Source organism: Thermoclostridium stercorarium subsp. stercorarium DSM 8532 (assembly GCF_000331995.1).
GTDB classification, from domain to species: domain Bacteria; phylum Bacillota; class Clostridia; order DSM-8532; family DSM-8532; genus Thermoclostridium; species Thermoclostridium stercorarium.
This window is the reverse complement of the sequence record NC_020134.1, coordinates 1093892-1151562: the sequence shown is the minus strand read 5'-3', so window position 1 is coordinate 1151562 and position 57671 is coordinate 1093892. Positions and strand designations below refer to the sequence as shown.

The 57671-nt window shown below is 42.8% G+C and carries 42 protein-coding genes (1 of these 42 cut by a window edge); 3 read left to right on the top strand and 39 right to left on the bottom strand.

What is annotated here, in order from left to right:
* From CST_RS04990 to CST_RS04900, 20 genes are all read right to left on the bottom strand, one after another.
* A protein-coding gene (locus CST_RS04990) for a LacI family DNA-binding transcriptional regulator (protein ID WP_015358753.1) crosses the window boundary here: on the bottom strand, positions 1-839 show its 5' portion. 181 nt of this gene lie to the left of the window's left edge; 839 of the gene's 1020 nt are visible here — the first part of the coding sequence; the start codon lies at positions 837-839; the stop codon falls past the left edge of the window.
* A 129-nt stretch (positions 840-968) separates the two neighbouring features.
* On the bottom strand, positions 969-2267 hold the full coding sequence (locus tag CST_RS04985) for an MGH1-like glycoside hydrolase domain-containing protein (RefSeq protein ID WP_015358752.1): 1299 nt from the start codon (positions 2265-2267) through the stop codon (positions 969-971).
* Positions 2268-2361: 94 nt separating this feature from the next.
* Positions 2362-5142, bottom strand: a complete 2781-nt coding sequence (locus CST_RS04980; protein WP_015358751.1) for a glycoside hydrolase family 78 protein — start codon at positions 5140-5142, stop codon at positions 2362-2364.
* A 109-nt stretch (positions 5143-5251) separates the two neighbouring features.
* The gene (locus tag CST_RS04975; protein ID WP_015358750.1) at positions 5252-6655 is read right to left on the bottom strand and encodes an L-fucose/L-arabinose isomerase family protein; all 1404 of its coding nucleotides are present in this window, start codon (positions 6653-6655) and stop codon (positions 5252-5254) included.
* Positions 6656-6688: 33 nt separating this feature from the next.
* Positions 6689-6847 carry a hypothetical protein gene (locus CST_RS13640; RefSeq protein WP_015358749.1) on the bottom strand — a complete coding sequence of 53 codons (159 nt, stop codon included), beginning with the start codon at positions 6845-6847 and terminating at the stop codon, positions 6689-6691.
* 28 nt (positions 6848-6875) lie between these two features.
* Positions 6876-8180 carry an FGGY-family carbohydrate kinase gene (locus CST_RS04970; protein ID WP_015358748.1) on the bottom strand — a complete coding sequence of 435 codons (1305 nt, stop codon included), beginning with the start codon at positions 8178-8180 and terminating at the stop codon, positions 6876-6878.
* Position 8181: 1 nt separating this feature from the next.
* Entirely contained in the window at positions 8182-9132 is a 951-nt protein-coding gene (locus tag CST_RS04965; protein WP_015484948.1) for a transketolase family protein, read from the bottom strand.
* Complete coding sequence (locus CST_RS04960) at positions 9129-9959, bottom strand: transketolase (protein ID WP_015358746.1); 831 nt, start codon at positions 9957-9959, stop codon at positions 9129-9131. Before CST_RS04960 ends, CST_RS04965 begins: the two co-directional genes overlap by 4 nt.
* Positions 9960-10009: 50 nt before the next feature.
* The gene (locus tag CST_RS04955) at positions 10010-11524 is read right to left on the bottom strand and encodes a DUF5060 domain-containing protein (protein ID WP_015358745.1); all 1515 of its coding nucleotides are present in this window, start codon (positions 11522-11524) and stop codon (positions 10010-10012) included.
* A gap of 417 nt (positions 11525-11941) precedes the next feature.
* Positions 11942-13177 carry a nucleoside hydrolase-like domain-containing protein gene (locus tag CST_RS04950; RefSeq protein WP_015358743.1) on the bottom strand — a complete coding sequence of 412 codons (1236 nt, stop codon included), beginning with the start codon at positions 13175-13177 and terminating at the stop codon, positions 11942-11944.
* Between the two features lie 320 nt (positions 13178-13497).
* Positions 13498-14397 carry a carbohydrate ABC transporter permease gene (locus CST_RS04945; protein WP_015358742.1) on the bottom strand — a complete coding sequence of 300 codons (900 nt, stop codon included), beginning with the start codon at positions 14395-14397 and terminating at the stop codon, positions 13498-13500.
* Positions 14398-14408: 11 nt separating this feature from the next.
* Positions 14409-16502 (bottom strand): ABC transporter permease subunit, encoded by a 2094-nt coding sequence (locus CST_RS04940; protein WP_015358741.1) that lies wholly within the window; start codon positions 16500-16502, stop codon positions 14409-14411.
* Complete coding sequence (locus tag CST_RS04935) at positions 16453-17097, bottom strand: hypothetical protein (protein ID WP_015358740.1); 645 nt, start codon at positions 17095-17097, stop codon at positions 16453-16455. Before CST_RS04935 ends, CST_RS04940 begins: the two co-directional genes overlap by 50 nt.
* 27 nt (positions 17098-17124) lie before the next feature.
* Complete coding sequence (locus CST_RS04930) at positions 17125-18468, bottom strand: glycoside hydrolase family 140 protein (RefSeq protein ID WP_015358739.1); 1344 nt, start codon at positions 18466-18468, stop codon at positions 17125-17127.
* 336 nt (positions 18469-18804) lie between these two features.
* Complete coding sequence (locus CST_RS04925) at positions 18805-19452, bottom strand: superoxide dismutase (protein ID WP_034843659.1); 648 nt, start codon at positions 19450-19452, stop codon at positions 18805-18807.
* An 82-nt stretch (positions 19453-19534) separates the two neighbouring features.
* On the bottom strand, positions 19535-20575 hold the full coding sequence (gene bglB / locus CST_RS04920; protein WP_015358736.1) for a beta-galactosidase BglB: 1041 nt from the start codon (positions 20573-20575) through the stop codon (positions 19535-19537).
* Positions 20576-20683: 108 nt separating this feature from the next.
* Positions 20684-21364, bottom strand: coding sequence for a rhamnogalacturonan acetylesterase (locus tag CST_RS04915; protein ID WP_015358735.1), 681 nt, complete (start codon positions 21362-21364; stop codon positions 20684-20686).
* Position 21365: 1 nt separating this feature from the next.
* Positions 21366-23537 (bottom strand): glycoside hydrolase family 88/105 protein, encoded by a 2172-nt coding sequence (locus CST_RS04910; protein ID WP_015358734.1) that lies wholly within the window; start codon positions 23535-23537, stop codon positions 21366-21368.
* Between the two features lie 129 nt (positions 23538-23666).
* On the bottom strand, positions 23667-24806 hold the full coding sequence (locus tag CST_RS04905) for an ROK family protein (RefSeq protein ID WP_015358733.1): 1140 nt from the start codon (positions 24804-24806) through the stop codon (positions 23667-23669).
* A gap of 51 nt (positions 24807-24857) precedes the next feature.
* Positions 24858-26024 (bottom strand): MFS transporter, encoded by a 1167-nt coding sequence (locus CST_RS04900; protein ID WP_015358732.1) that lies wholly within the window; start codon positions 26022-26024, stop codon positions 24858-24860.
* A gap of 182 nt (positions 26025-26206) precedes the next feature.
* Between CST_RS04900 and CST_RS04895 the strand changes: the two genes are divergently transcribed.
* A complete protein-coding gene (locus CST_RS04895) occupies positions 26207-27856 on the top strand; it encodes a hypothetical protein (RefSeq protein ID WP_015358731.1) in 1650 nt (549 codons plus the stop codon).
* 83 nt (positions 27857-27939) lie between these two features.
* Here CST_RS04895 and CST_RS04890 read toward each other — a convergent pair whose 3' ends face one another.
* From CST_RS04890 to CST_RS04870, 5 genes are all read right to left on the bottom strand, one after another.
* Positions 27940-28605, bottom strand: a complete 666-nt coding sequence (locus tag CST_RS04890) for a hypothetical protein (protein WP_015484947.1) — start codon at positions 28603-28605, stop codon at positions 27940-27942.
* Positions 28602-29648, bottom strand: a complete 1047-nt coding sequence (gene bglB / locus CST_RS04885) for a beta-galactosidase BglB (RefSeq protein WP_015358729.1) — start codon at positions 29646-29648, stop codon at positions 28602-28604. The genes CST_RS04890 and bglB (CST_RS04885) overlap by 4 nt, the downstream gene beginning before the upstream one ends.
* 70 nt (positions 29649-29718) lie before the next feature.
* On the bottom strand, positions 29719-31443 hold the full coding sequence (locus CST_RS04880) for an extracellular solute-binding protein (protein WP_015358728.1): 1725 nt from the start codon (positions 31441-31443) through the stop codon (positions 29719-29721).
* A gap of 78 nt (positions 31444-31521) precedes the next feature.
* Positions 31522-32406, bottom strand: a complete 885-nt coding sequence (locus CST_RS04875; protein WP_015358727.1) for a carbohydrate ABC transporter permease — start codon at positions 32404-32406, stop codon at positions 31522-31524.
* A gap of 17 nt (positions 32407-32423) precedes the next feature.
* On the bottom strand, positions 32424-33368 hold the full coding sequence (locus CST_RS04870; protein WP_015358726.1) for an ABC transporter permease: 945 nt from the start codon (positions 33366-33368) through the stop codon (positions 32424-32426).
* Positions 33369-33632: 264 nt separating this feature from the next.
* On the opposite strand from CST_RS04870, the gene CST_RS04865 reads away from it, so the two are divergent.
* Complete coding sequence (locus CST_RS04865) at positions 33633-36032, top strand: AraC family transcriptional regulator (protein WP_023559463.1); 2400 nt, start codon at positions 33633-33635, stop codon at positions 36030-36032.
* Positions 36033-36092: 60 nt separating this feature from the next.
* Here the strand turns inward: CST_RS04865 and CST_RS04860 are convergent, their stop codons facing one another.
* The 9 genes from CST_RS04860 to CST_RS04820 all read right to left on the bottom strand — a co-directional run bounded on the left by CST_RS04860 (position 36093) and on the right by CST_RS04820 (position 49744).
* A complete protein-coding gene (locus CST_RS04860) occupies positions 36093-39215 on the bottom strand; it encodes an alpha-mannosidase (RefSeq protein WP_015484944.1) in 3123 nt (1040 codons plus the stop codon).
* Between the two features lie 44 nt (positions 39216-39259).
* The gene (iolG, locus tag CST_RS04855; RefSeq protein WP_015358722.1) at positions 39260-40273 is read right to left on the bottom strand and encodes an inositol 2-dehydrogenase; all 1014 of its coding nucleotides are present in this window, start codon (positions 40271-40273) and stop codon (positions 39260-39262) included.
* A 13-nt stretch (positions 40274-40286) separates the two neighbouring features.
* A complete protein-coding gene (locus tag CST_RS04850) occupies positions 40287-41102 on the bottom strand; it encodes a sugar phosphate isomerase/epimerase family protein (protein ID WP_015358721.1) in 816 nt (271 codons plus the stop codon).
* A gap of 100 nt (positions 41103-41202) precedes the next feature.
* Positions 41203-42321, bottom strand: coding sequence for a 3-dehydro-scyllo-inosose hydrolase (gene iolN, locus CST_RS04845; protein WP_015358720.1), 1119 nt, complete (start codon positions 42319-42321; stop codon positions 41203-41205).
* Positions 42322-42342: 21 nt separating this feature from the next.
* On the bottom strand, positions 42343-43542 hold the full coding sequence (gene iolM / locus CST_RS04840; RefSeq protein WP_015358719.1) for a scyllo-inosose 3-dehydrogenase: 1200 nt from the start codon (positions 43540-43542) through the stop codon (positions 42343-42345).
* A gap of 102 nt (positions 43543-43644) precedes the next feature.
* Entirely contained in the window at positions 43645-44643 is a 999-nt protein-coding gene (locus CST_RS04835; RefSeq protein WP_015358718.1) for a LacI family DNA-binding transcriptional regulator, read from the bottom strand.
* Between the two features lie 217 nt (positions 44644-44860).
* Positions 44861-45853, bottom strand: a complete 993-nt coding sequence (locus CST_RS04830; RefSeq protein ID WP_015358717.1) for a DUF4097 family beta strand repeat-containing protein — start codon at positions 45851-45853, stop codon at positions 44861-44863.
* A gap of 260 nt (positions 45854-46113) precedes the next feature.
* Entirely contained in the window at positions 46114-47946 is a 1833-nt protein-coding gene (locus CST_RS04825; protein ID WP_015358715.1) for an ABC transporter ATP-binding protein, read from the bottom strand.
* Complete coding sequence (locus CST_RS04820; RefSeq protein WP_015358714.1) at positions 47939-49744, bottom strand: ABC transporter ATP-binding protein; 1806 nt, start codon at positions 49742-49744, stop codon at positions 47939-47941. Before CST_RS04820 ends, CST_RS04825 begins: the two co-directional genes overlap by 8 nt.
* A gap of 397 nt (positions 49745-50141) precedes the next feature.
* Here CST_RS04820 and CST_RS04815 point away from each other — a divergent pair, with 397 nt between their 5' ends.
* The gene (locus CST_RS04815; RefSeq protein WP_015358712.1) at positions 50142-51329 is read left to right on the top strand and encodes a stalk domain-containing protein; all 1188 of its coding nucleotides are present in this window, start codon (positions 50142-50144) and stop codon (positions 51327-51329) included.
* Positions 51330-51416: 87 nt separating this feature from the next.
* Here the strand turns inward: CST_RS04815 and CST_RS04810 are convergent, their stop codons facing one another.
* The 5 genes from CST_RS04810 to CST_RS04790 all read right to left on the bottom strand — a co-directional run bounded on the left by CST_RS04810 (position 51417) and on the right by CST_RS04790 (position 57510).
* Positions 51417-54476 (bottom strand): efflux RND transporter permease subunit, encoded by a 3060-nt coding sequence (locus tag CST_RS04810; RefSeq protein ID WP_015358711.1) that lies wholly within the window; start codon positions 54474-54476, stop codon positions 51417-51419.
* Positions 54460-55680: an efflux RND transporter periplasmic adaptor subunit gene (locus tag CST_RS04805; RefSeq protein ID WP_015358710.1), complete on the bottom strand. Its 1221-nt coding sequence runs from the start codon at positions 55678-55680 to the stop codon at positions 54460-54462. The genes CST_RS04810 and CST_RS04805 overlap by 17 nt, the downstream gene beginning before the upstream one ends.
* Before the next feature lie 97 nt (positions 55681-55777).
* Positions 55778-56380 (bottom strand): TetR/AcrR family transcriptional regulator, encoded by a 603-nt coding sequence (locus CST_RS04800; protein WP_015358709.1) that lies wholly within the window; start codon positions 56378-56380, stop codon positions 55778-55780.
* A 129-nt stretch (positions 56381-56509) separates the two neighbouring features.
* Complete coding sequence (locus CST_RS04795; protein ID WP_015358708.1) at positions 56510-56833, bottom strand: AzlD domain-containing protein; 324 nt, start codon at positions 56831-56833, stop codon at positions 56510-56512.
* Positions 56818-57510, bottom strand: coding sequence for an AzlC family ABC transporter permease (locus tag CST_RS04790; protein ID WP_015358707.1), 693 nt, complete (start codon positions 57508-57510; stop codon positions 56818-56820). Before CST_RS04790 ends, CST_RS04795 begins: the two co-directional genes overlap by 16 nt.
* Positions 57511-57671: the final 161 nt, after the last annotated feature.

Sequence of the window (57671 nt, the reverse complement as noted above, 5' to 3'; positions counted from 1 at the left end):
TCGTCAAAACCAACAATCGAAACCTCGTCAGGGATTTTAACATTAAATTCCTTTAACGCCTTCATCGCCCCAAAGGCAATTATATCATTATCGGCAACAAAAGCCGTCGGCAAATGTGGCTTTCTTGACAATACCCTTACCATGTCCTCATAGGCCCCATCCATTGTCGGAAGCAAAGGTATCGTATGCTTGACGTTCGGTGTCAGGTTTGCCTCGGCCAGTGCCTTTAAGTATCCTTCATACCTTTCCCTGAAATTTTGAATAGGTATTGAACTTTTCAGATAGCCGATTTCTCTGTGCCCTTTTTCCAGCAGATATTTTGTGGCTTTGTAAAGGCCGCTTACGTTATCGATAACAACATAATTCGCGTTAATATTCATAAAACAGCTGTCAAGCAGCAAAACGGGTACATCCATCCGCACAAACTTTTCAAAATCCTTCTCCTCCATCTCGGTACCCAGAAGAAGCATCCCGTCTATTGAATTATCCCTTATTTCCTTTTTGATGGAATCAATGTCCGAATCGTCGGACAAATATTTTATAATCAGCTGATATGAGTATTGCCCGGCTTTTGATTCTATGCCTTCAATCAGGGCGTGAAAAAACGGCGTATCACTTACCACCTTTGAATGCTTCCTGTATATTGCCAGCTGAATCTTGCCCATGTTCCTATGGCTTGCTTTTTTAAACGGCGGGACAGAGTACCCCAGCTCTTTGGCTATTTTAATGACTTTTTCCCTTGTTGCTTCACTAATACCAGGCTTATTGTTCAAAACCATCGAAACCGTAGCTGTTGAAACATTCGCCCTTTGCGCAATTTCACTGATCTTTACGCCCAAAAAAAATAACACCCTTTCATAGTAAAAAATTTAACTATTTATATTTGTAACCCGTTTAAGTAAAAATTTCAATAACTGCTTTAAACAAATTATACACCAATTACGTACAGTTACATACCTTAATTTTATTTAATATTGGCTACAGGTAATCAAATACACTGAAACCTTCATTAATTTCCAGAAACATGTTAACTGCAGCATGTTCCAGTTGAGGAAACCCGGGTTCATTATGGGCTGTCCTGTCTCAGGATTATAATATTCATGCAATGTTCCCGTTTTCTTATAATCTTCGCCGAGGAGCAAAAGGGTTTTATTGCAAAGTTCGGCCGCTTCTTCTTTATAGCCGTAGTTCAGTAACCCGCGGAAAACGACATAATTTACCACAAGCCATACCGGACCAAGCCAGTTGGATGGGTTTATCGAAGCCTCAAGGTTATACATTTTCTCATCCTTTGCAAGCGACCGAACACCGAAGTCCGAACAGAAAGTATTTTTGTTTTCCAGATGCATACTTACAAGGCACTCGGCCTGTTCTCCGCTTGCTATTTCCGAATACATCGGAACAAATCCAGTCCATGCCTGTATTTTAATAGGAAGCGTTTTCCAGAATACCCCCAGTCCTTTATGGAACCAGTCATAACTGCGGGTTTTCACGTCCACGTCCACGGAATAGAAAAATTTATCCCTGGGATCATAACATTCATTCTGTATTGCCGCTTTCAAATTCTCAGCTTTCTGAGCATAATAATCCGCCCGATCGTTCCGCGCTGTATTTTTAAGTATTTTTGCCATTGAATGCATTTCCTTTACCATAAATGAATTAAGGTAAATGCCCGCTGTAGAGAAACGCGACCTTCCGAAAACGGCAGGATCGTTATCCATGCCAATCATTACGTCGTCAGCCCATACGTATAAGCCGCAGTTTTCATTATAGTAATATCTGTCATAGCACTCAAAATATCTTTCAAGTTTTTCAATATATCCTTCAAGCCATGAAAAGGAGCCTGTCAGCCCGCTTACAAGGCACGCCTGCTGGCACAGAAAAGGCTTGTGCATATTCAGAATTACGCCGTCTTTATGCTTTTTAATCAGGTAAGGTTCTTCATTTTCGCCCTGGTTGTATTTGCTCACTATCATGGGAATGTACCCGTCAACAAGCTGAAAGCTTAAAAAATTCAAAACATTCCCCATAGCACCTTCTATCAGTTTTTTTCTGAAAGCCCCGCCGTCGTTCAGTGTCTTTTCATAAGCAGCCAGCGCATAAACGCTCCAGAAGGAATCCCAGTCCCAAAGGTTGCCGTCATAAACTGAACCCGGATCTATAAACGGATATTTGAAAAGATCATTCGGCGACTTAAATGCCCTGTCAATATTCTCGGAGATATATTCCCTTACCGCGTTATAATATCCCACGCTCACAGAATTCATATCATCCCGCCCCCCGTTCAGTTAAAAAAATTAACCGGACTGATTTCAAATTTAACAGACGGTGGAGTATTCCACCGCCGTTAAGGTTAAAACTTTATTCCACAGTAACTTTGCTGAGTTTTTCGTCAATTTCTTTCAGCGTTTTTTCATCAATCTGCAAAAGCCCTTCCCTGACAAAATCACGAATGCTGCGTTCGCCCGCGAACATCGGGAACAGCATCCAGCCTGCCATTTCGGACAGATAAGCTGTTACAATTTCTTTTGCCCTCTCATTTTCATAAATTTCCCGCATTGGAGTATCTGTTCCGTACATTTTCTTGTAAGGTCTTTTAGGCATGTAAGTATAAGTATATTCACCACATTCAAGCTCATGAACTCCTTCCAGTCCTGTACCTTCGGTATCGGGCAAAACCAGTTCGGCGGTGGTATTGAAAGGAATCCTGAAATAGAACGAAACCGAGCCGTTTTCATTAATATTCCATCTGCTTATGATTTTCCCTGCAGGTGATAAAAATTCCGCATCAAGTGACTTCAAGAGGTAATGCGGCTGCGGTTTAAGCCTGAAACGCCTGAACCCAGGAGCATCTTCAACGGGCTGTATTCCTGCCGCATTTCTGTAAATCCATTCCACAATTGAGCCATAGGAATAATGATTGAAGGAATTCATGCCGGTATCGCTGACTTTTCCGTCGGGCAGCATTGAATTCCATCTCTCCCATATTGTTGTTGCCCCCATTGTAACAGGATACAGCCACCCCGGATAGTCGGTGTTTGTCAGAAGCCGGTACGCAATGTCATTGCTTCCGTATTCGGACAGAACACGGCATAAATACGGTGTGCCAAGAAAACCTGTCCGCAGGTGATATTTGGTCTCTTTGAGCTTTTTCCTCAGTTCAAAGGCAACTCGTTCCTTCCATTCATCGGGGACAAGATCCATGTAAAGAGCAATGACATACGCGGTTTGAGTATTTACTGCCAACCGTCCTGTCGGTGTGAAATATTCTTTCCTGATGGCATTTTTTACTTCTTCGGAAAGTTTGCGGTAATATTCGGCGTCTTCCTTTTTGTTCAAAATTTTAGCCGCCTTTGAAACAATACCGGCAGAATAACTGTAAAATGCACTGGCAAGATATGCGTGCTCCGTGCCACCAAACCGGTTGAACGGGTCTTCCACGTCCAGCGACAGCCAGTCACCGTAATGAAAATCGTTTAGCCACAGTCTTCTTCCTCCGGCCGCGTCATCCTTGCTTTTTATATAGTCAACCCATCCCTTCATGCTTTTATACTGCTGTTCCAGGATTGAAACATCGCCGTAGTGCAGGTACATGTTCCACGGAATGATTACGGCAGCGTCGCCCCATCCGCATGCCCCATTCTGTTTCACATCATGGGCTGGTACAACTACGGGTACGTTACCGCCGCGTGCCTTCTGTTCTTGTTTAAGGTCGTAAAGATATTTGCCAAAAAACGCAAATACATCCATGTTAAACGCCGCAGCCCCTGAAAAGACCTGAGCGTCGCCCGTCCATCCCATTCTTTCGTCCCTCTGAGGGCAGTCGGTGGGAACATCAAGGAAATTCCCCTTCTGGCTCCATAAAGCATTAAGGAACAGCCTGTTTACAAGAGAATTATCTGTGGTAATATTTCCGGTTCTCTCCAAGTCGGAATACAGAACAAGTCCGGTAAAGTCTTCCGGATTCACTTCACCTTCCCACTTTGTAAGTTTTACATATCTGAAACCGTAAAAGGTAAAATGAGGTCTTACCTTTTTCACCTTACCATCTGAAATATAATGAAATTCGCATTTAGCCGTCCGCAGATTGTCTCTGTAAAAATTGCCGTCCTGTAGAACTTCCCCGAACTGAAGCATTATTTCCGCGCCTTTTGGCGCACGGTTCGTAAACTCAAGCCATCCCACCATGTTCTGCCCCATGTCGATAACCGTTTCGCCTTCAGGGGTCCGGATGATTTCCGCCGGCTTTATGCGTTCCTTTATTTTAATCCCTGGGCTTCTTCTCGGCTCAAGTTTATTTACATCCAGGTCTGCAATTCTTACCGGATAAACGGCATCGTCACAAAAAGTGTCGTCATAAATCTCCCCGTCATAGATACCGCTGTCAATGACTTTTGATTTTCGCGCCTTCCAGCTTGTGTCGGTATAAATGACGTCCGCAGTACCGTCCTGATAAGTTATGTGAATTTCACAGATTAAAGCAAATTCGTTGCCGTACCTGAAAGGCTGTTTCCTGTTCAGTCCGTAACGTCCCTTATACCACCCGTTGCCAAGCAGGAATTCGGCGGTATTGATTCCCTTTTTCAGCTGACTGGTTATATCATACGTCTGGTAAGGTATCCATTTGTCATATGCCACAAGCCCCGGCGCCAAATATTCATCTCCGGTTTTTTCACCGTTCACCGACATTTCATACAATCCCAGCCCGCAGACATATGCCCGTGCGTCGGCAACATCCCTTTCGATGCTGAAATCGGTGAAAACGACAGGATGGACTGAAGGATCAAAGTCGGGCGTAATCCATTTTGCTTTCCATGGTTCGTCCATTTTGGACGTTTCAAACCACGCAGCTTCACTTACGGCTTCACTTCCGTCATCTCCCCACACCCTGACCCTCCAGTAGTACCTTGTGCGCGGTTTTAATTCTACCTGCGGTGAATATGAAATACTGTCGATATCAGTTCTTTTTCCGCTGTCAAATATGATATTCTCAAAATTTATATCGGCGGATATCTCAACTTGGGCTGCGACCTGGTGTTTTGCCGTATCAGACTCAACTAACCACGACAGTTTTGGTTTATTAATGACAAACCCCATAGGATTCTTAATACGATTTGTTTTTAAGTTATAAACTCTCATCATTTCCATTTGCCCCTTGGTACAGAATTTTTAACATTACACTGAGGTTTTGCAGGCATAAAATTTAACAGTGGAGCCTGTTAAATCACTCCACTGTTATTATACAACGCCGTTAACGATGTCTGTATACTTCCCACCCAAGATATTTGGTTAAAGCTTCCTCAACAATATCGGCCACATGGCCGCGAACCATTGCCACATGGTGTTCGAAACCTTCTTCGCATATCTTATGCATTAATTTCTGCAAATCAGGTACTTTACACACTGCCGGGCCGCCAAAGGTACTGACCTTTATATCCGAGAATTCTCCTTCTCCGACATATGCACGGATTTTACCGTTAGCATCATCGGTGGATATTTTGCAGAATGTCATCGGTCCGGGCTTAACCTGTCCTACCACCGAACCAAAACAGTTATCATACCCAAGCTGCGTACCAAGTATATCCAGTACGCCGATCGATGGCCTGCATCCCATGAATGACGCGGGATAATTTGAGCAATGGAAATTGATACACATGTTTCTGTCATTTCCGTAATTGTTGTTCCAGTCGAGGTACCCGGGCGTTTCCCCCGACGCCAGTGAAAGTGCATACATTGTAAGTGCACCCATAACATCCATTTCACAGGCATGGGGAATGCCTTTATTCCCCAGCATGCTCATAGCCAGGCATGCGGCGCATCCGTACTGGTTCTGAAGCACGTTCCAGCACTGAACCGCAGCACAGTCAGCATCATTTGCCATAACCGCTTCTTCAAGAGCCATTTTGAAACGTGCCAGTTTTTCAATCTTTTCTGCCGGCGCATTCTCAGGTACATTTACATATTCCCGTATTTCCGAAACGGTTTCTTCAATCTTTTTTATGTCATTAATTTCATTCGCGCGGGATATGATGTTTCCGATATCCTCAACCAGAACCGAAATTCCGTACCTTTGGAGAAGCTTTTCCGAAAAACGGACTGTCTGGAAAGGACCGGGCCGTGTGCCCACTGCGAGTATACGGGCTCTTCTCAGATTATTCACTGTTTTGCATAATTTTTCAAAACGTTTTATGTCTTCAGTGAATTCTTCACTTTCTATACTGCAGGTATGCAGTTTTGTTAATGTAAAAGGAATGCCGTATTGCCTCAAATTATTGCACACCGATAATTTACCGCAGAAAGCATCCCGCCTGTGTTCCACGTCCAGCAGTTCCAAATCGTCATCACAGGCCTGTATAAGCACTGGAACATTAAGACGGGCCTCATGAATAGCAGTGGCAACCGCTATTTCGTCCCCAAAGTTCGGCAGGATTACAATTATGCCTTCAATCCTGTCGGCATTTTTCCTGAAAAGGTCGGCACATATTTTGGCCTGCTCATAAGTCTGAACCGCGCCGTACGGCATTGAATTTTCATCCACTATAACATACTCATGTCCCATACCGTTAAGCTTTTTTAGAATCTGTTTTCTGGCATCCTGTGCAAGCCAGCCCGGGAAAAACCCCCTTGTTGTAATTATTACGCCAAATACCGCCATATTAAATTAACCACCTTTCTGAAAAAATATTTTTCATGCACTGGAAAGAGCACGCCTGACTGCCTCATGCCAGTTCTTTTTATACACTGCCCTTTCCTCTTCCTGCATCCGGGGCGCATACTCCGCCAGAACAGAACGTTTTTGCTCCAGCTCGTTCCGGTCTTTCCAGAAACCTGTTGCAAGCCCTGCCATGTTTGCGCTTCCAAGAGCCGATAATTCTTCAACTTTGGGAACAATAACCTTTGTATTGGCGATATCGGCCTGGCTGCATCAGGAACGAATCCCCCGTCGGTCCGCCGTCAACCCGCAACTCCGCGAGGTTAATACCTGAATCCTTCCTCATGATATCCAGTATGTCGGTTATCTGGTATACAATTGATTCCTCCGCTGCACGGACAATATTCCCAATTTTCGCCCCCAGTGTAAGTCCGTATATAATCGCCTTTGCGGAATTGTCCCAATACGGTGCTCCAAGGCCGGTAAATGCGGGTACGAAATATACCCCGCCGTTATCGTTTAATGCTGACGCAATTTTTCCCGCTTCTTTCGGGCTTGAAATAAAACCGGCTTCCGCAAGCCATTCTACCGTCTTTCCGCTGAAATTAACATTGCCCTCAAGGACATAAACCTTGTCCGAAGCGGATACCCACCCTACCGACGTAACAATGCCGCTGTCGGAGTATACAGGTCTGTCGCCTGTGTTCATCATCACCGACGAGCCTGTACCGTATGTGGCTTTCGTCATTCCGGGTCTGAAACAGTTTTGCCCGAAAAGAGCCGCATGGGAATCCCCCATGACACCGCTTATCGGTATTCCTTCCGGAATAACCGAGTCGCCTTCGGTAAATCCAAAGATACTGTCCGAAGGTTTTATTTCTGGCATTATCTGACGGGGAATTTCAAAGATATCAAGAAGTTTCTGATCCCATTCAAGACTTTCCAAATCCAGCAACAGCGTCCTGCTGGCATTGGAAAAATCGGTCGCATGCACTTTCCCGCCTGTGAGATTCCATATCACCCAGGAATCCATCGTACCGAATTTCAAATTCCCGTCCAGCGCCTTTTCCCTTACTCCGGGAATATTGTTCAAAATCCACTGAATCTTGGGTGCCGTGAAATACGGTGAGATATGGAGCCCGGTTTTTTTGTGTATGTATTGTGCAATTTCAGCGTCTCGCGCCAGCAAATCACACTTTTCCTTAGCCCTTGGGCATTGCCAGACAACGGCGTTATAAACCGGCTTTCCTGTAACACCGTCCCAAAGCATTCCCGTTTCGCGCTGGTTTGTAACGGCAATGGCCGCCACATCGCTCCATGAGGCGTCTCCTTCCTGCATGACTTTTGAAACGGCTGTCCTGACATTCCGCGCTATTTCCTCGGGATCATGCTCAACCCATTCGGGTTTCGGATAATACTGCTTATGGGGAATTGTAACCCTGCGGTGGACCGTACAGTCCTTCGTGAATAATATCGCCTTTGTTCCGGATGTAGACTGGTCTATCGCAAGGATGTATTTTTCAGACATTTTATTCACCGGCCTTTTTCTTTTTTATTAATTTTTCAGCTTCATCACACAAATTTTCAGGGCTTATACCGTAATAGGCGAACACTTCTTTGGATTTTCCGGGTACCGCCGGCTCATCAGGAATACCCATTATTTTCATTGATACCGGGTAATTCTGGACGACAACTTCCGCCACCGCCGCTCCGAAACCGCCTAAAATGCTGTGTTCTTCAATTGTAAGTATTGCGCCTGTCTCTTTTGCGGCCCTGATTATACATTCCTCATCAAGAGGTTTAATTGTATGCATATTGATTACCCTGCAGTTTATTCCCCTCGCCGCCATTAATTCCGCCGCATCCAGCGCTATTCTGACCGTTTCCCCGAAGGTTATAATGGAAAGGGAATCTCCGTCCCTCATGGTAATTGCCCTGCCAAGCTGAAATTCATAATCACTTGATGTATAGACATCTTCCACCGGATTACGTCCCAGCCGCATATAAACAGGGCCGTCATACCGGGCTGCTGCTTCGGTTGCAAGCCGGGTTTCAAACCTGTCCGCAGGTACCACGATTAAAATATTGGGAATTGCTCTTATCAGTGCAATATCCTGAAGTGAATGATGGGACATTCCAAGGGCGCCGTAGCTAATACCGGCACTAATCCCGAGAAGTTTGACGTTTGTTTTTGAGTAGGAGACATCCACTTTTATCTGCTCTGCGGCTCTGGCAGTGAGAAAACACGCCAGCGAAGCGACAAACGGCTTTTTACCTGATGCTGCAAGGCCTGCCGCTATCCCCACAATGTTCTGTTCGGCAATTCCGACTTCTATAAACTGGCCGGGATATTTTTCGGCAAAGGGTTTCATCGAGGCTGAACCCCTTGAATCACTGCATAACACCACTATGTCCCGATCCTCTTTTGCCAGTTCCATCAAAGTTTCACAAACAACCTGCCTGTTATGTATCTTGTTCATGACAGCACCTCCAGCATCCTGTCCAGTTCCGCACAGGCCTTCCTGTACTCTTCTTCGCTCATAACTCCATGGTGCCATTTGGGGTCATTCTCCATAAAGGATACTCCCTTGCCCTTTACTGTCTCGGCTATTACCATGGAAGGCACACCCGCCACTTTTTTGTCTTCCGAAAGGGCATCACATATTGAAGGAATATCATGGCCGTTTATAACCGACACCTTCCACCCGAAGCTTTTCCATTTTTCCTGCAGAGGTTCCAGCGCCATCACATCTTCGGTTTTTCCGCTGATTTGAAGACTGTTTCTGTCCACAATTGCCACAAGATTATCAAGCCTGTAATGGGATGCAGCCATTGCAGCTTCCCATACCGAACCTTCTGCCAGTTCACCGTCTCCCATCAGAACAAAAACCCTGTAATTTTTATGGTCCATCTTTGCGGCAAGAGCCATGCCAACTCCTATTGACAGACCATGGCCCAATGCTCCCGTATTCATTTCCACTCCCGGGACTTGCCTGTTCGGGTGGCCAATTAACTTTGAGCCGAACTGTGAATAAGTCAGAAGTTCATTCTTATCGAAAAATCCCCGATCGGCAAGCACGCAGTAGTAAGCATCCACGGAATGTCCCTTGCTGAGAATAAATCTGTCTCTTTCAGGCCATTCAGGATTTTGCGGATCAATATTCAGTATTTTGTAATACAGAGCAACAAGGATGTCGGTTTCAGAAAGCGAACCTCCCACATGCCCCGCACCCGAGCGGTAAACTATGTCAATTACCTCCCGGCGTATTTGGGCAGCTTTTTTTATCAGGTCTTTATAAATATCCATATTTACCTCCGTTGAAAACGCCTGTTTATATACCTGCGTAAATAAAAAGGCTATTTGACAAGCTTAAGTGTAACCGCCGTCCAGGCAGTGATCTCAATTTTGTCAGTACGGGGACGTATTCTGCATGATTTGATGATCTTGCAGTTTTTTACATCAAAAAAAACCGCGTCATATTCCACATCCGCTTTGGGGTCTTCCTTCGGACCAATCCACAAGGTTTTTCCATTCATCGTGTTCCTGAAAAACAGTAAGTAAAACTCATAGCCTTTAGACAGTGAGAAATAATTCTGACCGTCGGTATTGACGTAGTCCCTTTTCATTTCCTGCCACGGGCAGGTCATGACAATTTCCTTCAGAAATTTCAAACATGGGGCACTGTCGCCAACCATGTCGCCGCCATAGGACCAGAATATATCACGGTTGTTTTCGCCTATTACAAAAGCTTCTCCATGGGTTGCATATCCCCCGGCCATAACCGAAAGCCAATGCCGAAGCAGGGTTAATTCAGCCGACGAATTTCCCCAGCAGTCGGGGAGATTGCCTTCATACTGGTATTCATCGTTAATTACGGGTTTTTTATATTCCCTTTTAAGTTCCAGCATGAGAGTGTAAGTATCAGGATGCTGATAAGACACATGGGTCATCCATGGCCGGTCAGGATAAATCCATCCGAAGGTAATATTATGACATGACCGGGGATGTCCGTAAGGATCGTTTGCTTTTATATATTCACCGATTACATCCCAGTTTCGGCGGTTTTGACTCAGCATGAACCTGCCGGGATTGTCTTCGTCGCAGCCTATATCATATTCATTTGCCAGACTCCACCAGACATTGCGGAATGCCGAAAGTCTGTTTATAATGTACCTTAAATAAAGAAGCGCATCTTCTTCGTCCATTTTATCTATATCCCAGTGACCAAAATCATAAGGGTGGAAAAGAATTACATCTGCCTCTATTCCAAGTTCACACAATTCCTTTACTCTCTGTTCAAACATCCGGAAATACTCCGGGTTTGGACGCGTAAAATCGAAATCTTTCGGTCCGCCTTCAAAAGGATAACACGGCGGTTCATAACTTATATCCACCGCATTGAAATTACCTCTATAATGCTTTGGGAAAAACAGCATTCGTATTTTGTTGAAACCATACTTTGAAAAACTGCGCAGTGTCCTTTCCCTTATCTCGCCCGGACGGTAATGCCAGACATACGCGGTTGTGCCCATTACGAAAAACGGTGTACCGTCGGCATAAGTAAAATGTTCGCCTGTAACCCTCACCGGCCCGTGATTGTCCGCTGAAGGCGGAGTTACCGTAAACGTACCTGTAATATTGTTCATTTCAGGATCATTTGAACGGACAACATAGCTATATTCACCCTCAAGTTCAGGCATAAAACGTATCTTATAAATTCCGTCACCGTCATAGAAACCATGGACAACTTTTTTCTGACCCGAATTATAGAAACTCGCTTTAAGTTTGACATCGGTAAACGGATTATGATATTTCCTGCTTGTGCTCAGTTTAAGTTCAAATACTCCCCATTTTTCAACAGTTGTACTCAACCTTTCCTCTCCTCCCCCGGAACAGAAACAGAAATGCCGTTTAATGAATTTTAATAATAATTTAAATTAAATTATATAATAATTTATGAAATGCGTCAATAAATTACTTAAAAAATTAATTTAAAATTTTAAACAAATATTTAACGTGCCTAACCCGTTATAACGCATTTTACCTGTTTCAGAAAGTTTTTAAACCGTAACCTATCCATTGATTTATCCATAATAAAACCCTTAATAACCGGGTTTAATCCTGTTTTTATGATTTTATAAAATAAGGCCCGGGCTAACTATAAAAGCCGATTAAAAAACAAAGCTCCGGAATTTTGCAACAGCTCCGGAGCTTTCGTTATTTTATCCTTTTCATAAATTCTGATATTTACATTTGTTGCATTGTGAAGTTTAAAACACATCCCGCCTTTACAGGCACCGATCCATCCTGGCCTGAAAATCGCGCAAAAACTCTTCTCTCCACATATTCACCGTCTTCGCACCTTTGTGTTCATTCTCGGCATATCTTTCATCTATAATATCGGACCACCAGTGCGGGTAAAGTTTCTCATTACCCTTACGTCCTTCCTCGGTTTCCTCCGTGCACGTAAACATACCCCTTAACCCGTTCAGTTCCGGAATATCGCTTTTAATTGTATAATTCCACAAACCCGTTGTTTTCGGCATGTAACGTACCCTGTATTCGCCTTGTCCGCAGTAATAGCCATAAAACTCCTGCCCCTGTACAATCAGCGAAAACACAGGTTCATCATGGCTTTTATCGATATGCGGTCCTTCCAAAACCAGTTCGAGCACGCCGAAAACCTCAACCGTGTCTTTTTCGGTCGTGATACCGTGATATATGGACTTAGGCCGATTCCCTACCTTAACGAAGGATCCACCCCATGACGGCTTTTCAGGGCACTCCGGCGTCCCTTTAAGCAGGTAGGCAACCGACGGTGTATCTCCCATTTTAATGACCCCGTCAAGATGCTTTGCAAAAAAATTCCCCAGCGCGCCGTGCCCTGCCACGTGGTTTGTTACAAAGGTTTTATTGCCTAAATCATTCTCCTGATTTCCGCCCACAAACCATCCTCTATAGGTTGAATTATTTTCTATTATCCATAAATCGGGGAAATTTTCACGGATATATTCGTAAGCATTCAGCCCCCATTTCTTGTTGGGACCTGCAATATAATAAACCCTCAGTTTGTCTTTGATATCAGGCGCATCATGAAGAGCCTGGGCCAAATCCTCCAAAAGCCCCCAAACCAGAACATATAAAGTGCGCGGATCGTCTTTTCTGGCGCACCGTATAATCCATTCAGATCCTTCGGTCGGATTACTGTACCCTTTAAACGGAGCAATTTCAAGTGCGCCCTGCTTTGTAACCGAACGCAGGTAATCAGGTGTGGGATAATCAGACGAGTATGAACGTAATTTAGGATAATCAATTTCGTACTGATCAATCACTTCAAGAATATCCTTTACTCGCCCCGCCCCCCATGGCGAAGATATAAGCCCTTCTGTGTCGAATAAATCCGAATAAAGTAGATAGTGAACCATCGACTGAAAATCGTCAGGATCGCTTCCGCCTATGTCGTTCGAGACAATAACCCGGTAACGCTCCCCAGACAAAGCGCCTCTGGTGAAATCAACAAACATTTCCATCTCTCCAATTATTATTAAATACAATGCCCTGGCAGGCCACTTGTTCCCATTTTTTGGCGATATTTACGTAATACCTTAAAACATCATATTTAAAGAAAACCGCTTAAGCATATGCTCTTTTATTAAATTCGTATATATGGTAAAATAAAATACAATAAAAATTATATAAGAATTTATTAAACACGTCAATAAATTTACTTAATAAAATTATTAAAATTTTAATTATTATTTTAACTACACTTTATTTTTTTATGCTTTTTACAGCAGATGAAACAAAGATACCGTTCAGATTTTTAACAGGCTTAATAACTTTTTCATCCTTTTACCGAACCGATCATAACGCCTTTTACAAAATATTTCTGCACAAACGGATACAGTATAATCACCGGAATGCTTCCGAAAACGATAATGGCGTATTTCATTACCTCAATATAAGCAAGTTTCTGCGCATCTGCAATATCTATACTGCTGACCATCTGCTCAATCGTTTCAACACTTGCCAGAATATTACGCAACACAACCTGTAACGGGAATTTTGTCTCGGTATTAAGATAAATCATCCCGTCAAAATACGAATTCCAATGCCCCACGGCATAATACAATACCAGAACCGCCAAAATCGGTTTGGACAAAGGCAAAATTACCGACGTTAACACCCTGATATCGCTTGCCCCGTCCAGTTCCGCAGCTTCGAACAGTTCTGCCGGAATTGTACTCTGGAAAAAAGTGCGGGCAATAATCATATTGTAAACCGAAATTGCCCCCGGTAATACCATCACCCAGAAAGTATCAAGCAATCCAAGGTTTTTAATTGTCAGATAAGTGGGAATCAACGGAGCACTAAAAATCATTGTAAAAACAAACAACCCCGTGATAATGTTTCGTCCGACAAAGTCCTTACGGGAAAGAGGATATGCAATTGCCACGGTCATCACTATATTAATCAGCGTTCCAACAAAAGTATAAAGGAATGAATTTCTGTACCCAATCATCAGTAATTTGGTCGTGAAAATACGTTTATACGCATTTACGTTAAAATCAACAGGCCACAAATACACTCTGCCGGCAATAACTGCCTGCGGTGAACTGAACGACTGACTTATAACGTTTATCAGCGGCAAAGCAACGACAACCAGGCAAAAAAACAGAAATAAGCCATTTACAACATAAAAAACTTTATCAGATACAGAATCTTTTGTTTTTCCCTTTTCCATTATCTTCACCCTTACCATAAACTTGTTTCATTTATCTTTCTTGATACCCTGTTAACCAGAACAAGAAGTATAAATGAAACAACAGACTGAAACAAACCAATTGCGGTGGAATAACTGTATTGCATCGAAACCAGCCCTACCCTGTACACATATGTTGAAATAATGTCCGAAGTCTGCATATTCATATTATTCTGCATCAGCAAAACCTTTTCATAACCTATCGACAAAACCCTTCCGCATGCAAGAATAAGCAGTATGACCGCTGTAGGCAATATACTCGGAATATCAATATAGTATATTCTTTTCCAGATGGAAGCACCGTCAATTATAGCTGCTTCATACAATTCAGGGCTTATTGATGCCAATGCTGCCAGATAGATTACAGCGTTATAACCGTTGTTTTGCCAAATTCCCGAAAATACATAAATGGTCCTGAACAGTTTGGGTTCACCCATGAAATGAACTGGATTTAATCCCATCGCCTTAATAACCTGATTTACAAGGCCATTCAGTGAAAGAAGCTGGGACAGAATTCCCACAATCAAAACCGTTGATATAAAATAGGGCATATACGTTACCATCTGAACGGTTTTTTTAAATATCCTGTTTCGGGCATAATTCAATGCAACCGCCAGAAGGATGGGCGGCAAGATTCCCGCAACTATCTGGTATAAGGAAAGCCCTATCGTATTAACCATCAGGGTTTTAAACTGCGGGGACCTGAAAAATTTAACAAAATGCTTGGTTCCGACCCAATTGCTTCCGAGAATTCCTTTTGCAAAGTTATAATCTTTAAAGGCTATTATTGATCCAAACAACGGAACATATTTAAAAATAATCAAATATGCAACCGGCGGTATTGCCAGCAAATATAACTGCCAGTGCCTGATTATTCCCCTTTTTAAATGATAAGCATTTTTCCTTGCTACTGTGTGTTCGGTTTTCAAAACACGGCCCTCCCCGTTATAGAAATAAATCTGTGACAGTTCGGCGACAGCTTTGGTGGAATTGATCAGCTTATGCTCCATTTCAATAGGATAGTAGAAAATATTCTCAAGGGTTGAATCAGGCAAATCACCATACTGTATAATTTTTAAGGATTTTTTTGCCACATTGTTCAGCGTAAAGATTGCCTGTTCATATGAGAACTGAACATCAGTCAAACTCGGAACCACAAGTCCGATTCCGCATGCAGCGTTAACTCTCCCGTCCCGCTGTATTGATGATTTGACTTTAAGCACAAAGTTCATTATGTTATCCATCGACTCTTTATTATTTGACTGAAGCGTAAACAGAAAATTTATTCTGAACTTCCTTAAGTTTACACCGAGAACAAAATCGGGCAAACTCCGGCTAATTTCTTCATATATATTTTGAACTGCTTTTCTCTTTATATTTTCTTCCCATGTTTCTGAAAAAAGAAGTTCCATTACGGCAACGCAGTAAAAAGAACCATCCATACTTAAATTCAGTTTTTCGCCTGCCTGCTTTAAATCTTCAAGATTATTAAAACTGCCGTTAAAAAGTCGTTCCAAAAAGATATCCTTCAGCTCGTAATATGTTTGCTGTACCGTATTTTTTAAATAATCAACACCGTTTCTTATGTATTCAAGTTCATCTGAATTTGTTTTTTCATCAGGCATACCGTTCAGTTTCTGCAAAAAAGGCTTTAATTTTCCCGCCAGTTCATTAAACGGCTCACTGTTGCGTTTGGCGAAAGACACGGCACTGACTATACCGATAAGAAAATATAGCGCCACCATATAGCACGTCATTTGTTTTATATTGTTAACTTTGCTCATGGCAACAGACTGCGGGATAATTTCGGTAAATATCAGGTCATTATATCGCGATCGGGCATACACAATCATATACTTCCCGTTATCAACGGTATCAAAATAAAAACCTTCATTCTCCCCGCCGTCAATTCCGGATACAACATCAAAAAGATCATAATCAACCACTGAACCAGATATTCCAAACAGAATATTTCCATCAGAATCCGTTATGAAAATATTGCGGCTTATTTTTTCATCGTTCTCTTTGCAAAGTTCCTCAATCTTCGTGCTTTTTATTATAAAAAGCAAAGCCTTCTTTTCCGCCATAACCGGTCACAATTGGGAAAACATATGTCATTGCGGATATATTTACTCCTTCATAAAGTACCCGGCTTTCGGGAATAAAAAACGGATGGCTGTTTCCGAAAACAATGTCGAGCCATTCCTGGTATGTATAATCATGATAATTTAAAAATTTATCATAATAAAACTCGAGATCAAATACAACATTATCCCTGTAATATGCCGCTGAAGCATTTTTCAGCAAAAGCACGAAATTGGTATCCACCTGTGCGGATGGGCTCATTTTAGCCTTAAGCTCTTCCCCGAATTCCTGTATATAATACACCTGACGGCTTCCATACTGAGGTTTTCTAATTGTCGCTACCTTATTGAGCTTGGGTTCAAACATCAGCTGGGTTGCTATCTGGTCCAACGCATTAATGTAATTGTCAAACTCATCCCTGACATGCCTCAGGGAGATAAGACTTGAATCAATACAGCTCTGTTTTGCCAGTTGTGCAGAAGTTAAGAAAAGGTTTAATGCAAAAATAACCGGGAGCAGTAAAAAAATAACAAACTGGAACAGGAATCTGAAAAAAACCTTTTTTGTTAAAAAACCTTTTTTTTTTTCATTGTACAACTCTTCCCATATTTCAGAGTGGAATATTCATAAAAAATACTCTTTTCTGCTGTCTGTAAGTATCAGAACATAATCAGGCCATTCCCCTTCTTTTCTGGGAGGTTCAAATTCCCGCACCCCGCTATTTTCAAACTCTCCTATTTTAAACATTTCTCCTGTTTTTGGATCAAACCACCTTGCAATCACCTTTTCGCCCGATATCTTTCCCATCCTCACGCTAATGCTCCGCCCGGTATAGGTATAAACGAATATGTAACTTGCCCCCCTTGTGGCCAGCAGTCGATCATATTTTTCTCCTATATCCCCGTCAATTACCGACTGATCAGGAATTCTTTCAAAATACGGAACAGAAAGCATCAGATCCTTTAAATAATGCATCTGCCGTGCCCCTTCGGCTTTTAATGCGTCGTACCAGTATTCGCGCACACCAAATGAGCCCCTTAAGTCACATGGCCTGTGCATCTGCATTACCGCGTTATGCCCGTAAGTATGCCCGCATGCCCCTGCAAAAACCGACCAGTATGCATACCTGCGAACGTCGTTTGCGTCCCAGTACGGCTGCGTCGGATCATGCAACCCCTGAGGAATGCTTTCATATGCGGGCTCACCATCCAAAGTGGGCTTAACGGGCGTTTTTTGATAATCATTCATTACATACCGCCAGTTATCCTGACCTATCCTTATTCTGTCATCATCTTCCTCTTCCTGTTTCATTTTCTGATTATACCGCCTGTGTCCCGACTGAAACATGTTAAAATCAAGCCACGGCGCATTATGAAACCATTCGGACGACTGCGTCCTTCCAAAGGGATGAAATGTCATTAAAGCATCAGGGTTATGGGCTTTTATGGTGTTTCCCAGCGTGTCCCATATTTCATAGTGCTCATTGCCTTTAATATCTCCGCCCAAAATCCAGATAATGTTTTTTCTGTCCTTGAAATGTTCCGCAAGCCATGTTCCATATTCCACAACATTATCTCTGTTTAAGTATCCCGCCTTTACAATGCTGCCCCAGACGGGAAGCAATCCCATATACATGCCGGCTTTTTCAGCCATGTCCACAACCCTGTCGACATGCTTCCAGTAGCTGTTTGGGCTTTCCAAATCGGGACTGTTGTTTATGAATGTCTTCGTTATGCTGTCATCATCCAGAGCCGGTTTGCCGTACACGTTTGTATCGGTTACATCATGTATCAGCACCGCCTGAATTACGTTAAAACCTTTATCCCGTCTGTCATTTATGTATTCCTGCGCTTCATCGGCGCTCAGTTTCTGAAATAGCAGCCAGGCCGTGTCCCCAAGCCAGAAAAAAGGTTTTCCACTTTCATACATCAGATATCTGCCGTTTTCTGATATTTTGATTCTTTCCATTTGTCCACCCCATAAATTTATTAAATTTTAAGTTAAATTTTATTTGTAAGTTCAACTAATTTTGTTATAGCATACTGACATTGTAAAATATCACTCAACCCTAAACAGTAAAACAGGAACTGATTGTTTTATGAAATTTGCTAAATATCCTGAATGTATTATAGCCCGTTTTGTTAAACCTGTCAATCTGTTGTTTAAAAAGTTTAATTAACAATTAACTTTAGATTAAATTCAATTTAAGGTACGCTGATTCTGTCGATAAAATTTAAAAGCTTGAAAATCATTGTTGTAAAATGATTTTCAAGCTTTTATCCAATAAATCATATTATTATAAACTTAATCCCATACCAACTGGACCTGGCCGTTCATCGCGGCAACAAGCCTTCGTTCCACTTCATTCCAGTTTATCAGTTGCCACCAGTTATTTACATAATCAGCCCGCCGGTTCTGGTAATCCAGATAGTAGGCATGTTCCCAGACATCACACACCAGGATCGGAATCCCGCTCCACTGGGTCAAATCCTGATGTTTTTCAGCCTGTAATATTTCAAGCCTCTCCCATGCAGGCTGCCATACCAAAACCCCCCAGCCCGACGCTTCCACATTTACCGTTGCATCGACAAACTGTCGTTTCATGGCTTCCATGCCGCCGAAATACCGGTTTACATGGTAAACCGTCCTTGGCCCCGGCATGCCTCCCATCCCCAGAGGTGACATAACAGTCCAGTATATGCTGTGCAGTATGTGCCCTGAACCATTAAACGCCAGTTCATTTTCCCAGTATTTTATATATTCAATATCGTTTGTCCTGCGTGCTTCCTCAAGGTACAACTCAGCCCTGTTCAAACCGTCCACATAGCTTTTGTGGTGCCTGTCGTGGTGTAACCTTAACGTTTCGGCGCTTATTACAGGTTCCAAGGCATCGTAATCATACGGCAACGGAGGCAGTTTATGCATTCCGGGCAAAACATACATATGCAGCATCCTTTCCATGGCAAATTATGTTAATCCCTGTTTTATACTATGATGCTGCATATTTTTGGTTCATACCCGTAAATTAATTTTTCTAAATGAGCTCGGTCAGCATAAGGAAGGTCAGGCCCTGACCATAGGCCGTCGGAGCAATGGGTATTTTCTTGTAATGTTCCAAATCCTTGCCCATGCCGGTTCCGTAGGATACTCCGTGGACCATGCCGTTTTCGTCTATTTTTGAGATCACTGCATGGGCGGCTTTCCTTCCGTACTCCAGATATTCCTCTCCAATCAGCCCGAGACGTACACCCTTTAATATTCCATAGGCAATACCTGCCGTTGCCGAGGTTTCGTAATAAGTTTCCTCAATATCCACGAGAGTATTGAAAAGCCCGTTTTCCCCCTGATACTTGATCAGTTCCTTAACCTGATCAACCCACGAAGTTTTTACAAACCTGGAAACTGCGTCATCAACGCCATAAATTTCGAGAAACTCCACGGCTCCCGACGTGAACCAGCTGTTTCCCCTTGCCCAGAAAGCCCCGGCGAAATTATGCCTGCCATCAAATGTCCACCCGTGGTAAAACAGTCCTGTCTTTCTGTCCTGAAGATATTTTATATGGAAAAGGAACTGATACTTTGCCTCTTCTACATAACCCTCCCTGCCAAATACCTTTCCGGCCTTTAACAAAAACAGCACCGTCATAAACAGCGTATCATCCCACAACTGTTCATAATGGCGGTTTAAAACAGTCATATGCTGCATTCCGCCGTACTGCGTGCGGGGCATCTCGTTCATTACCCAGTCAGCCCACATATTGATATAAGGAACGTATTTTTCGTTTTTTGTCTCTTCATAGAGGCAAACCATTGTAAGGGCAGGGCATACGGTATTTACGTTTTTATGCGGGATAGGTTTTGCCAGCTGTACGTCATACCAGTTGATCAGATAATCAAGATACTTTTTATCGTTTGTCTTTTTATATACTTTGTACATGCTGTACAGAGCCACGCCCGTAGGCCATTCCCAGTTATCCATGTGCAGGTGGTCGTACAGTCCTTCCCTTTTATCGTTATTTATAAGCATTCCAATAACCTTGTCCGCCAGTTCCAGCATTTCCACGTTTACAGACATTAAACCTCCACCTTTCTTTCGCTGCAGTTTTTGCTTAGATGATTTAAGACAAAATCACCCTGTATCCAATATAGAGTTTTTCAAAGCGGTAATGCCGTGAAACACAGTCTATTTTAAGTGTTCCACAAGAGGCAGGTTTATTCTCCTCATACCCTCCACAACAAGCCCGGCGATCTCATAAGCTCCGTTTTCATTAAAATGGGTGTTGTCTTCCGAACCGTCGGGATAATTCGGAGACTCTCCGGGCTTTAAAAACAGAAAGAGCCTTTTGGATTCCTCCATTCCCAGCTTTTTGTAATATTCCTCGCTTAATGCGGTAAGGTCAATAAACGGCACATCCAGTTCGTCACAGAGCTCTTTAACAGCCTTTGGATATGCCCCGTGGGTTGGGTAAAATTCGCCGAACAGATTGAATCTTCTCCGGTTCACCGGCGAAATAAGGACGGGATAAGCCCCCTTTTCCCTGGCGCCGTCCACATACCTCTTTAGGTAAGCCTGATATGTCCCGAAAGGATCGGCAAATCTCCCGTCAAGTTTTTCGTCGTTGTGCCCGAACTGCACAAGAAGGTAATCCCCCGGCCCGATAAGACCCATTATTTTGTCGTAGTGTCCTTCCTCAATAAAGCTTAAAGTGCTCCTTCCGCCGAGAGCATAGTTGTAAACATGCACATAGTCCTTAAAAAACCTCGGCAGCATTCTGCCCCAGCCTTCCTGAGGCTTGTAGTTACTTGCACAGTTTTGTACCGTCGAATCGCCCGCGATATAGATATTAACCCTTGTCTCAGACATATCAAATTCCTCCGTTATCAAGCCATTCCAGAAGTTTCCCGTATTCCACCCCGGCCAAAAGAACAATGCCGGTACCATGGGTATCATTTAAAAGCCAGCCCAGGTCATTTTTGTAATAATCCTCCGAAAAGGAAAAGCCTGATCCCCTGCAGATTCCGTATACATTGCCGTGCAAATCTATAGCCTCACTGCAAAGCCCTTTCCACGCCTTTTCTACCGCCTCAATATATTTTTCAGGCTCATTAAGCCATGAATTGCGCACGCCACGGGCAAAGGCACAGGCAAACATTGACGTGCATGATGCTTCCGGATAGGAATCGGGATCGGTAAGGACCTGATGCCACATGCCTTTTTCGTCCTGCAAAGCAAGATATCCTTCACACAGATCATTGAAATTCCTGATAAGTTCTTCCCTTAATTCATGATTTTCAGGCAGGAAGCGCAAAAGCTCCGAATACGAGAAGGCAACCCAGCCGTTGCCGCGGCCCCATGAAACTTCGGTGGCTTTTCGGTGTCTTACGTCATAAACATGGGACATGATTTTTTTGTCGGGCCTGTAAAGATATTTATGGTACAGCACAAGCTGCTTAGCGGCATCGTCAATGAATTCCTGCCTGCCTGTAAGTTTGTAATACCTGCACAGGAACGGAACGCTCATATATAAATCGTCTGCCCAGAGGGTCTGATCCATAAGCAGATGTTCGGGGTTCACCCGGTAAAAAGCCCCGTCGGGCAGTCTGTCAAGCCTGTTCCTGATGAAGTCGGCTATATAATCGGCAATCCTGACATAAGCGTCATCATTCAGCTCTCCTGAAACCTCAAGCATAAGAGAGCCGAAAGAACCGCAGTCGTCCAGCGTGCTTAACGTGGAAAGGAGATTATGCATGCTTGCCGCACCGTATCTGTCCCTGTCCCACATAGCGTAATCAAAGAAACGGGTGCAAAGTTCCACATGCTTTGTTACATAATCCACCAAGGATGAATCCTTTATAAACCTGCCCGCTTCGGCAAGCCCGTACAGTGTTACGCCGAGGGGATAATTCCAGTGTCCGAACAGTTTGTTGTCATTATACGGCCTTATAACGGTGTGAGGTTTGTCCAGTCTCCAGAATACTTTTCCTTTGGCTCCGTCCAAGGGTATGTCGGCAGAACATATTTTTTCGGGATCAAAATTCACAGGCTGTGAAAACGGCCCTGCATAAATCCACTTTTCGTCGGTGCCTTTCACGTTGAGCGGATTTACAAACATGACTTTTCTGTCTTCAAACAGGCATTCGGCCGTGAATCCCCAGTCGGTTTCCCCACACTGGTTTATGACAAAAAGGTTATAACATCCGTATTTTAATTGGATTTTAAATTCAAATTCACCCGATTTGTCGGAAACATAAACCCTTTTATCATCCAGATAAATCTGAATACTTCCGCTGTTTGTACCCTTTATGGTATACTCGCCGTTTTTTTCCGCCAATAGTTTTGTCCAGCCGATTGCATAGCAACCCTTTCTTAACGAATACATCCGTTTCATCTGGCCCATGGCTTTTTCTTCCGGCAGCCATTCTTTTAACGGATACCAGCAGAGCCCGGTCTCTTCCTCAGTCATACCCAACTCAGGAAGTTTCTCGAGCGGCTCCTTCAGCGGAAGGGTATATAGCCATCCCTTCTGCCCATCTCTGTCCCATGACGGAACAATAAAGCTCAAAGGTCTGTTTCTTGATGAAACGGCTCCCAGAATTCCGCCGCATCCGATATTGGTACGAATAAACCTCAGAACAAAATTATTCCATCCTTTTTTTAGCTTAACGGTAAAAGAAGCCGAAAGTTCGCTTTTTCTTTCAATTAGGACATTCGGTTTGAAAACCCTTTCACCATTGCAATATATTATTACCGGACCGAAACAGCTTATTTCAAAGGTCATCGGCATATCATCGTCGCTCCAGAGCTTGCTCCATGCGTATACACTGGTTTCAAGCCCTGCCAGCGGATAAATGTCAGCAAAATCAAACACATACCTGTAATGTTTGTCCTGTCTTATTCCGTTCTTCTGATAGGCGTAATATGAAACTCCGAAGGGCGGATTTTGTCCGATATACCGGTTTGCAACGGTTTCGAGCACGGTTTTTATGTCCTGTGTTTTTGAAAATATGGACAGTTCATCCGGAAAATAATAACCCATGGATAAATCCTCCCTGTTGAAAGCAATATAAATTTATACAGGAACACGTAATGTTATATTCATAATAATTTACACATCGCAGTTATTCAATGGTATATCAACATCATTTTTTAGGGTATTTCATTTCCTTTACTTTAAAACTGTATTCATAATCGTATTATCAAAAACCATTACCGCCGCTCCGACTAAACCTGCATTGGAATTGACAGGCGGGGTAATTTTTATGCCTGTTTTAAGAAGCCTTCTGACAAAGAATTTCAGATACTGGTAAAACTCTTCGCCAAGAAATTCGGGAATTATTCCCGATATTACAAACTCGTCCACATCAAGTATATGAACGTAGTTATATATAATAATTGCCAGATATTTTGCGACATACTCGGTTATTTCCTGTTTAAGAGCCTCCGGTACAACCAGTTCCTTCTTTATTTCAATTCCGAACTTTTCTTTTATTGCCTTCAGGTTTATTTTCCTCTCCACCGCTTTAGCCGAAAGATTTTTAAAATCCAGCATTTCCGGATCATCCAATACCAAGGCTCCGATTTCACCGGCAAGAAAATTAACCCCCCGGTGTACTCTGCCGTCAATAACAATTGCCGATCCAAGACCGCTGCCCAAGGAAATATACACAAGATTTTTGACATCGGCTTTTTTTCTCAGGAACATTTCGCCGATACATACCGTATTCACGTCATTTTCAATAAATATGGGTATTTTGAAAAAATCGGCGGAAAACCCGGCATATTTTTCAAAGCTGACTTCTTCTATAACCCTGTCCGAATACTCAATTACTGTTTTTTTCATAGGATTGACAACCTTTGGCAACCCTATTCCTATACCGAGACATGGTATATTTTTATTATTTTCAATCAATTTCCCTATCCCGCCGAGCAGTTTCGAAAGCCTGAAATTCCCACTGCTGTCGCCAGAATTCATCGAAACGCTTTCAATTGTTTCCCCTTTCAGGTTTACATACCCCATATTTATATATTTCCCTTCAAAAACAATGCCGACGGCACCATATGCGTCGGGATTAAACCTGAGAAGCCTTCCCTTTCTCCCCGCCCCTTCGCTGCTTGACACACTTATCCCCGTATCATGAACAAGATTTCTTGAGATAAAAAAGTCAATAATCTTCATAACCGTCGGAAAACTCATGTTTGTTTTTTTGACAATATCGGCTCTTGAAAGTTCATTTTCCGACATAAACAGATCAAATACAAGTTTTCGGTTCTGTGCCTTGATATAATTGGGCTCAAATGCTTCCATTCCTGTAACCTCCATAGCAAACTGAACAATATTTAGGCAGTCACCTGCAAATCATGATAACGTAACTGCCTCATTCTTTTCACCCAATTTTATCAATAAAGATCCAAATATAAATGTTGCGATGAAAGTAATTACCGAAGATACCAGCATAATCTTGTTAATTCCGAAAATATCGCTTGCAACGCCGCCCAAAATGCCGAACACCACTTTTGAAAAGAAGGCCGAAACCATTGAATTTAAAGTCTGTGCCGTGGCTTTCAGGCTCTTTGGGGTGTTTACATTAATGTACGTAAGAATGCTGTATGTAAAACATGTAAAACTAAAGCCGTGCATTAAATTGGCCAATATAATCAGTACCGGATTGGTCAAAAAATACATCAGCAGCCATCTTATTCCTGATACCGCTGCTGCGGAAATCAGCAGTTTAATCATGCCGAATTTCTTTAATATTTTGTCAATTATCATCATAAAGGGTATTTCCGCAATCGCACATGTAAAAATCAAAATCCCCGTATAGGAACTGTTTCCGTTTATTGATTCAAAATAAATCGGGTAATATGTGTAGAAAAAACTCAATCCAAGGGAATATGAAAGGTTAAATCCAATCAGACACATTAACGTTTTATTCTTTAAAATACAACCGACGGGAACCCTTTCGTTTTTCCTCCTGCCTCCGGGAACAGACGGAATTGTGAACATTAATGCAAAACAAAGCAGCAGAAAAAGTGAAACAATCCAGAATATATTGGAATAACGCCCTTTAAGCATAATTCCCGACAATACCGCGGCAACGGAATATCCAAGTGTTCCTCCCATTCGGATTTTCCCGAAATCCCATTTTTTATTTTCCAGATACTCCAGCGTAAGATTGTCCTGCAGCGGGGAAACGGCCGAATAAAAGGCGGTAAAAAAGAGACTTATTATTATCACATATAAATAGCCGGTTGAAAAATAATACATAAGCGCAGACAAACCCGAAAAAAGAAATAACATCGTCAATACCGTATTTTTATATTTTGCCCTGTCGCTCATCAGTCCCCAAAATGGCTGGGCTATAAGCAATAAAAGCGTTGACAGGGACACAAGCAGGCCTATCATTGTATTTGAAAAGCCTATGCCGGAAAGGTACAGGTTGAAATACACGCTGTATACGGCCTGTCCAGAGTAATACAAAATATAAAGAAGGAAAAAACGTGTCGGAAACTTTGATGCGTCCATAAACAAAACCACCCAATCAATTAATTAACTAACTTAAGTAATAATATAATATTTAGCGAGTCTCAAGTCAATGAAAAGTTTTAAAAATATTGACTTTAAGCGTTATAAAATGTATTATTAACTTAGTTAATTAATTGTTTTCCCAATAAATTTTTGCCTGGGAAACAAACGGAGGCATGTTTATGAAACGATATTATGGTTTTATCGTTGAATGTGCGGACAGAAAAGTGGATTATTTTATCAATAATCAGGTAATGGATGAGAAAAGGCCTGATTATGGTTCAATAAGGAATGTTTTTATTGATGTGAAAGAAACGGTGTATGTCTGCTGCACATGCGTTGCGGCCTATTTCAATCCGAAAAGCAGACATTATAAAAATGAAAACCTTGTAAAAAGACTGTCCGTTGCATATGATTTTGTCCGGAAATATCAGCGTGAGGACGGAAGTTTCGATCTGGCAAGCTGCAATTTCAAGAGCGCTCCTGATACCGCATTTATTTTAAAACGCCTGACATATACATACAAACTTATTGAAAAATACGATACAGGGAACAAATTAAATGAAATAAAAAACAAAATATACAAAATAATCTGTTCGGCAGCAAACGCACTAATAACCGGAGGTTTTCACACACCCAACCACCGCTGGGCGATAGCCGCCGGGCTTGCGGCCTGTTCCAATATCATCGAGGACAAAACCCTTTCAGAGCGATGCATCAGGAGAATGGAAGAATATTTTGTAGAGCCCATTGACTGTACCGACGACGGGGAATATTCGGAACGCTCTTCGGGAAATTACAATGCCGTTGTAAACACTGCAATGATAATGCTGTATGAAGAGCTGAAAGACGAAAGATTCCTTGAATACGTTGACCGGAACCTGAACATGATGCTAATGATGATTGACCCCGACGGAAGCATATTCACCGAGAATTCGTTAAGGCAGGACAGGGGAAGAAGGGAATACCCGACGAAATATTTTTACCAGTACCTTTATATGTCTCAGAAAAGCAAAAAACACGCGTGCGAATTTAAGGCAGCAGCCCACAAAATTATTGCCGACGCCGTCGAAAACAGGGATTATTCTCTCGACTGTCTGCACATTCTGATGCTCCATGACTGGATGGAAAACATAGACATAGAATTCAATAAAATGGGCTTTCCTGAAGAGTATAACAAATATTTTCCTTACTCCGGCCTTGTAAGGGTAAGAAAACACAATATAACCTATTCCCTTATCAGGAACGAAAAGAATTTTCTGTATTTTCAAAACAACGCAATAAGGCTGGCAATGAAAATAGGTGTATGCTATTTTCAGCACAGAAACTTCCTGGCCGAAACAATAGAACGCAAGGAAAATACTTATATAATGAAATTCAGAGCCGATGGCTGGTACTACATGCCTTTCAAGGAGAAGCCCGCAACAGCCGACTGGTGGCAGATGGACAATAAATGCAGGGAATTGTATATAAACAGCTTTACCGAAATCGTCGTTGAAATAACAGATATCCCCGACGGTATTGAAGTACGTGTTAAAACCGACGGCATAGACCGAATTCCAGTAAGAGTGGAAATAAGCCTTCCCGTGGGTGGGAAACTTTATTCTGAAAATTTCATAACCGAAACCACGGGAAAAGGTTATATGCTGTTAAAAAACGGGGATGTGCTTTTCACAAAAGACAATGACGGAATTATTATATCGGGAGGGTTCGCCTTCCACGAATTTATAAGAGGTGGTTATTCGGGAGATTCCACCGGCGAACACAACTATATCCTGTATATGACCGACTATACAAATTTTGATCGGACGATAACAATCAGGGCAAAATGAGATTGCGTAAATCAACCTGAAACAAATACCCGGCTGTAACTCAGCCGGGTATTTGCTTTAATATAACTCCCCACCACTATTGCTTAACCGTTTCTAATCTCATCCAGTTTGAGCTGAATAAATTTCGGAATTTCTTCATACAGCGTTTCCCAATCGGTAAAAACATCATCGCCGAACTCATACCTTTCATATTTCATTGACGGCCTGAACCTGAATTTCTTCAAATAACGGCTTACAATCCCGTTTATTTCGTCATTCGTACTGTACCGTCCTTCAAGAGCCGAAGTAATTAATAAACCGTTATTTCCGGCATTTTCGAAAGTTGCCGTCTCAAAGTCGGGCAAAAGTTCAAACACCTGGGCAATCGGGGAAAAAGCATGCTTTCCGGGCTGTGAGTATAACTTTACATGAGTTTCATCCTCAATGTTACTTCTGTCTTTCAGCAGACCTTTCAGGTACCTTCCGTGGAAACTGGCTTCGCAATCAGCCACCTGACCGTTATGCGCCACATACACCCAAACGTGTTCAAGCTCATACAGGTGCTGAATGTCAAAATCCCAATACATGGCATATTCAATAACATACTTTATTTCGTCAGTGTTAAACATAATTTCCCTTCTGAAGGACGGTGACGGCCCCGGTCTGGTAAAAACCGTGCACCCTATTCTTCTCGGATAAAATGGTTCATTTTCGTCAAAATAAATATTCGGAAAATATTTTTTAACCAGTTTCAGATCCACTTCAATCATCCCCCGCTGCCTAAAGCATACTCGACAAGCATTAAAAATGTCAATCCCTGGCCGTAAGCCGTCGGCACACACTGTATATTCCTGTAATGTTCAACGGTACTGCCCAAAGGTGTACCGTGGGAAACACCATGCACAGTTCCGTCCCTGTCTATTTTACTCAATATGCCTTTTACCGCTTTTTCCGCATATTCCTTATACTTTTTGTCAATGTATCCCCTTCTTGCGGCTTTCATAATGCCATACGCAAATCCCGCCGATGCGGAGGTTTCAACATAGGACGCCTCATCGTTCAGTACCGTATGCCACAACCCCGACTTATCCTGAAGCTTGCACAGCGTTGTAATCTGATTTTTAAGAACCTGTAACAAATATTCCCTGTTTGCCTCGCCGGGATCAATAATGTCGAGAAACTCCACCGTTCCGATGGTATACCAACAATTCCCGCGCGCCCAGAAAATTTTCCCGTAATTGTGGCGTTCGCCGAATGTCCATCCGTGATACCAAAGGCCGGTTACAGGGTCGCTTAAATATCTGATATGCAGCAAAAACTGATAAATGCTTTGTTCAATGTAATCCCTGTTTCCTGTTACCGCCCCTGTTTTCGCAAGAAAAAGGACTGTCATGAACAATGTGTCCGCCCATATCTGACCGTCATTAACAAGGTCTGAAGTTATGTGCTGTAATCCCCATTCATCGGTTCTGGGCATTTCGTTGACAATCCACTCCGCCCACTTTTTACAAATGTCTAAGTATCTTTGATCGGGTTTTATTTCATAAAGGTGAATTAAAGCCAGCAACGGGGCAACAGTATTAACGTTCTTTTCCGGCAACCCTTCCTTTATTTTTCTCTCAAACCAGTCGATTATAAAATCAAGATACTTTGTTTTCCCGGTTTTTTTGTAATACAGATACAGGCTGTACAATGCCACTCCCTGAGGCCATTCCCATTTTTCCATGCTGAAATGATCATTGGTTTCTGGATCATTTCCCGCATACAGCAGCCTCTGAATTACTTTTTCAGCAAGATCAATATAATTTTCCATTTTTCCTCCTGAAACATTAACACAGTATTGTTGTCGAAGATTTCGATTTATTAAGAAATAAATGGACTGATTAAACAGCCACCAGTCCATTTATTTCTTTAAATGACACGGCAAAAATAGGGGTCATATACCGGTTAATCTTTATTGATTTGTAGTATTCGTTTGCTTCATCTTCTACTTCCTTACCGCCTGCAGCCATGTAAATCTGCACATATTCCTCAAAATAATCCAGCGGCTTGTCGCCCGTAATTATCGCAACAATGGCTTCATCCCTTATTTTGATCAGCTCTGCACTATATTGCATTGCTTTAGGTAATCCAATCTGAATGGGTGATTCTATAGCATACTTATCAAGTCCGTGTTCATAAGCCCACTGTTCTCTTGGCGCCTTAGGCGGATACGGAAGCGTCATACCCAGGTTGGCACCGATTCTGTTCTCATAACCCGATTCGGTATCATACGGAGGAAGTATCTTTATTGTCTCCATTTCCTTGTTTATCCAGTCCCAATGAACGCCTTTTATTCCCCATCTGTAAGTCGTTCTTTCATCCAGGTCGGGTGTTGCGCTTACGTAATTGAAAATTTCCATAATTTTGCCCATTTTTCCTTTATCTTTTTCAGCAAGTTTTCCGATACCGTAGAAATTCATCAGTCTGTTATAGGCCTTTATGCCTCTCTGGCCTGTTGGGCCCAAAAGCGGCATTCCCTGTATCCATTTTGCGTTCGGATTAACGAGTTTTATTTCTCTCGCATTTGCTTCATCGCTGCTTGGTATTTCGGTACCGTCTTCAGTGGGAATCATGTATGCCCCTTCGGGAAGCCAGTGATAATAGTTACCCAAACTTGAATAACCAATCCTTCCGTTGATGAATGCATGAGACAAAGCCCAGTAACCGCCGTAATTTTCACCGGTAATAAACTCGGGATCAAGAACTCCGTCCTTGTACCATTTTGCCAGAATGGCAAGAGCATCCTTCAGTTCAGGAGCCACGGCGCTGTCTATGAGTTTTCCGTCTCTTTCCACAAAAAATGAGCTGCCGCCAAAATCGATGACCAGTCCAAAAGCGCCGAGCACGGGATACAATACCGTCTGTGAACAGCCATATGTGTCGTCTTTTCCGTTTCTGTCGGGATCTTCTTTTGCAAATTTATACATCAGTTCTTCAAACTCTTCCAGAGTCTCGGGGGTTTTGGTAACACCCACATTTTCCATCCAGTCAAGGCGATAAACAAGAGGCAGTCTGAAGATGTTTGTAGGATTTATCGCTGGTATTGCGTACTGAACGCCGTTGACTTTTCCGAAATCCATATAACCGGGTGCATTTTCCTCTATTACCTTTAATATGTCAGGGGCATATTTCCGCAAAAAGTCCTCGGGCAGTTCGGCCAGAACTCCCTGTTCTGCGTATGTCAACAGGGTGTTGGGATCGGTCATACGGAACACGTCAGGTATTTCGCCCGACGCAAGCCTTAAGTTCAGCAGTTCATGATACCTTGAATGTTCCATGTTCCAAAGATCAATTTCAACATTGAATTTCTCTTCCAGCATTTTTAAAATAATTGCGCCCTCTTCGGCAGGCTGAATCTGATAGTTGGTCCATGAAATCCTGTACTTTTTCCCTTCTTCGGGTGCATAAGGATCGTCCGGCTCTTTTGCCTGTCCCTGTTGTTGCCCACTGTTGTCTGCTTTCTGCCCGTCGTTTTGTGATACCTTTGCCTGTCCGCAACCGACAACCGTCGTCATAATCAGGCTGATGAGTAAAACCAAAATCAGCAGAGCTTTACTTTTTTTCATACGGTCCACTTCCTCCCCTTCAATTATTATATATTTTACAGACAGTTCTAAAAACCGTCTGAAAATAACAAAATACTGCTATCCTTTCAGCGATCCGAGCATAACGCCCTTTACAAAATACTTCTGGATAAACGGATATACCATCAGTATTGGAATTGTAGTTACCATTACCGTTGCAGCTTTCAAGCTTTCTGGGGTAACAACCCTCATACCGCTCTCATCCATTGTTGACATATTCATCACCTGCTGCGAACCTTCCAGAACAATTCTTCGCATAATAAGCTGCACAACCTGCTTTTCGGCCTTTTGCGAATAAATCATACTGTCAAACCAGCTGTTCCAGTGCCACACGGCAATCCACAGGGCAACAGTTGCAAGTATGGGTTTGCAGACAGGCAACACAATGCGGATTAATATAATTATGTCGTTTGCACCGTCAATTCTGGCCGACTCTTCTATACTTTCAGGAAGCGACATCATGTAATTTCTTACAATAACGAAATTATATGCGCTAACCAGTTCAGGCAGTATAAGTGCCCATATTGTGTTCATGAGGTTCAGATTGCGTACCAGTATGTATGTTGGAATCATCCCGCCGCCGAAAAACATCGTAAACACAATAATTCCTGTCCAGAAATTTCTGTTGGGAAAATATCTTTTTGATAACGGATAAGCCAGTGCAAAAGTTGTTATGAGGCTCAGAAAAGTCCCCAGCACGGTCCTTAAAATTGTATTATAATACCCTGCTGCAATTAACGGATTTGTAAGCACCCTTTTATAATTTTCAAACGTTACGCTTTTAGGGATAATAGTTATCTGCGTCTGAGCTATTTCAGTTGAAGCAAGCGAGTTTGAAAACAGGTACAGAAAAGGATATATGGTTGTTACGCACAGCAGGAACATGAAAGTGTAATTAAAAACGTCAAATGTTTTTTCTCCCTTTGAAGCTTTTCTAACAGCCAACTTTAATCGCCTCTTTTCTACCAAATACCGTAATCATTTATCCTTTTGCTTATCTGATTGGCAATAACCAGAAGCGTAAAGGATATCACATTTCTAAAAAGCCCAACTGCCGTGGAAAAACTGTATCTCATATTTTCAAGACCCATTCTGTAAGTATACGTGCTGATAACATCAGCGACTTTATAAACCGCAGGATTATAAAGGTTGAAGATCTGATCGAAATTGTCGTTTACCAGTTTGCCGACATTAAGTATCAGCATGATTGTTATAACCGGAGTCATTGACGGCAGTGTTATATGTATTACTTTCTGCCATCTTCCGGCCCCGTCAATAGACGCCGATTCATACAAACTCGGGTCTATTCCGCTTATTGCAGCAAGATAAACAATAGATCCCCACCCTAACGATTTCCACATTTCGGTTACCACCAAAACTGCCCTGAACCATTTGGGATCTGCCAGGAAATAAATCGGTGTGCCTCCAAGCGATTTAATCAAAATGTTTATCGGGCCTATGGAGGGTGAAAGGAACTGCATAAACAGCCCACCCAGAATTACCCACGACACAAAATGAGGAAGATAACTTATGGTCTGGACAATTTTTTTATAATGGGTGTTTCCTATCTCGTTCAGCAACAGCGCAAATATTATCGGGGCGGGAAAACCGAAAATCAGATTATAAAAACTTATTATTACGGTATTTCTGAAAACCTCCCAGAAGCTTTGCAGTGCAAACATCTCACGGAAATGTTTCAGACCTACCCAGGGACTCCCCATGATACCGTCAAGGAATCTGTAGTCTTTAAATGCAAGCACAAGACCATAAATTGGCAGATATTTAAAAATTATAAAATATATGATGCCCGGCAGAAACAATATAACCAGATACCTGTATTTCCAGTATTGGTATAGTGTTCTGATAAAACGGTTTTCTGCGACAGATGAATTTGTTTTAGTTTTCAATTATAATCACTCCTAAGTATATGAATGTTCAAACATCCGGTGGAAATGACAATTAAATGTTAAGCCCATAATACCTCTGTTTTCAATAAAATCATTTTTTTATCATGTAAAAATCTTTAAATTTTAAATATAATTTTTTTAACCAATATCAATATTTTTATATTCTCTTTCACAAAATCCGTTGGAATGATATAATAATACAGACATATATACATAAATACCCAGAGAAATTAACTTATCGGAGCGGGTTACGGGAGTAAAATTATGAAAATTTTCAACCGATTTCCCAATTTGGACTCCATTTTTAACAAAATGATCCTTTCGTATATAATCATAGTCCTTTTTATCACGCTGGTATTGGGAGGAACTTTTTATTTTTATTTTACCGCAAGTTATAATGAAGCGGTGGAAAATGTCCATTTAAAAATGCTTGAACAGGTAAAAAACACACTGAATACGAAAATTATTGAAACGGTTGAAAGCAATTACATGATTTTGGTTCATGAATTTATAAGCAATACAAACGACCTGTTCGGTTTTCACGATGACGTCTCGGGCAACCATACAAAAATACTCCAGACGTATAACTATTTAAAAAAAATAGTGTCCAACAATTCCACCGTTATTTCCAATATCCACATTTATTATAAAAAACAGAAAATACTGATCTCGTCCTCATTGGGTGTTAAATATCTAAACGAAACCAACTGGCCGTATTACATGAATCAGGACTGGATAAACGAAATGTCGGGTAAAAACACAAGCCATATATGGCTTGAAACGAGGAAGGTTCCGCTAAACCTCGAACGCCCCGATACCAGCCTGAAGATTAATCTGCTCACATATGTACGATCATACCCTGTCATTTCAACGGGAATAAACAGTGATGGATTCATAGCCATTGACATAAATGAAAGCATATTCAGCGATTTAATAAAAATGAGCGCACCGTCGGAATACACGAATACGTTTATAATCAGCGGTACCGGCGAAATAATTTCCCATCCCGAAAAAGACATGCTGAATGAATGCCTGAACGATCAGAAATACATTGAGCATATACTTGATTCACGCATGCTTTACGGCAGCACGGTGGATGAAGTTAACGGCGTAAAGAGCATGATATCGTATACAAGTTTTCCCGACACCGGCTGGATATTAATCAACATAACTCCTCTGTCGCAGTTTTATGAAAAAACCGCGTCGCTGACCCGAATGCTTGTTATTCTGTGCCTCATGTCAATAATCATCGGTACGGTCATCGCCTCGCTGATAACAAAAAATCTGTATAACCCCCTGAAACTGCTGCTTGATAAAATCAGATCACTCATCGGTAATGTAAACGCCGGAAACAAAAGAAGCAGGCAGCTTGTTATAAACACCGGCATTCAGCATAAAGCCAATGAATTTAAAATCATTGACAACGCGATTGACAATTTATATTTAACCATCGACGATTTGACGAAAACTTTAAAAAACAATATTCCGATAATAAAATACAACCTGATTATGGGGCTTTTGCATAATCAGATTATAAATGTCAACGAAGCAAGGGAGAAATTCAGACTGATAAACATCGACATGGACTTTCCGTATTATGCCGCAATGACAATTGAAATAGAATCACTGAGGGATATATCCTATCTCAGCGTTGAAAACATGCATTTCCTGAAATACAACCTAATTGATGAAACAGAAAAAAACAGCAATGACAGTCTTAAATTCATTGCGGTGGATTTGCCTGATTTCCGGATTGGCGTTATTGTCGGCGCAACTACGACGGATGAGAAGGAAATAGGTAAAATTGTTTCAAATTTATCATCATATGCCTATAACAGTTTTTATGTCACAATAACCGCCGCATTGGGCCGATGGGTGGATAACATACTTAATGTTCACAATTCGTTCAATGATACCAAAACACTGCTTAAGTACAGATTTTTCTATCCCCATGTTCCGCTGCTTCATGCGGACACTCTGGAAAGGGAAAACTGTCAGGAACATATACCGCCGGGTTTAATCATGAAGTTTCAGGAAAGTCTTAAGCTTCAAAATATCAACAGGATAAAGGAACTGATGGACAAATTCAGAAGTCTGTGTAGTAAAGGCGGCTATTCCGCTGACCATTTGAACCAGGTAATGTTTGAATTCGTAAATATCGTTTCACGGTACATACGGGACATGAAATACCAGTTCAAGGATATTGAGAAAAAAGATATTTATGCGGTGTTTAAAAACATTAACAATGTAAATGAATTCTGTGACTGGATTGTTGAACTGGCAAGAAGCGTGATTAACGGTCTGAATGAAAGGGCTGAAAGCCAGAATGCAATTCTTATAAATAAAGCAAAACGGTATATTTATAACAATATAAAAAAAGACATTTCCCTTGATGAAGTGGCGGAGCATATCAATATCAGTCCCGCTTATTTAAGCAAATTATTCAAGGAAAATACCGGGGTTAATTTCGTTACATATGTTAAGGAACTTAAATTTGAACTGGCCATGGACCTTCTCCTCAACAGTGACCTGACAATACAGCAAATAGCCCATGAAGTGGGTTTCAACACTCCCGCGTATTTCATACAGCAGTTTAAGGCCAGATACGGATACACGCCGAACAGTTTCAGAAAACAAAAATCTTTTCTTGAAACCGAACAATAATGTTTACGTTTATTATGCATGAAAAAAGCCCGGACTGTTTAAACATCCGGGCTTTTTTCTTCAGGATTTTATCCTGAGCCTTAAGGTTTTTATTTCAAAGGGCCTGAAAAACAACCGGACGGTTTTCTTTTCAATTTCAATTTCCTTTTCAAATTCCTCGAGCATATTTGTCTCCCATGCCTTATCGACCGGTAAAACAGTCCGCAGGCTGCATACCGAAGTGGAGCCCGTGCTTTCGTACAGTCTCAGAATAACGTCTCCCGATCTGTCTTCGGCAAGCTTAACGGTTTCAAGAATTATATTCTCCTGATCAATGTCAAAAAGCCTGATTTCACCGGCATCACCTTCTGTTACGCAGACGGGCGAATTCAGGTTGTATGCTTCGCTGATTACATTGCTGTCACAGAAATTCCCGTTCCATATATAAAACGAATAGGTAAATTCATGTATTCCCCTGTCGGCGGTCATATCGGGAACCAACGGCGATTTCAGCAGCGTAAGGTTTATACTGCCGTCGGTTACGTTAACCCCGTATTTGCAGTCATTTAGTACGGCAAAGCCTCTTTTCCCTTCTGCGATCGCCGTCCATTTATGATTGCATACCTCAAATCTGTCGGCGTCATACCTTCTGGATTTGTGATTCGGCCTTTTGACATAACCGAACTGAATTTCATGCAGCGCCTCATCGGTGTGAATATTAGTTGAGAAATTCACTTTAAGTAATTTATGATCCTCTTTCCAGTCTATTATCGTTTTAAAATCCACCCTTCTGCTGTTACTTCTTAATGTTACTACCTGCGTCATTTCAGAATTATTGAGTCTGCGTTTTATCCTTATTGCGGCCTCAAGATTTCCCTGATACAATATTTCCATTTCAGCTATGTCATCCAGCGGAACCGGAACCTTTTCGTACATACTGTCGATGTCCCAAGCATCATAGTTTGAAGTTACATCCCGGTACATTCTGAAATCATTGCAAAGACCTTTTACCGTTTCAAAGCCGGTTTGTTTGTCCACAATACTTACAATCTGGCCGGTTTTATTAAATACAACCCGCAAACATTCGTTTTCGAGGAAATATTCCCCTGCCTTCACATTTATACTTTCATGGACGGTTTCATCGGCAGGTTCAAAAACAGTCCATCCGCACGCCGGTATTTTTACCAGCGCATAATACGTTCCCATTATATTCTGAACGGGCATTATTTCTCCTTCACCCGATTTGACGGATTTAACCCCGGCGGGTAAAGGTATTAATTCCTCCCTGTCCCATGAAAATGAATTGAAAACGGTTATTTTGCCGCCCCGGTCGGTTAACGCCGCCAAGGCCCTGTTTTTAAGTTCCCCGGCTTTTTTCATGACCATTTCATAATCCGCCACAGCCTCTTCGTGAACCTTTTTTATGGACGTTCCGGCAAGGACATCATGGAACTGGTTAAACAGTACTTTTTTCCATAAACTTTCCAGTTCTTCGTACGGATATTCAAAGCCTTTGAGTTTATTCGCCACAGTAAGCCAGAACTCGCATTCCCTCAGCGCAAATTCCGATTTTCTGTTTCCTTTTTTGGTTTTTGCCTGTGTCGTGTAAGTACCCCTATGGGCCTGGAAATACAACTCGCCGACATACCTGTTTTCGGGCAGGCCGTTATTCTCTATATTCTCGAAAAATTCATTCGGATGGCTCATCCTGGTACGCGGCACACCTTCAAGATCCTTCATTCTTTCCGCGTATTCGATATGATACCTTGTCGGGCCACCGCCGCCGTCTCCAAAACCAAAGGGGAAAATAAACGCTGAAATATTCTCCTGCTGGTTTCTGTCCTGTTCCCAGCGCTGTATCAGCATTTCGGGATCGATATGGGAATTATTTTTCTTGTGAATGTGAGAAAGAATTTGGGTTCCGTCAATTCCCTCCCAGAAGAATATATTGTACGGGAACGGATCACCCTCGTAATAGTTCCTTACAATTTTCTGCGTGGAGAAATATTTTATCCCGCAGCCTTTTGCAATCTGCGGAAGCGCAGCCGAAAAACCGAAAGTATCGGGAAGCCATAGAAGTTTGCTGTCTATGCCGAATTCCTCCCTGAAAAATTTCTTGCCGTAAATGAACTGGCGTATAAGGCTTTCACCCGAGGGAAGATTTGTATCGGCTTCCACCCACATTCCTCCTTCAGGCATAATCTGGCCGTTCCGCACCTTTTCCAGCACCCGTTCGTATAACTTCGGATAAAGCTCTTTCAGCATCGCAAACAATGGCGGCTGAGTGACGAAAAATTTGTAATCAGAGTATTCATCCAGCAGAGCCAGTTGGGTTGAAAATGTCCTTGCGGCCTTCCTTCTGGTTTCGTTAACTGTCCACAGCCACGCCAAATCAAGGTGGGATTGTCCGAATATGTACATCAACGGCATTGTGGAGCCGTTTACGCATTGAAGTAACGGTTTCAGCCTTTCCCTGCATTCTCTGAAACTTTGCACCCTTTTTTCGTAGGGCTGTTCAAAATCCACAATTAATGTAAAGTCACAAAGCGCCTTAAACAGTTCCTGAGCGCGCAGTGATTTACTGTTTATGCTGATTAAAACCTTGTAAAGCGTACTGACGTCTATAAATAGTTGAAAAGCATCCTCATCCCATATCCCGAACGAGCTTTTTCCCACCACGGCTTGGGTTTTCCCCGGTTCGGGGACGGCTACTCTTCCGGGCGGTGTAGGACCTATGTTTTCAAGGCGCGGGCCGTGACCTGCATAGCTTTCCACGATAATTTCATATACTTGCCCCGGTTTGCCGGATCTGGTAAGGGTAATATCTTCATGGGCGTGATCAATCGCCCCTGCTATCTCCCCGTTCACAAAAACCATGCTTTCGGCCCCGGTATCTATTTTTGCGACAATTCGCCTGCCCTGCGCTTCATCAGGAAGGCATACCGTTCCCTTAAACCATCCGTATTCCCATTTTGCTCCCCACCTTGTACCCGGTGGCATCGGAGAAAAGGGACCGGCTGAAGCTTTTTCATATGACAGAAAATCCGTTGTTGTAAAACCTGAAAATTCAATTGTTCCGAGTTCTATGTAAAAATGGTTCAATAATTCCAGCATCCATGATTTTATTCTGGATCCCCATTCCTTACTGAACGGAATTTCCGATGCCCCGAACAGATACCTTTGCATTTCGTTATTCAGTTTCATCTTATTATAATCCACCCTTTCCCTGATGCCACATATACTGAAAATCACAATTCAACCTTTACGGGCTGTCGGGTTAAATAAGATTTTTTCGCCGCCATCGCGATCAGAACTGAATTAAGCCCGTCCACACCTCCGACAGGAGGTTTTTTTCCTTTTAATATACTGTCAATGAATTCTCCTATTTCTATAATAAAGGATTCTTTGTACCTTTCAAGGAAGAAATATTTCGGCTTTTCGGACCACACACCCTCTTCATTGCTTAATACCGCGAGGCTGTCGGTTTCATTCGAAACGGTTACACACCCTTTCGAGCCGAATACCTCTATACGCTGATCATAACCGTATACCGCTTTTCTGCTGTTGTCTATTATTCCGATGGCATTGTTCTTAAATTTTAATACCACCGCCGCAGTATCTATGTCGCCGAGTTCGGCTATGTTTTTGTCAATCATTGCCGCCCCCGTTGCGTACACTTCGGCTACTTCGCTGCCCGACAGGTACCTCATCATGTCAAAATCATGGATAGTCATGTCCATGAAAATACCACCCGACGCACGGATATATTCAGGCGTCGGAGGAGCGGGATCCCTTGATGTGATCCTGATAACATGTATGTCACCCACTTTTCCTTCCCTTATCATTTCGTATGCTCTTCTAAAATTCTTGTCAAAGCGTCTGTTAAAACCTACCTGGAATATAACTCCGGCCTGCTCGACCTGTCTGAGTACTTCCTTTATCCTGTTGGGGTCCATATCCACGGGTTTTTCACAGAAAATATGCTTTCCGGCCCTTGCGGCTTCAATGGAAATACGGGCATGGGTGTCGGTCGGGGAGCATACAAGCACCGCATCTATTTCCGGATCATTCAGGATATCTTCGTAATTTCCGGTAAGATTCTCAATCCCGAGACTTTTGGCCCAATCCTGAAGATTCTCGTAGTAAAGGTCAGAAACTGATTTCAGTCGGACATTTCTGTAGCAGGACACGATATTCTCCGCATGAAGCCGCCCTATCCTGCCGGCTCCTATAATACCAAGGTTTAAAACTTTCTCCGACAAATTAACCACCTCCTTAAAGAGATTTAATAAACTTCAGCCCTTCAGCCGAAGCAGTTTCGGGGTCGGGCCACGGCAGGCATTCAAAGGCAATGTATTTGTCATATCCTATTTCTTTCAGCGTTTTCAATATTCCGGAAAAATCTATATGCCCGCTGCCCGGCCTTTTTCTGTTGCTGTCGGCAAAATGCACATGCCCCAGCATTTCCCCGCATATTCTTATTGCGTCGTACATTCCGTTCTGGCCAAACTCTTCAATATTCATATGAAACGTATCAAGAAGAATTTTTAATTTGCCGCTTCCGAGAGAAATGAGAAAATCCCTCATTTCAGACGCCGTGTTGTGAATATTGCATTCATACCGGTTTAGGGGTTCCATGAGAATGGTAACATCCTTTTTTTCGGCATAATCAGCCAATATCAGGAGGGATTCCCGGTAATTTTTCAAAGCCGTTTCCCTGCCGTTGTTTTCCGGCATTTTCCCCCGCATCGAACCTATTATTACGGCGCACCTAAAAAAGGCGGCAAGATCGATATGCCTTTTAATTCTTTCAATCGCACCCTTCCTTATATTTTCATCAGAAGCGGTAAGATACAGCCCGTCAAAAGTATATCCCATACCGGTACCTATTGTGGAAACGGCAATGCCATTCATGTCGCAGATATCCTTTATACGCCGCCTGTCAATATCATCGGGTGTTCTCAGATGCAGTTCCACCGCATCAAAACCGTTCCTTGCACAGGTTTCAACGGCCTGTTCGACGTTACCCTTAAAAAGGTAAGGCATTGTTTCGGTTCCGCCGCTTGCAACGGTTGCACTGTATTTTATCATGGTTCCTCCTTGTTTTGTATCATGATTACATCGGTATTCACAAAAAATAATCGTGAGATTCGTACGGGAACAGCCGTACGAATCCCACGACTCATTCGGATTACAGTTTCGTGAACACACCCATTGCAGGTAATTCGTAAACCGATTTCCAGCCTTCACTTAAGGGTTCTTTCAGGAACGGCTCCATTTCCTTTGCAGTACGCAGCGTTGTTTCTTCCACAGGAGGTACCGTTCCGGGAGGGAATGCCTCGAGTATCTGGTCAATAACCAGTGTCAGGTACTTCAGTATTGCAGCTATCGGCCTTTTCGCCTTTTCAGGCGATGCCAGCGAAGGCTTGCCCACAACGCCCTGAGGTGTCGCAGCTCTTTCTATTGCGGCATGGCCTTCCCCTTCGGACCAGCGGTGGGGTCTTCTGAACGGATCCACCGATTTGTCGAAGTGCCCGTCGGGAAGAAAGCTTTTAGGTTCTGCGTCCTGAACTACCGACATGTCAACCATGTCCTTGAACAGCAGCAGGGCAACCGATGTTTCGGCCTCGTCGGCATGGACAAAATGGGTTTCCATACTGTCTTCCCTGTCCACGGGGTAGAAGAATTCACGTACTGCCCTGTGCCAGTCCAGTACGCGGAAAATGCCGGGCAGGTGATATCTCTTCATGAACTCCTGTATTGCGGATTCCAGCATCCACAGATGCCCATGGTTGTTTACCATGATTATTTTTCTGAACCCGTCATTCCACAGGCCAAGCATTGTGTAAATAAGGGTTTCCTTCACCACTTCCTCGGGCATTACAATTGTACCGGGCATTCCGAGATGATGATAGGGATGGCCCCCGTAATTGAGGGGCGGAAAAGCAAGGCTTACTTCGTAGCCTTTTTTCGCAGTATACCTTCTGACACCTTCAAGTATCTGTGTCACCATAAAGGTGTCAAGACCGCTGTTTGCATGCAGGCCATGGTTTTCGGTACATCCTATCGGAACCAGCACTATGTCGTTTTTTCTTCTTTTTTCTATAACCTTGTATCTCGGGGTATTCTGGATATAGCAGCCAGGTTTGCCCAGCTCGGACTCAGAGGGTATTCCATATTCCTCAAGGATTTTTTCAATTTCTTCCTTTGAAGCGTCCCAAATTTGTTTTTTAAGTCTTCCTACTTCATTATCCTCGAAAATTATCGCCGGGTTATCGGTCAAAAGCCATTTTTTATCCTTTTCAGCCATTTTTACTTGCTCCCCTTTCGGTTAATCCATGACACAGGTAATCTTGCATTCTTTCCTGTCGGTTCTTAACATGACTATGTTTTCCGGAACTTCTTCCAGTTTAATCTTCTTTGTAATCATAGGCAGTACATCCATTCCAGAAGCAATGCTCTGGATTACCCTCGGGAATGTTCCGTCGCCTGAGTGTCCCTGAGAACCGACAATCTGAGCCCTTCTTACCTGCAGCACCTCACCGGTCACAGGCATCTTAGCCGCTGCCCTTGCAACAACAACAACGGTGCTGTCAAGCGTTCTTCCTTCCCATATAGCCTTTTCAATTCCGGGGTACACAACCGAAGGCAGTCCTGTTGCTTCCAGGTACAGTTTTGCTCCCATTCCCTCGGTTATTTCAAGAACTCTTTCTGCGAAATCTTCTTTTGTCGGATCGATAATATAATCAGCGCCCATCAGTTTTCCAAGCTGTGCTCTTTCAGGCTGGGGTTCTGAAAGAATAACCCTTGCGGCACCCTGCCGTTTAAGGATTGCGCACGCCGCAATTCCAATCGGGCCTCCACCGCATATAACCACATTGTCGCCGGGTTTAATGCCGCCACCTCTCTGTATCACTGCGGTATATGCGACTGAAAAAGGCTCTACAAGAGATCCGGCAAGGAAAATTTCTTCTTCGGTTTTATACATCTTTTTCAGCGGTTCAAGGCTCCACAGAAGTTTTGCAGGGAGCACAATATAATCTGCAAAACCTCCGTTTATATTGAAACCTATCTCGTCCAGTCGCTCACAGTGGTTGGGGAATCCGTCCGCACATGGCTGGCAGGCTCCGCACCATACCATTTCCTCGGTACATACCATCTCCCCGCCTTTAAAAGGCTTATTTGTTACCTTGTCTATAGCGCCGGGTCCTGCTTCTACCACAACTCCCGAAAGCTCATGCCCCAAAATTGCAGGAAAACCCGTTAAGCCCGGGTAATATATATAGCCTTCCTCATCGGGCTGCGCCATATGCACGTCGCTACCGCAAATACCGCAGGCCTTAACCTTAACCAGTACTTCCCCCGGCCCGGGTTTCGGAATGTCGTACTCACGAATTTCAATTCTTGGATTTCTCCATACCTGGCTGCCAAGATACGTCTGCTTTCCTTCAATGTCCTTCGGCCCCAGTTTGAAACCTTCCCTGGGCTCCCAGTCGGCAATAAGCGTTACGCCTCTCATTTTACCTTCCATCGCAAAAACCCCCTTTTATATATGCAAACGTTTACGAAAACAGGAGCAAAAATTTCCTGTTACCGCTAACAAAATAGAGTACAAGCTCACAACGGGCACCGTTCATACCTCTTTGCACGTGCCTCTTACTATTAAAAAGGGTTCGAGTATTACCCGCCTTGAATCCACGCTTCCTGAAATTAAATCAAGAAGTATGCTGCATGCCGTCTGACCGATTTCAAATTTTGGCTGCGCCACCGTTGTAAGGTTTATTTTCGGCAAAGCCCCGAATTCAATGTCGTCTATGCCTATTATCGAAATGTCATCGGGCACACGGTAACCGTGTCTTTCAGCGGATTCCATTATTCCGAGGGCAATAATGTCATTTTCGGCGACAATCGCCGAAGGCACCTTTCTGTTTTTAATCATCTCAAGAAAGGTCCCGTATCCGCTCTCTTTTTTGAAGCTGTATCCCATGATGCTGTTTATGTCGGCTTCAAGCCCGTTTTCCATAAGCGCACGTTTATACCCGTTTATACGGTCCATATGGGAAGTGGATCTGTCATGCCCGCCAATGAATGCGATATTTCTGTGCCCGAGCTTTATAAGATACTCGGTGGCTATATAGCCGGCTTTAAAATCGTCAATTACGACATAGCTTGATGTGTCGTCTTCTGTTCTGCTCCCTATATAAACTACGGGAATATCCTCTTTCTCCTTTGAAATGTATTCGTACGTGCCGACCGACACAGGCGCTATGATTATGCCGTCCACCCTGCGTTCTTTCAGTATGTTGAGGTATTTCTGCTCATTTTTTTCGTCCCAGTTTGTATTGCACAGAAAAACACAATATCCGTTCTCTCTCGCGAAATCTTCAACCCCTCTCGCCACCTCGGGGTAAAAGGGATTTGTTATGTCAGGTATCAGCAAGGCTATCATGTTCGTGTTCTTTTTTACCAGACCTCTTGCAACGGCATTTGGGGTATAACCCATCTGTTTTGCTATTTCCTTAATTCTTTTTTTAGTTTCGTCACTGATTTCAGGGTGATCATTCAGCGCCCGCGAAACCGTAGCGTAGGATACGCCAGCTACTTTTGCAATGTCCTTTATTGTTACAGCCATTTTAGCATCCTTTTTATCGTAAACGTTTTAAATCTTCAAACTTATAATATCAAATTATTATCCTTCTGTCAATTATATATAAAAAAACGCGCTGGAAATTTAAAAAGACTTGTGCCAACTGCACAGGTAAAAACTGTCATTCATACCGCGCGCAAATGGAATATTCTGCAGGAATAAAATCATTTGTCATGAACAAACGCTGGAACTAAAATATCAGTTAAGTTATCAGAACATCACCGGATACCGAACTGGCGGCAATTTCACCGCGTCCGCTTCCCGTAACGCCCGTCAGGCAGTTGTCGTCGGCCGAAACAACCCTGACCGGAAAATTGCATTTTATATCCCCGGAAACGCTTTCTGCTTTCAGGGAAAACTCACTGGCTGCAGGTAAATGGAGTTTAATGTCCCCCGACACGCTTCGCGCCTTAATTGAATTAAAACCTTCATCTACTTCTGCCTTTATATTACCCGAAGACGTTATCAATTCCAAAGAACCCTTTCCAATCCGTATTTTTATGTCACCTGAGCCTGTCTCAGCCTTGACGTTCCCGGCACTTACACAGGCCATTTCAATATCTCCCGAGGTTGTCCCGGCTTTTGCCGTGGCGCATTCCAGCCTATTAATTTTTAAATCCCCCGATACCGTTATTGCCTCAAAATTATACAAAAAAGACGCATCATCCGTCCGTATGCTCCCCGAAACAGACTCAAAAAATCCGTTCTCTCCGTCAGCCTTATTTATCTCGGTTTCGCCCGAAACAGTTCCGGATGTGATATTTTTTCCGGTTACGTCCCGTATTGTTATATCTCCTGAAGTGCTTTTTACAAATATATCCGAACCCGTAAGTTTGTCTGCGTAAATATCGCCTGATACGGTACTGATCTGCAGTTTATTCGTCCAGTTTTCGGGTATTGTAACATCCAGTTGCACGGAACAATAGAAACGGAAACTGAAATTTTCAGGATATTTAACCCTTACAACCACTGCACCGTCGCATTCTTTCAGTTCCAGGCATGGTACGGCGGACTCTTTGGCTGCCATAACCTTACCGTGCAGACGGGCTTTTACACTGTCGTGAGCATGAGTATAAATGTTTACATCCGCAGCATCCGCATCCACCGAAATTTCATCCTTTTCGTGTGCCGAAACCTCACTTTCCTCATCTACCACATAGCCGCCCATTTTTTTTAAATCCGATATTATACCCATTGAAAATTCCTCCCGGTTTAAATATCCAGAATTTCGCCCACTTACTTTTTAACATAAATATACAGCTTTTACAATAATATTGCCCAATTTTAAACAAAAACCCAATTTTAAACTCCATTTTGGCGGCATAAACTTCAAAAGGCAAGTATCTGCGCCTTCAAGCCCCATTCCCCCTTTGAGCCGTATCCGGCCATGAAAAAAACCGGCCTCAAAACAGCCGGATTTGTGCGATTTCGGGGCCGGTTCAAAGTCTCAGCTTCTTAATTTTCGTTAAACAGCGTATCATTATGATTTAACTGCATCATAAACTGGCTGGTATAAAGCTTTGCATAGTGGCCTTTGCGTGCCAGAAGCTCCTTATGGGTTCCTTCCTCTATAATCTTGCCGTCCCTTATTACCAGTATTCTGTCACATGAACGTATAGTGGAAAGCCTGTGGGCTATAATAAAGCTGGTTCTGTTTTTGAGTATGTTGGCTATTGCGCCCTGAATCAGATGCTCGGTTTCGGTATCCACCGACGATGTCGCCTCGTCAAGGACAAATATGGCAGGATCGGCTATAATCGCCCTCGCAAAGGATACAAGCTGTTTTTCCCCTGTGGATAAAAGCGAGCCACCTTCCCCCACAGGGGTATCATATCCCTTTTCCATTTTCATCACAATATCGTGCAAGTTTACAAGTTTGCTGGCTCTTATTATTTCCTCATCTGTGGCGTCGGGCTTACCGTACAGTATATTCTCCTTAATGGTGCCGCTGAAAAGGTGCGGCGTTTGAAGGACATAGCCGAGATTTGAATGCAGCCACATCATTGGCATTTTCGTATAGTCATAGCCGTCAATCAAAATCCTGCCTTCGGTCGGTTCGTAAAATCTGCAGGCCAGGTTAACAATGGTACTCTTTCCTGCGCCGGTATCGCCTACAAGAGCGATCTTTTCCCCGGCCTTTACCGTCAGATTGAAGTTTTCCAACACCTTTTCGCCGTTTTTATAGGCAAAGGAAACATTTTCAAAAACTATGTTCCCTTTTATTTTAGGCCAGTTTCTTCTGTCATTGAGTCCCTTTCTGGCAAGTTCCTCCTCGTCGTCCACTATGTCGGGCTTTGTCTCCAGCAGTGACATTATCCGCTCCGCCGAAGCCTGCGCAGACTGAAGATCGGTGAAAATTCTTGCCATATCCCTTATCGGAAAGAAAAACTGTATGGCATAGGATATAAATGCCGCCAGCGTACCATAGCTCAGTGTTCCTGCCATAAGCCTGTTTCCGCCCTTCCACAGCACTATGCCCGCGGCTATGCTTCCAAGAAGGGTTACAATGGGCATGTATATTGCGGCAAAGGTCGCGGCGCTTATTGATTTCCGGTTCATTTCGCCTGTAAGTTTCATGAAATCCTCCAGATTACCCTCTTCCCGTACAAGAGTCTTTGTGGTTTTCACTCCCTGAATTCCTTCGTTGAACGCGGCAGTTATCAGGGAGTTTGTTTTACGGATGTCGCGGTGGTTCAGAAGTATTCTTTTCTGAAAATAAATGCTAACCACGAACAAAAGGGGAATTACGGTAAATGTAAGCAGCGCCAGCTTCCATTCGAGTACCAGCATTACTATACTTGTAATAACCATCATGCAAAAGCCCCAGGCAAAGTCAACCAATCCCCATGACAGCGTGTTGCCAAGCCTCCATATGTCCGACGTCAGCCTCGACATCATCCAACCCACCGGGGTTGTGTCATAATACGAGAAAGAAAGCCGCTGAAGATGTTCGAACCCGTCTTTCCTTATGTCATAGCATATTCCTGTTTCCACATATCCGGCGCATGAAATCATAACCTTGATTATAATAGTCTGCAAAACCACAACCAGAACGTAAACGGCAAAAAACACCGCAGCGCCTGACGTGGAATGCACAACAATAAAATTGTCTATGGCATATCTCTGCATAAGCGGAATAATTGCATCAAATGCCGCCAGCATTGCCATGAAAAAACTCAGCAGTATCAATTCCTTTGTATACGGTTTCGCATATTTCAAAAGCTTTTTCCACAAATCTATGTTAACACCTTTTGAAAATACTTCCTCCTGAAATGTGTTATTACTCATTTCCGTTCACCTCCAACCCTTCCCCGAGAGCGCTCTGAATGGCCCAAATACGCGAATACAGGCCTTCCTGGCGTATAAGTTCCTCATGGGTGCCCATCTGAACAATCCTGCCTTTATCCATAACCACTATAAAATCGGCCTCAGCCAGAGTGTTTATTCTGTGAGAAATTATAAATGTGGTTACACCCTTTGCCCGTTCCTTCAATGCCCGGCGGATCATGATATCGGTTTCCATATCCACCGCACTGAGGGAATCATCAAAGATAAGTATCGGGTGTTCTTTCAGAACGGTGCGTGCTATTGCGACACGCTGGACCTGACCTCCCGAAAGGGTTACCCCTCGTTCTCCGACCAGGGTTTTGTATCCTTTTTCAAATGACATTATTGTGTCATGTATGGCAGCAATTCTGGCTGCATGTTCCACTTCGGTCATAGTTGCGTCAGGTTTTGCAAGCTTTATGTTTTCAAGCACCGTTTTCGAAAAAAGGAACGGTTCCTGAAGCACTATTCCTATGTGGCTTCTCAGCCATTTCTTGTCTATGTCTTTTAATTCATACCCGTCAATCTTTATTGAACCTTCCTGATAGTCAAAAAGCCGCACCAGCAGATGCACCAGGGAAGACTTTCCACATCCGGTAGGCCCCAGGATTCCCACTGTCTGCCCAGGCTTTACTTCAAAGGAAATATCCCTAATGGGGTTTGTTCCGTCAGGATACCGGAAACTTACGTTTTCAAACACTATATGCCCCTTAATTTCAGGCGTAAGCCCCTGAGTGAATTTTGGCTCCGCCGGTTTTTCAAGTATTTCGACAATTCTCCCGAAAGCCACAAGGGCCTGACCCATGTCCGAAATAACTCTTCCTAGCTGGCGTATCGGCCATATCAGGTTTCTTATGTATGTTATGAAAAGAATAACCGTTCCAAGGGTAATTCTGCCGTTTGCTGCCCAGCTTACCGAAATAAACAGCACAAGCATCGCCTGGGCCATGCACAACAAATCGCTCATTGACCAGTACCACGCCATAAGTTCGTTCAATTCCCGTATTTTGTCCCTGTACTTTTCATTCTTTCCGTTAAATTTTTCAATTTCGTATTCCTGCCTTCCGAAAGCCCTGACGACACGTACCCCCGTCAAATTCTCCTGAAGCGTCGCATGCAGTTCCGAGTCTGCCTCCTCAACTTCCAGAAAAGTTTTTTTGACCTTTGTGAAAAATATCACCGAAGCAAGGAAAATAAAAGGAACTACGCAAAGGGAGTACAACGTGAGTTCGACATTCAGGCGCACCATTACCACAAGAGTGACGGCTACTGTAAACAATATTTCACCGACCTGTGTAACCTGGTTTGCCATGAATTTCCGAACGGTTTCCACGTCCGCGGTGCACCTCTGGGTGAGATCACCGGTCTGCGATCTGACATGTTCGTAATATTCCATATGTTGCAGATGATCATATAACGCATCCCGGATATTTTTCGTGGCATTTTCGGTACTTACCGCAAACCAGCGGTTTTTTATATACTGAAAAACACCTGTCATCAATGTAAGAAAAACAAACAGAAGCCCCAAAACCCATATATTTCCTCTTAAGGCATCCCTTCCGCCAAAATCAGAAACCAGTTTCATAAGCCAAGCGGGTAAGTCCATGGGTTCGTCACCTATAACCGAATCCACGGTAAAGCTGATTACCATCGGACTTAAAATTGAAAATACAACCGCTATGCCGGAAAATATAACGGCTGCAAAATACTTAAACAGGTTTCCTTTCATGAAATCCTTCAAAATCCTGAGCTTTTTCATAAATACAAAAACCTCCCCGGTTGTCGCATCAAACGGTAAAACAAAACAACCCCAAACAAAGAGTGCAAACCAACCCCTGCACTCTCTTTATCAATGTGCGCCGAAAGCCAAAAATGATGGACGATAAATTTTACTGATTATCAAATTTTCGTTTTATTGCAAAAAAGCGAAAAAGACATGTCAATACCTCCGATTGCACGCCGCTCTTATAATATTACCTTTCCTTTTTGGCAATGTAAAGAGAAAGAATGGTTATAAAATCGGCCGCTTTTGTTTATTCGTATACAACGGCTTATATTACAATATGGTTACAAATTCCGAAAAATGCGAACCGTTTTCGCTGATTTCGGTCTAATACAGTGACAGAGACAAAAAAGTGGTTAAAGGAGTTGATGACATGAAGAAAATTCACATCCTGATTTTATCATTAATGCTTTTGCTGTCGGTATTTCCCTCAACCGCTCAGGCGGACCGGGATGTAACGGTATTTATCGATGTCAGCGGCGAAGGAATTGAACTTACAACATCGCCCATATTTAAAAATCAAAGAATAATGATACCCACCGACTCCGATTTTTTTAATAAATTGGGTGTTGTAACGGTTTTCGACCGGGAAACCGGAACCATTACAATTGACGGAGCTAATTCAACGGTTAAATTTTTCATCGGCGAAAAAAACGCATCAGTTCAAAGAAAGAACCAGCCTGCAGGAATAATGGAATCAATTGAAATGGACGTGGAGCCGTTTATACAGGACGGAAAAGTTTATGTGCCTCTGCGTTTTGCAGCCGAAGGCCTTGGTGCTGTTGTGGAATGGGACGGCGCAAACAAATCCGTTCTGGTCAAAGCCGAAACCGAAACGGTAACAGTTCCCGTTGAAAGGCCGGCGGAATATAAAGAAATAGATATTTTAGGGTTGTCTGAAAACGAAGAGCTTTATTCCTGGGTACAGGAAAACAGAGACAATATGGGAATTTACCAGAAAACATTGGACAACAAAACCTATGTGCTGGTTTGTGCAGGGGAAAAACCAACAGGCGGATATTCGGTGGAAATCGAAAGCGCAACCGTTATTTATCCCGGAAAGGTTTATTTGGTTGCCAAAATAAACGAACCTAATCCCGACTCAAGTGTTATCTCTGTAATAACATATCCCTGCAAACTGATAGCGATTGACGGCGATTTTACTGTGGACGGAGTTATAGAAAATTCCGCAGAGGAAAGCACGGAAGAAATTGGTTTTGAAATAGTAACACCCGACACCGTCGCATCCGATGAAGAACTGTCCGCATGGGTAAGCCGGTTATACACTCAGGCAGGAATTCATTACACGATCAAAGATAATTTTGTCTATGCCCTTGTAGCTGCGGGACAAAGGAATACCGGCGGTTACAGGGTAACAATCGACAGAGTGGCAAAAAACAAAACCGGTGATGTTTACATTTATGCGACGGTTCAAAGCCCCGAACCTGGAATGCTGGTAACTCAGGTAATTACATGGCCGTATACCGTAATCAGGTTTGAAAACACAGATATAAGGAATGTTCACGGAAATATACGTAATTCTGCTTTTCAAATAAATTAACGAATTGTTAACCTAAAACCTGCATCAGGAAGGCGATGTCCTCACCCCCCCACATATTATATATAATATATCAGTCGCCTTCCTTTTTTATGAAGTTTTTCCGCGCGACCTCCTTTCAACCGCCGCATAAACCACAGGTATAATATTCAGCGTCAGCAGCGTGGACACCGCCAGTCCTGAAGCCAGGGATACGGACATTGGCGTAAACAGGTTGCTTCCTGAAAGGATCAGAGGAACAAGCCCGACCAGCGTGGTTATTGTGGTAAGCATAATGGGCCTGAACCGGCGCATAACGGCGTCGACACATGCATCCTCAATGTTTCTGCCCGAGGCTCTGAGAACGTTGATACAGTCCACCAGAACGATCGCATTGTTGACAACAATTCCAAACAGGCTCACAATTCCGAGAAAGGATGTAAATGACAACGGTTGCCTGAACAAATACAGGCCTATCACCGATCCAACCGCTGAAAGCGGTATTGTGAACATGATTATAAACGGCTGCGAGAAATTTCCGAATTCAATAAGTAACAGCAAATATATCACAAATACAGCCATCATTCCAAGTGCGCCAATATTCCCGAAATACTTTATTATTGATTCCCTTTCGCCGTCAAAAACCACCTTAATATCTCCAAGAGCAGCGTTTTCCAGTTCTTTTTCAATCTGCTTCTGAATTTCAACCGAACTGTAGCCCTTTTCAACGTCACTGTATACAGTTATCGCCGGAACCCTGTTATACTTTTCGATTTTTGACACCTTTGCCTCAAGTCCTATTTCAGCCACCTGCTTCAGAAAAATTTTATTTCCTGTGACCGGTGACTTTATTGCAAAGTTTTTCAAATCTTCAATGTTTTTTATATCGGATATCACCTTTACCGGTATCTGTTTTCCGGCGGTGTATTGGTTTTGTCCCGACTTAGGCCTCATATTTCCCGCTTCTCTCCCCATTATCGCTATATTCAGTTCTTTCTGAATCTCATAATTCGTGAGGCCATTTCTCAAAACCTCGTCGGAATTGATATCTATGCTGTAATTATATACTTTGGCACTGTAATCGTCCCGGATATTAAAGGTACCGTCAATGGATTTAAGTATATTTTTAATCTCGTTTGAGACTCCCGCCATATTTTCATAGTCCTGCCCCAGCACTCTTATTCTTACCGGCGCACCTATAGGTTCACCCTGTTCAAACAGCTTCACCGTAGCGGTGCCGTCGGTTATTTCACTGTCCAGAACATTTTGCAGGTAAGAAGCGAATTCATCATTGGTCTTAAACCTTCCACCCTTACCCAAATCCACGGTGAATACCATCTGGGCATAGTCCGCGGAGCGCATTGAAGGAGGCATTGAATAATACAGTTTAGGCAGTCCGTCTCCAATCGCGACGGTATATCCCGTTACCTCAGGTTCCCGTGTAATTATCCCCGCAACCAAATCGGACAGTTGTTCGGTTTTGTTGATGTCACCAGCAGTATCCCGATGTATGTCTATTAAAAGTATGTTTGTGTCGGCTTTAGGGAAAAACTGAAGCCCAATAATTCCGGCAACCCATATTGCCAGCACTGTCAACATTAAAGCCAAAAACAGCGTAAGCTTTTTTCTTTTTAATGCGCCTTTTAAAAGATTTGCAAAAAAAGTCCTCCATATATGTTTTTTCTTCCTGTCCTTAGAGGGTTTAAAGAATATGTAAGCCATTACGGGAGAAATAAAAACGGCTGAAACATATGAGGCCGAAAGCGATATTATTACAATCTGCGGAACGCTGCGGATAAATTCACCAGCCATTCCTGCGAGCATCAACAGGGGTAAAAATGCCCCCACCGTTGTTAATGTTGACATAAGTACCGGAATTGCCACTTCCTTTACCCCTTCGACACAGGCTTTAAGCTTCTCCTCCCCATTGTCAATTCTCACCTGTATGGCGTCACTTACAACGATTGCGTTATCCACAAACATGCCAAGGGCAATTATCAAAGCGGCTATCGAAATCTGATGAATATGAATGTTTAAAACTTTCATCGCAATAAAAGTGATTAAAACTGATAAAGGTATTGAAGTTGAAACGAGAACTGCATTTCTGAACCCCATTCCTGCGAATACAACGGCGAGAACGAACACAATACCTTCAATAAGATTTTTAATGAATTCATTTACCGACGCCCTTACATCGTCAGGCTGATATAAAACCTTTGTAAGATGCAGATCATCGGGAATTTCTTCCTTAAAGGCTTCAATCCGTTTCTGAATTTCTCTGCCTATAATAAGAATGTTCCTGTCATTCTTGAAATAACCCGCCAAAAGCACCGCATTTTCACCGTTTGTTTTTACCTTATAACTTGAATCCTGAAGTTTATAATAGACATCTGCTATATCTTTAAGCCTCACAACGCTTCGGTCTTCAGATGAAGTTAAAATTACGATGTTTTCAATATCGTTAGCTGACGAAAAACTGACACGGGGTTTTACGTTAATCCTGCTTCTGTTGTCTTCCAGAGTACCCATCGGGATCTCGGGCAGCTGTGCCTGTATTATATTTGCTACGTCCTCCAAAGATAAAGGGAGGGCGTTTAATTTCTCTGTATCTATTTCGACGCAGACTTCGTTTTCCTGCTCTCCCAGTATATCAATCCTTGTAATCCCGTCAATGTCAATTAACCTGTTCTTCAGTCTTTCTGCATATTCAGCCAGCTCATAATAGGAATGGTTTTCGCCCGAAAGACTGATTATAATACCTGCCGTCTGGTACAGATCTGTGTTGACATTTATTTCTCCGCATTCATCCGGAAGCTCATTCTGCAGCTCATCCATTTTTTGCCGCAGCTCATTCCATGCCTTGTCCACATCTGTTCCCGTTTCCAATTCAAGAATAACCACTGAAAGATTATCCTGCGACGTGGAATTTACAGTCTTGAAACCCGTTACTTCCACTACCTTGTCCTCTATTTTCCGCGTAACAAGGCGTTCCACGTCCTCCGCCGGCGCTCCGGGATACACCGTCGTTATCATCGCAACGGTGACGCTTATGTCCGGCGTTTCCTGTTTCGGCATAATATAGTAACTGTATGCTCCGAAGATGAAAACGAGAAAAATGGCAAACATCGTTACTTTTCTGTGTTTTATCACCGTTTCAATTATCCGTGCCATAGTCCACCTCTTTCACCGTAACCCGATCACCCGTACTCAGTCTGTTTATGCCAGATACAATCAGCAGCTCACCGTCACTTAAGCCGGTTACCATAGCCTCAAAATTGTATATTCCTTCAATCGTCACGTTTTTTCGCACAGCTCTGTCTCCTGAAACGGTCAGGACATAGTCCGTTCCGTCATTCAAAATTGCCGCAAGAGGCACAAAACACCCTTTTACGTTTCCCACCAGAAAGTTCACAGTAACCGTTGAGCCGAAAGGCTCATCCACCGGTTCGCCGCATTCAATTTCAATATTGTACAGGCCCGTTGAGGAATCGGGTAAAACGGCAATGTTTTTAATTTTTGCTTCAAATGCCCTGCCATCTTTTTCAATCCATACTTCAGTTTCCGGCCTGATATTCTTCAGTTCCCTTTCAGGCACGCCTACGCTGACAATTTTTTCTCCGGTATAAAGGACAATCACAGGATAACCTGCAGCCGCCATTTCTCCTTCTTCACATAAAATTTCCAACACCGTTCCGTCAACAGGCGATTTCAGAACTGCTTCGTTTAACTGATTTCTTCTGTAATCATACTCGGTTTTCGCGCTTTCCACCTGAGCTGACAGCGCTTTTATTTCCTCATACCTTGCTCCCTTCTGAACCTGTTCCTGTACTTCCCTTACAAGCTTCAGGTCAGCCTCTCTCAATTTAACCTCTAGTTCGGCCTGCTCATATGCCTGCTTTGTTACCGTACCTTTATGATACAATTCCTCCGCTTCCCTGAACCTCTCCAGGGCATAATTGTACGCCTCCTCGGCCTTTACAACGTTAAGTCTTGCCTGTTCAATATCCTCTTCAGTTGCACCGTTGGATGCCTTCTCATACTGGGCCATCACCATTTCCAGCTGAGCTTTTGCAAGGTTTTCAGCGTATAACAGATCGGTCCTGTCAAGGGAAATTAAAACATCTCCTTTTTTAACAGCATCTCCTTTTTTAACTTTAATGCTTTCAACTCTTCCGCCTGTTTTAAAGGAAAGCCTTACCGTTTTCTCCGGCTGTACCGTTCCAATGTATTGAGAAATATCCTGCCTCTCCCGTTCAGAAACGCGGTAGACCTTTACCGGAACCACCCTCTCGGCTTTCGTTCCGGTACCTGCAGAACATCCGCTGGCCATGAGCAATAATCCTGTTATTAAAAGCAACGGTATTTTACCGTTCATCCGTAACACCTCTTTCGTTCGGTTCTTAACTTTAGGCCAATATTTCTTCCAAAAATAAACAATAATAAACACATGTTCATTTTTGGGTTAAAAAAAATTAAACTTCGGTTTCAAACCTGTCGCTTAAATGTTTAAAATAAAAATCGTTAAGACGGTAAATCATTTTTTTCAGTTTTTCGGGTTCCCCGGTCTCGGATATAACCATAATCAGACTGTCCAGAAAAGATCGGGCCACAATTCTTGAAAAAAAGGCGGCTTCAACGTCATCCATTTTCATTCTTTTAAATAAACCTTCGTATATACGGTTTTCAATGAGCGAAACCAGTTCACGTCTGGTTTTTTCGAATTTCGTCCCCTCCGTGCCCTTAAAGAGAATTAAAAGCTCGAGCCTGAAGTCTTCGGATATCTGTATGATATAATTGTTTATTTCATTCCTGAAATCCTCAAAGGTTTTATTCTCGCCGGCTTTAATATAGCTCTCCGACAATTCGATGTAATCCATTATTTTTTTATAAACGGGATACACAACTCCCTCAAGAACCTTTTCCTTGTTTTCAAAATAACGGTATACATTCCCCACCGTTATTCCCGAATTATTGGCAATATCCCTTATCGAGGCGCTGCTGTACCCTTTCTCATAGAAGAGTTTTTTTGCGGCCTCCAGAATATTTTTACGCACTTCATCCTTTAATACCTGCACAATAATGAACTCCCGTTTACTTTTAAAAATATATTATCACATCTCGCCTTTTATTACAATATAAAAATCAATAAATCAGTAAAATATTTCCACAAGCATAGTGTTTTATTTATGGCTTTAGCATATATCCTAAGCATATATGAGGTTTAAAAGCAGCATCGACACTATCCCTGTCACAACGGTGACAAACAGGTTTTTGGTTTTATATGCAACCATAAAACAGGGTACGGCGGCAAGCAAATTCTTATTTTTTAAACTCAGCTCCAGCGTTCCGCCGGATACCAGAAGTTCCGGCGCAAGCAACGCAGCCAAAACGGCGGTGGGTATATACTTTAACCACCTCATAAACCATTCGGGAGTTTTTACTTTTGTCAGCACAATAATCGGAAGCACCCTTGGAAGATATGTAACAATGCTCATTCCGAGGATAATGAGTATCACTTTTTTATCCATTTTTCCGCGATCACCCCTGCAGTCGCTGCAACAACCGCTGCAATTATCACATTAAAATTCCCTCCGAGTTTTATCTTCAGTGCCAGAGACAGTACACCGGCGCAGATTGACACCAATAGACCTTTTTTATCCTTTAACTGCATAAGCAGCAGGCCGATGAACATCGCCGAAAGCGCAAAATCAATCCCCCATTTCGTTGCCTGGCCAAGCCCTGTCCCGAAAATTCCACCCAATACCGTGGCTAATATCCAGCTTCCCTGAGATGCCATGTGAAGACCGAGGAAAAACTGCCCGGAAGCCCCATTATGCCGGGTATAGCTTTCTGAAACCGCAAAAGTTTCGTCGGTTATACCGAAAGCTATAACTGACTGAAGCCACGTTGAAAATTTTCCCATATAAGGCGAAAGGGAAGCGCTCATAAGCAAATGCCTTAAATTTACAAGAAACGTCGTTGTTATGACTGAAACGGCGTCGGCACCTTCTGATATCATCGCCGCTGCAATAAACTGAGCCGAACCCGCATAAACCAGCAGCGACATCAAAAATATCGTCCCTGTCGTGAAACCCTGCTGGGAAGCAAGAATGCCAAAGGCAGCCCCAATCGGTATATATCCCGTCATAATCGGCACTGCAGCTTTTACACCTTTTTTCAGTTCGTTAAGCTTATTTTCTTCCAAAATCTCCTTCCTCCCGCTGTAAATTTACATAATGCATCCATTTATTTTGAAATATTATAACAGCAATCAGAAATAACGCAAGTAATAAGGATAAAAAAACGGCCGCCATTCCAGAAGGAATAACAGCCGTTTTTTCAGAATAATTCAACAACCTCTATATA

Excerpts from the sequence above, each read along its gene's own strand:
- CST_RS04945 (WP_015358742.1), bottom strand. The coding sequence starts at position 14,397 with ATGGAAAAGGGAAAAACAAAAGATTCTGTATCTGATAAAGTTTTTTAT.
- CST_RS04960 (WP_015358746.1), bottom strand. The coding sequence starts at position 9,959 with ATGGATATTTATAAAGACCTGATAAAAAAAGCTGCCCAAATACGCCGG.
- CST_RS04980 (WP_015358751.1), bottom strand. The coding sequence starts at position 5,142 with ATGATGAGAGTTTATAACTTAAAAACAAATCGTATTAAGAATCCTATG.
- CST_RS04905 (WP_015358733.1), bottom strand. The coding sequence starts at position 24,806 with ATGGAAGCATTTGAGCCCAATTATATCAAGGCACAGAACCGAAAACTT.
- CST_RS04925 (WP_034843659.1), bottom strand. The coding sequence starts at position 19,452 with ATGCTGCATATGTATGTTTTGCCCGGAATGCATAAACTGCCTCCGTTG.
- CST_RS04915 (WP_015358735.1), bottom strand. The coding sequence starts at position 21,364 with ATGTCTGAGACAAGGGTTAATATCTATATCGCGGGCGATTCGACGGTA.
- CST_RS04985 (WP_015358752.1), bottom strand. The coding sequence starts at position 2,267 with ATGAATTCTGTGAGCGTGGGATATTATAACGCGGTAAGGGAATATATC.
- iolN (WP_015358720.1), bottom strand. The coding sequence starts at position 42,321 with ATGGCTGAAAAGGATAAAAAATGGCTTTTGACCGATAACCCGGCGATA.
- CST_RS04910 (WP_015358734.1), bottom strand. The coding sequence starts at position 23,537 with ATGGGTTATTATTTTCCGGATGAACTGTCCATATTTTCAAAAACACAG.
- CST_RS04970 (WP_015358748.1), bottom strand. The coding sequence starts at position 8,180 with ATGTCTGAAAAATACATCCTTGCGATAGACCAGTCTACATCCGGAACA.
- bglB (WP_015358729.1), bottom strand. The coding sequence starts at position 29,648 with ATGGAAAATTATATTGATCTTGCTGAAAAAGTAATTCAGAGGCTGCTG.
- CST_RS04930 (WP_015358739.1), bottom strand. The coding sequence starts at position 18,468 with ATGGAAAGAATCAAAATATCAGAAAACGGCAGATATCTGATGTATGAA.
- CST_RS04860 (WP_015484944.1), bottom strand. The coding sequence starts at position 39,215 with ATGAAACTGAATAACGAAATGCAAAGGTATCTGTTCGGGGCATCGGAA.
- CST_RS04950 (WP_015358743.1), bottom strand. The coding sequence starts at position 13,177 with ATGTTTGTTGATTTCACCAGAGGCGCTTTGTCTGGGGAGCGTTACCGG.
- CST_RS04825 (WP_015358715.1), bottom strand. The coding sequence starts at position 47,946 with ATGAGTAATAACACATTTCAGGAGGAAGTATTTTCAAAAGGTGTTAAC.
- CST_RS04975 (WP_015358750.1), bottom strand. The coding sequence starts at position 6,655 with ATGGCGGTATTTGGCGTAATAATTACAACAAGGGGGTTTTTCCCGGGC.
- CST_RS13640 (WP_015358749.1), bottom strand. The coding sequence starts at position 6,847 with ATGGCAGGGCTTGCAACAGGTTTCTGGAAAGACCGGAACGAGCTGGAG.
- CST_RS04965 (WP_015484948.1), bottom strand. The coding sequence starts at position 9,132 with ATGAACAAGATACATAACAGGCAGGTTGTTTGTGAAACTTTGATGGAA.
- CST_RS04820 (WP_015358714.1), bottom strand. The coding sequence starts at position 49,744 with ATGAAAAAGCTCAGGATTTTGAAGGATTTCATGAAAGGAAACCTGTTT.
- CST_RS04890 (WP_015484947.1), bottom strand. The coding sequence starts at position 28,605 with ATGATTGAAGTGGATCTGAAACTGGTTAAAAAATATTTTCCGAATATT.
- CST_RS04940 (WP_015358741.1), bottom strand. The coding sequence starts at position 16,502 with ATGGCGGAAAAGAAGGCTTTGCTTTTTATAATAAAAAGCACGAAGATT.
- CST_RS04895 (WP_015358731.1), top strand. The coding sequence starts at position 26,207 with ATGAAACGATATTATGGTTTTATCGTTGAATGTGCGGACAGAAAAGTG.
- CST_RS04795 (WP_015358708.1), bottom strand. The coding sequence starts at position 56,833 with ATGGATAAAAAAGTGATACTCATTATCCTCGGAATGAGCATTGTTACA.
- CST_RS04900 (WP_015358732.1), bottom strand. The coding sequence starts at position 26,024 with ATGGACGCATCAAAGTTTCCGACACGTTTTTTCCTTCTTTATATTTTG.
- CST_RS04835 (WP_015358718.1), bottom strand. The coding sequence starts at position 44,643 with ATGGCTGTAACAATAAAGGACATTGCAAAAGTAGCTGGCGTATCCTAC.
- bglB (WP_015358736.1), bottom strand. The coding sequence starts at position 20,575 with ATGTCTGTAAACGTGGAAATGCTGGAACTGGCGGACAAGGTTATTGGA.
- CST_RS04830 (WP_015358717.1), bottom strand. The coding sequence starts at position 45,853 with ATGGGTATAATATCGGATTTAAAAAAAATGGGCGGCTATGTGGTAGAT.
- CST_RS04805 (WP_015358710.1), bottom strand. The coding sequence starts at position 55,680 with ATGAACGGTAAAATACCGTTGCTTTTAATAACAGGATTATTGCTCATG.
- CST_RS04850 (WP_015358721.1), bottom strand. The coding sequence starts at position 41,102 with ATGATAAAATACAGTGCAACCGTTGCAAGCGGCGGAACCGAAACAATG.
- CST_RS04880 (WP_015358728.1), bottom strand. The coding sequence starts at position 31,443 with ATGAAAAAAAGTAAAGCTCTGCTGATTTTGGTTTTACTCATCAGCCTG.
- CST_RS04865 (WP_023559463.1), top strand. The coding sequence starts at position 33,633 with ATGAAAATTTTCAACCGATTTCCCAATTTGGACTCCATTTTTAACAAA.
- CST_RS04810 (WP_015358711.1), bottom strand. The coding sequence starts at position 54,476 with ATGGCACGGATAATTGAAACGGTGATAAAACACAGAAAAGTAACGATG.
- iolM (WP_015358719.1), bottom strand. The coding sequence starts at position 43,542 with ATGGAAGGTAAAATGAGAGGCGTAACGCTTATTGCCGACTGGGAGCCC.
- CST_RS04815 (WP_015358712.1), top strand. The coding sequence starts at position 50,142 with ATGAAGAAAATTCACATCCTGATTTTATCATTAATGCTTTTGCTGTCG.